The sequence below is a fragment of the Streptococcus suis genome (genome assembly GCF_902702775.1).
GTDB lineage: Bacteria > Bacillota > Bacilli > Lactobacillales > Streptococcaceae > Streptococcus > Streptococcus hashimotonensis.
The window spans coordinates 1,153,427-1,211,097 of the sequence record NZ_LR738724.1 but is presented as its reverse complement, the minus strand read 5'-3'; the positions used below and the strand labels follow the sequence as shown (position 1 = coordinate 1,211,097).

The following is a 57,671-nucleotide window of genomic DNA, read 5'->3' as shown; positions in this document are numbered from 1 at the left end:
AACCAGGCTGGTGAAGTCGTCCGAACCCTGTCGGTCAGTCGCTTTACGGCTCAGGGAGGTTTTTCTCGCCGTCCCGATAGTCTAAATCATTGGGTGTCAGCAGTTCAAGCCAGTCAGCTCAGTCAACAGCAACTGGATTTGGTGACAAGTCCAACGCCGTCAACAGGGGAAAATACCTATATTTGGGATGGCAAGACTGACGATGGACTGGGACTTGAAGATGGTCTATACACCATTTATCTGGAGGGAACCCTCTACTGGGAGAGCAATGTCCTCTTCCAGCAAGACATCGTCCTTGAAAATGGTTTTTTTTCCCTAGTTGGAGACGTAACTAGCGTCTATTCGAGTGATGATTCCTTTAACAAGGAGATGATTCAGGGGGTAAGTGTCAATGTCTAACTATCTCTATCAGCTTTACCATTTCTTTCATATGGATACCGTCTTTACCATCCAACTGGCGAGCCAGCGTTCCATGGATAAGGTTGAAGTTGCCCAAGTCTCGCAAGCCCTGCACCAGACTGACCAATTTTTAAAGAGTGTGGAAGAATCACTTTCTGCCTTTCTCGAAACCAGTTCACTCAGTCGTTACCGTCGTCGAGAGCCTGTCATCAATGATAAACTGGCGACCATCATTGGTCTAGCTCGACATCTTGAAGAAAAATCAGGTTATCTCTTTCATCCCTATGATGAGCGAGGTTTCAATCCCACCTCCTTTGTCAAAGGCTGGGCTGTTGAGGAAGTTGTCAAGGGCATCTGGACTGATTTGGTCAATCAAGGGGTCTTGGTTTCAATCATCTTAAACGGTGGCGGTGATATGTTTTGCTTTAGCCAGGAAAACAATGATTTTGAATGGAAAGTTACCGTTGCCCCTCCAAATGCCCGTTTAAAAATGGATAAGGTAATTTCTCTAAGGCAAGGTGGGGTGGCGACATCAGGGAAAAGTCAACGAGGCAATCATTTTTGGAAGGGAAAGTCCAATTCCCTTGCTCAAATCACCCTAGTCGGTCAGTCTTTGGTTGACATGGATGCCTGGTCAACCCTGTTGATGACCCTGTCGGATGAGGAAGTTGGGGCATTTATCAGACAACACGCCCTGACTGCAACCCTAGTGACTAATGATAATCAGATTTTACAGTATAATGGAGGTCTTTTATGTTAAAACATCATCGGTTTTACCTAAATTGTTTGTGGCTAGGTTTGCTCTTTTTGATTCCCCTACCAGCAATTAGCCTACTCTTTGCACAACTTAGTTTGGATGGCAGAAGTCAAGTCGGCGTTCTCTACGGCTTGGTTGCCTATGTCTGGTTTTTAGTGGTCATTTGGCTGTCCTCCAGACCCAGTTGGTTAGATCGTTTAATTGGTTTGCCTGATATGTATATCATTCACGGGATAACCAGTCTTTTTGCTCTGGGCTTGAGCCACCTCCATAAATGGTTGCTCCCTTCGGAAGACCTGCCTAAGTTTTTAGGAGATATCGCCTTTTATCTCTTTCTGACCCTGATTGCCTACTCCCTTATTTTTATGGCGGGTTGGCTGACCAGTCGCTGGGTCTGGCTGGTAAATCTCAAGCGGTTCTTAGAAAAGCTCTTCAAACACGAGTTTAGCATTTGGATTCATCGCCTGAATCTTCTTGCTGTGATTCTAGTTTATCTTCATATCTGGGTCATTGATTATATCCGTCAAGCCACTGGTTTTATGGTGTTAATCAGTCTTTATACCCTCTTTGCCCTTGGTTCATATGCCGTTTTTAAGCTAAAGAAGTGGCAGTCTGGTGTATTGCTTTCCCTAGAGTATCTGGATGATGGTTTGCTGAAACTGGATGTTAAGAGTCAGAACCTGACCCGATTTAAAGCAGGGGATTTTATCTTCATTAGGTTTCCTAATCAGCCAGATTTAGCTGAGCCCCACCCCTTTTCTCTTGCGTGTTTTGATGATTATAGCTTTTCCCTCATTATCGACCAGGTGGGTGATTTTACTCAAGCCTTAGCTCGACTTGATATTGGAGAGGGACTTGAATTTACCCACGGCTACGGGGTACTTCATCGTTTCAAATCATCGCTTCTACGGCAGGATAAACTGGTTATGATTGCGGGTGGTGTAGGTATCGTCCCCTTTCTATCCTTGATTGAAAAAAATCCCCGTCAGACGATTCATCTGATTCATACCGTAAAAAATGGCAGAGCAAAAATTGCCTATGACTGGCTACAATGCCTAGCAACTAAGCGACCAAATTTCACCTATTTTGCTCAAGAGGGACGACTGGATGAGACCCAGTTGAAGGAACTCATCCCCCTAGACCGTGACAATTTTTTCCTCATTGCAGGTCCAATGGCAATGAACCGTGCCTACCAAAATTATTTGGTCAAAAATGGCATCCCAGAAGACCGCATCTTTTATGAAAGCTTTGCCTTTTAATACTCATTTAAAACATGTGGAGTGCGTCGCTCTGCTTGTAAAAGCTTAGAAACCTTTGAACGAAAGGGATAATGAAAAGCCTTGATTGTAAGGCTTTTTGCTTTGTGGTGGGAAAGTATCAGAGTGAGTAGAAGTGCTAGTATGAAATTATCTAATTCTATTTCCAATCCCCCTGTGGGGATATGTTTATTTCTATTGAAAAGGAATTTTTAGGAATAGAAACGTATTCACCAAGTCTATGAAACTAGAGTAGGGTTTAATCTAGGGAATTTAGTAGACTTTTCTTTATATATAAATGCAAAAACCTAATGTGATGTTTTATTAACAAGCTTTTAGTGATATAATTAGAGTAATAAGTGATATTTTGGTTGAAATCACTAAAGTAAAAGCCCGATTATTATGAACTATTTGAAAGGGGTAAATTAATGAATGAAGAAATTATATATTATGGTCCAGATGATTATGAGATTCTAGATGTTGAGGCGTTTGAAGCAAAACCTACAAGTGTATTTGGTAACCTTCCAGAAATTGCAAGACCATTATTAAGCAAAGCTAACACAATTTTTTCTCAAATAGAGAAGTTGCTCTATACTGCTCCATCATTTATTAATGCAGTAAAGTCAACAGTACCAGAAGAAGCCTTACAGGCTGTATTGTCTAAAGAGCAAAAACAAGCAATTGCAAAAGGTGCTTTAAAATTAATGACTAAAAAAGACGGTTCATTAATGGCAACATTGTTGAATACGGAAACTGGGAAAATTGCTGCGACAGTCCCCCTGGAAACTGTGAATCTTGCGCCAGAAATTACTGAATCCATTTCCAACTATTCGTCACAACTTCAAATGGCACGACTTGCGGAGCAGATTGAAAATGTTCAGCTTGCGATTGAGGATGTCAGAAAGGGGCAGGAGTCTGATAGGTTAGCTATAGCATACAGCTGTCAACAAAAATTAATTCAAGCAAGGGAAATTGTCAACCCACAGTTAAGAACTTCAATGCTTCTTCAGGTAATTTCTGATGCTGAAGATAGTCGCAATCTTTTGATGCTAAGCCAAAAATCTAATGTTTCTTTTATTCAAGAACAACCTGAAGATACTTTTGGTAAATTATTAAAAGGTGTTAAACAAGAAACAATTGATTCTAGAATAAGTGAAATAAGAGATGGACTATCTGCTGTAAATATTGTTTCTTTGTCAGCCGCAATGGCTTATAATGAATTGGGTGAAGAGAAGGCTGCTCAAAAAAGTCTCGAATACTTTGCACATTTTATAAATGATACATATCTAGCAACACCACATTTGGTGGAACGATTGGATTTACTTGATCCATCTCCAACAAATTATTGGACTGAAGAGTTACCTAAAATCAATGCAACAATATTAGAATTACCTAATAATTTAAAAGAGATTGAAACTGAGGATTTAACATGATAGAAAAAAATACGTGTAAAAAATGTGGTAGAATCATTCCAAAAGATTATAAATATAATAAGTGTGAATCATGTAGAAATAAGATACTGGGTGGAATACGTAAAGCTGGGAAAGTAATGGGTGGTATTGCTCTAACTGCTGCACCTTTTATATTAAACAAAGTTCTTGGAGGTAGAAAGAAATAATTTGCCCTCTTAGAAAGGAAATTTCCTAAATTGTATTACAATCTTAGTCTATTTGAAACAAGTTGAATACAAGTGCTATAAGCATAGGATTAAAACTCTTGCAATCGTTAGGTTTCAAGAGTTTTTTATTAGTTTTGAAATTGAATAATTTAGCTTTGCTTTTTACTAAATGTTTTTGCGGTATTGTTTAATGAAATCTATTAATTACATTTTCACTCGTCCATATTCTATTTTTAAATACCATATTAAAAAGGGAGAGATAGTTTTTACTTTCAATACCTATAAAGAATTGATTTTTTTACCGCGAGAGTGTATTATATGAATATAGTGTATATTATTCCTGTTTTATCTGTATTATGGAAAATTGGTGGAATGTATAGTACAAATGTTTCCGATATACAATTTTTGGGCTATCATTTCAACCACTAATATCTAGGAGAATTGATTATGAAAAGAATTTGTCTATTTTTACTTGTGTTCATTTCCTTTCTTGTAAGTGGTTTTCCTGTTAAAGCTAACCAAGAAAGTATTGATTACGGTAGTCTAAACTTAATTCCGTTCAATGGAAATAAGCAGATTGTGCTTGGTGAATTTGATACGTTAGGTAGGGCAACTTCCGCACATATTCAACTTCAGGATAAGGATGAACCTAAGAAGCGTAGGGAACCACGGATAAAATTTACTCCTGTTGGATGGCATAACTATAAAATTGCCTATGGTAATCAAGGTAAAAAATCTTGGCTTTTTAATAGGGGCCATCTGATTGGTTACCAATTTAGTGGTTTGACAGACGAAGGAAAAAATTTGGTTCCCTTGACTGCTTGGACAAATAGCGGGAACTATAAAGGAACAGATGATAGCAATTTCGAGAGCATGCTTTACTATGAAAATCGTTTGGATAGTTGGCTAGCAAATCACCCTCATTTTTGGTTAGATTATAAAGTAACTCCTATTTATTCCGGTGATGAGCTGATACCAAGGCAGATTTCTCTTCAATATGTTGGTTTGGATGAATCTGGATATCTAATAAACATAAACCTTGGAAGTCCGAAAGAGTCGGTAGATGGATATGGAATTACAACTGTCATCTTAGATAATTATTCTAAAAATGCAACAATAGATTATTTGAAAGGTACTGCGACACCATCCTTAGTTTCAACTGATGAAACTAGTCAAACTGCCTCCTCTAGTGTTGCGCCGGAATCACAACTAAGCGAAAGTAGTCAAGTAGCTCAATCTGAAACTCAGCTTGCTCCAGTTGTTTATATTGCTAGGAATGGAAATGCGGATGTTTATTGGTATTCTAAAGAAAACATGCCAGCCAATACCAATTTTGCAAAGGTTATTGAGATGTCAGAGGAACAAGCACTTAGTTTAGGCAAGCGACACACAACTAAAGAATAAATTAGTTAAGAAATTCATTATTCAATATAGAAATGGGAGTAGTTGGTTGACTTGCTCCTATTTTTATGATGTGGAATTCGTTTATTAATAGACATATCTTTTTTGTAGCTGTGACAGCGATATTGCAGTTTATTGTTGTTTTAATGGTATAATCAATTTATAAATATTAAAATATATGTTTGCAAGTGGTCGCCGAAACTAGTGTTGAATGAAGGAGGATAAAATGAACAATACATTACAATTATCGGAAGCGGATTACAAAGCGATTGAAAACAATGATTCAGGTTATCTAAATAGCAAAGGAGCAAATTTTTATCGCGATGGTGAATACGGCCTTGCTGCTGCCTACTATCATCTAGCGGCTAGTATGGGAAATTCAGATGCTATGTCAAATTTGGGTTATTGTTATTTATATGGTAGACATTCTGAACCAAACTTGAGACTTGCACTTGCTTATTTCAAGCTAGCAGCTAAGAAGGAAAATATTGACGCTACTTATAAATTAGGAGATATCTATAGAACTACAAAATGGGGAATTCAGGATGAAGAATTGTCTCTTTATTATTATCGATTGGCTGTATCCTATCTATTAGATGAGCCTTTGGAGGCTTTATATGATATCACTTGGTATCAGGCACTTGAAAATTATCCAAGTTTGTGCCTTGCTTTGGGAAAATCGATGCTTTTGGATGGCCAACTGTTTGTAAATCTTGATCTTGCCTATCAATTTTTACGGTTTGCTCAAAAAGGCTATGAAATCGAACTGCAAAATAATGGAACTTATTATCAATCTGTGTATGAACAGGTTGTAGAATTACTTGGGCATTCACAATTTGATACTGTTCGACACCGATGGGATGATTTATTTTGAGGTGGAAAAAATGGGAGACGTGGATATTGAAATTGATGGATTTTGGTGCAAGAAGTGCGAGGAATTGCACCCGACTCTGTACTGGCATGAAAAATTTGACGAGTATTTACGGAATCGCAGAAAAGAATGGGACTATCAAAAGAATATTCGCCCAAATCTTTTTAAAAATGCCGTTTATCAGGATTGCCTTCCCAATTTGGGCCTAACCGAACAGAGCTTTCAAGAAGCTTGTGTTTCATGTGGCGAATTAACATATTTTTACCAGTCTAAAAACGAACCAGTTTATCTGTTCTAATGAATATAACTATGCTGATAATCCAGATGATTTTAAAGCATATGAGGATTATCTAAAGAAAGAAAAGTAATAATGAAAACACAAAATGAAATGATGACCTTAGTCCCCCAAAAATTGCGGGAGATTGAGAAGGAATTTGATGTCGAGGTCTTGTGGGCAATCGAATCAGGTAGTCGTGCTTGGGGTTTTGAATCACCAGACAGTGACTTCGATGTTCGTTTTATCTACAAGCATAAGCCGGATTTTTATTTGGCTTTGGATAAAGGCCGAGATGTGATTGAATTGCCGATTGATGAAACCTGGGATGTGAGTGGGTGGGATCTAGACAAAACCTTGAAACTCTTGTTTAAGTCAAACCCAACCTTATTTGAATGGTTGCAATCGCCGATTGTCTATCATCAGACAGATTTTATTGAGCGAATTCGCCAGTATGCTCAGACCTATTTTTCTGAGAAAAAAATGCTCTATCATTATCTCAACACTGCCAAAGGTAATATGCAAAAATACCTGCTTTGTGAACAGGTCAAACCTAAAAAATATTTTTATGCTTTGCGCCCAATTTTGGCATGTCGCTGGATTGAGAAGTATCATACCATTCCCCCTATTTTGTTTGATGACCTTGTTCAGGCTTTGCTTCCAGAGGAAATGAAACCCCATGTCGCAGCATTGCTGGACTTGAAAATCAACCATCCAGAAGAAACACTCATTTCATCCTTACTTCCGATTCAAAACTATTTGGAAGAAAGCATTCGAGAAATTGAAGCCTATATCCAAATTGTTCAGGATGAGAGACAGGATATCTTTCCACTGAATCGCTTCTTTTTGGAAGAATTAGGGATGGAGAGTTAGGTAGCTTGCAGACTTCTCTAGTTTTAACTGTATTTTCAGTTATAAAGATTGCATGAATGAATAGTACAAAATCGATGAGGTTTTGTCTTCGATGTACTTGGGAATTGTAGGGGGTTAGCTGAATTTAGAAGTTAAACATGATAGAATGTATTTACAAACCATCTTTACAATAAGGAATAACTATGGCAAATACTAAACCCGTCAACTTCATAGTAGATGCAACTTTTTATGAACAAACTAAAGAACCCAAAGAGTACGTAAACAGTGATATACAAGTGACGGAATTTCAAGTTGCCTTTGAAGGCTTTAAAAAGGAAATTCTGATTGGTCATCAAAAAATTGAGCAAGGTAAACTAACATCTTTGGCGGTTGAGAGAAAAGATTTTGTGCTTGAATAATCATAAATGATGCCAAGTTTTCCTCACGGATCAAGCAAAAAAGGGCTTGAGAGGGATTTATGAATATATCTTACTTAATTTCTACATTCAACAATCTGCAGACAGCAAACTAGACCTTATTCTAACTGCACTTGAAACTCTAGAGACTTTACCCGAACATTTGGAGTAAGTCTGATTTTGATTTTCATTGAGTATAAGAAGCACTGCAAATAAAAAACACCTTAGAAAATTATTGCTCAATTGCAATTTTTTTATGAGGTTCATGTTTTCTGCTAATATTTTAATTGACTAGAAAAGAGCCGCAATTGCGACTCTTTTTAGCTTATGATGATTACCCAACAAATTCGTTGATTTCTTTTTCGATATTGGCAATTTTTTCTTCCGCTTCGGCAAGTGTTTCACCAACTGTTGCGATGTAGAATTTGATTTTTGGTTCGGTTCCCGAAGGACGAACTGCAAACCAAGAATCATCTGCCAAGGTGTATTTCAAGACATCTGAAGGAGGAGTAGTGAGTTTTTCAACATTTCCATCTTTGTCTGTCTTAGTTTGAAGGGCAAAGTCTTCAAAGACTGCGATGTCAGTTGCGTTGAATTGTGCTGGTGAGTTATCGCGGAATTTAGCCATGATTGCCTTGATTTGTTCTGCACCGTCTTTACCAGAAAGAGTAACAGAGATTGTTTTCTCAGCAAAGTAGCCATATTCTTTGAAGATTTCATCGATACCGTCAGCCAAGGTCATGCCACGTGAACGGTAGTAGGCAGCAATTTCAGCAACCATAAGCACAGCCTGGATAGCATCCTTGTCACGTACAAATGGTTTGATCAAGTAACCAAAGCTTTCTTCAAAACCAAACATGTAAGTATGGTTGTGTTTTTCTTCGAACTCTTGGATTTTCTCAGCGATGAATTTGAAACCAGTCAAGACGTTGAACATGGTAGCACCGTAGCTTTCTGCAATCTTAGTTACCAACTCAGTGGATACGATTGACTTAGCAAGGGCAGCGTTTGCAGGAAGTGTGCCTGCTTGCTTGTGGGCTTCAAGGATGTATTTAGCAATGATAGCGCCGATTTGGTTACCAGAAAGGTTCCAGTATGAACCGTCAGCTTGACGAACTTCAACACCAACACGGTCAGCGTCAGGGTCAGTTGCAAGAAGGACATCTGCACCGACTTCACGGCCCAATTCTTCCGCAAGGGCAAATGCAGCTTGGCTTTCTGGGTTTGGTGAAGCGACAGTAGAGAAGTCAGGGTCAGCAGTTGCCTGTGCTTCAACAACTTGGACAGACTCAAAACCAGCCTGTGCAAGGGCACGACGAGCCAACATTTCACCCGTACCATGAAGTGGTGTGTAGACAATCTTCATGTCTTTACCGTATTCAGCAATCAATTCAGGGTTGATGTTGAGGTCTTTGAGTTCTTCAAGATATTTAAGGTCAGTTTCTTCGCCAAGAACTGTAATCAAGCCATTTTCCTTGCTGGCTTCAAGGTCAGCCAATTCAACTGCAAATGGATTGTCAATGGCACGGATGAAGTTGGTCAATGCATCTGCATCAGCTGGTGGCATTTGTCCGCCGTCTTCACCGTAAACCTTGTAGCCGTTAAATTCTTTCGGGTTGTGGCTGGCAGTCACCATGATACCTGCGATGGCATTGTAATGACGAACAGCAAATGACAACTCAGGAGTTGGACGAAGGCTTTCAAATACATAAGATTTGATACCATGCGCTGCCAAAACTTGAGCTGATTCAAAGGCAAATTCTGGAGAGAAGTGACGTGAGTCGTAAGCGATGGCAACACCACGTTTTTTAGCTTCTTCACCTTTTGATTCTACCAATTTTGCCAAACCTTCAGTAGCTTGACGAACGACGAATACGTTGATGCGGTTGGTACCAGCGCCAATATAACCACGCATACCAGCTGTACCAAATTCAAGATTTGTATAGAAGGCATCTTCTTTTGTTTTTTCATCCATTGCGACTAATTCTTCACGCAAGTAATCTGGAAGGTCCGCAAAGTCGAGCCATGTTTGATAGGTTTCTTGATAAGTCATCTCATATCTCCTTAAAAATTTTTCTATTAAACGCTTTCATTATACCATGTTTGAAAAGAAAAATCACGCTTTCACGTGATTTTCTGATATTTATTTTTGAACTTTCTGTAAAACTGGAACGATAGCTATGGTTAAGAGACCGGAGATGGTTAATTCTGCAATAGAATTGAATGAGACGATGCTAGCTAGTAACAATTTTATATCCCCAGCATATACATTAGAAAATAGGAAGAAGATACCAGTCAAGACAAAAATTGTATTTGTCAAGGTACCAGTAAGACCTGCTAGTAGGAGCCCCTTTTTGTTTTTCATCAATTTGTAAACAAAATATGGTGTAACTCCGATTAAAATACGTGGAACTAAGGCAATCAGGATAGAATTGAAGTTTCCATGTTCTACGAAAGGAGAGAAAACATAACTCATCGGTGAAAGGATTATGCTATTGCGGATGATACTCATTATTCCCATAAAACCACCCAGTTGTGCCCCCAAGCGTGGACCGTAAAGAATGGAAGCGATGATGATGGGAATATGGGTAATAGTCGGTTTTATTGGCAAGATAAAATTAGCAAAAATCATCTGACTGACCACTTCAATGACAATCATGATTGTTAGAAATATTGCAAGAGTCGCAACATCCCTGGATTTATTTGTTTTCATTTAGAACCTCCATTACTTTATTAAGAATCACATCAACCTCGGCCAGAGCGCCTGTACCAAAGTCGCCGCAAGCAAGCAGAGCTTCACGCGGTTTGATTTCCTCAAAACCATACTCTATGAGGGTTTTGATATTTTTCTGGGTAGCAGGATTGAGGTACATGTTAGTATTCATAGCAGGTGCCAGCAGTTTTTTAGTACCAATTGGCAGAGCCAGGGCTGTTGCAGTAATAATGTTGTCAGCCATACCATTAGCTAATTTAGCTATCGTATTGGCAGAAGCAGGGGCAACTAAAAATAAGTCTGTTTCTTTGGCAATATCGATATGCTTGATAAGAGCAGGATTTTCTTCAATCATGACATCTGTGTGAACCAGATTTTTTGATAAGGATTGGAGAGTCAAAGGTGTGATGAAGTCCATAGCAGAGCGACTCATGAGGACTGTAACCTGATGACCGAGCTTGGTCAATTGACTGGTTAGGTCAGCTGCTTTATAGGCTGAAATAGAGCCAGTAACGGCAAGTGTGATATTAGCCATTTTGTTCTCCTTTTTCTAGGGTATTTAAAATGAGCTGAGCAATTTCATCTTTTGTCTGTGCTTGAATTTCCCTTGTTTTATCAACTAAATAGGCAATGTGTTGATTTTCTCCAATATCCTTCAAGTCATTAGCAAGTATATAATCAGCGCCATTTCGTTCAATGCTTTGGCGAGCTACGGCAAATAATTCCTCCTTAGGAACATTAACCAATAGTTTGAAGCCAAAGAGTGTGATAGCTGGATTCCATGTTTTTACATAGGAAATGACCTTGGGAGTTTTTTTCAAGAAAAGAACTTGGTAGTCATCCTTGGATGAAATCTTACTTTCTGTATTCTGTTTTTTTAGTAGGCTAGAGATGTCTTCAGTTGCTCTTAGTTCATCTAAACCAGTCATATAAACAGGTGTATAATCGGATACAGCCATGCTATGAATCAGGGCCTGATGTGTTTTGACTAAAGGTTCTAATGTTTCTTTCAAACTATCAACATTTGTGATTTCGATAATGGTTAAATTCTTCTGAGAATTTGGTTTGACAGCCTGTCTTGTAGTCACAAGAGTAACTTCATGACCACGTTTCAAGGCTTGTTCGGCAATGATTTTTCCAAGATTTCCAGAAGCATGGTTTGTAATAGCGCGGACTTGATCGATAGCTTCGCTTGTTCCGCCTGATGTAATCAATAGTTTCATGTTCATATTTTACTAGAATTTCTATTTTTCGTAAAGTTTGCACTAACTCATTTGCTAATAAATCTGTGACACTGGAAAATGATAACACTAATAAAAAATATAAGGATCAGTCTTAGACGGAAGTATAGAGCTATGATATGATGAGAATACAGTTTTTAAAAATTTGTATCTGTTTAAGTAAGGGAATCTGTAGTTTTTCTGAAAATTCCGTACGTTAGTGAATAAATAGTAAAAAATATGCGAAAATAAGTTGTGGTATGGTATAATGTCCATAAAAAATAAGGAAATTAGGAGCTCTCATGAAAACAGATATTGAAATTGCACAAAGTGTAACCTTGAAACCAATCACAGAAATCGTTGAAAAAGTTGGTATCAGCTTTGATGATATTGAACTTTATGGAAAATACAAGGCAAAATTGTCTTTCGATAAAATCAATGCCGTCAAGGAAAATGCGCCTGGTAAGTTGATTTTAGTAACAGCTATCAACCCAACGCCAGCTGGTGAAGGTAAGTCGACTATTACTATCGGTTTGGCAGATGCTCTTTCTAAAATTGGCAAGAAAACCATGATTGCCCTTCGTGAGCCTTCATTGGGTCCTGTCATGGGGATTAAAGGTGGAGCTGCAGGTGGTGGCTATGCTCAGGTCTTACCTATGGAAGACATCAACTTGCATTTTACAGGCGACATGCATGCCATTACCACAGCAAACAATGCCCTTTCAGCCTTGATTGATAACCATATCCATCAGGGGAATGTGATTGGGATTGATCAACGTCGAATTATCTGGAAACGTGTTGTGGACCTCAACGATCGTGCCCTTCGTAAGGTAACAGTTGGCTTGGGTGGTCCACTCAATGGTATTCCTCGCGAAGATGGTTTTGATATTACCGTAGCTTCTGAAATCATGGCGATTTTGTGCTTGGCGACGGACATCAATGACTTGAAAGAACGTTTGGCAAATATTGTTATCGGTTATCGTTTCGATCGCAGTCCTGTCTACGTGCGTGATTTGGCGGTGGAAGGTGCTTTGACCCTTATTTTGAAGGACGCTATCAAGCCAAACCTTGTCCAAACCATCTATGGCACGCCAGCCTTTGTCCATGGTGGTCCATTTGCTAACATTGCCCACGGCTGCAACTCAGTCCTGGCAACAACAACCGCTCTGCGATTGGCCGATTATACCGTCACAGAAGCAGGCTTCGGGGCTGACCTTGGAGCAGAGAAGTTCCTTGATATTAAGGTGCCGAACTTGCCTAAGGCTCCTGATGCTGTGGTGATTGTAGCGACCCTGCGTGCGCTTAAAATGCACGGTGGTGTAGCTAAGACAGAACTTTCTACTGAAAATGTAGAGGCAGTCAAAGCTGGTTTTTCTAACTTGAAGCGTCACGTTGAAAATATCCAGAAGTACGGTATTCCAGCGGTGGTTGCTATCAACGAATTCGTCTCAGATACAGCTGATGAAATTGCTGCTTTGAAAGAACTTTGCGCTGAAATTGGCGTACCTGTCGAGTTGGCAAGTGTTTGGGCAAATGGCGCTGATGGTGGTGTTGAACTGGCTGAAACAGTTGTTGCTACTATTGATAACCAAGCAGCAAACTACCAACGCCTCTATAAGGCTGAGGAGAGCTTGGAAGAGAAAGTGACCAAGATTGTTACGCAAATCTACGGTGGTACAGGCGTTGTCTTTGAGAAGAAGGCTCGTAACCAGCTGGCTGAATTTGCTAAGAATGGCTGGGATAAGTTGCCAGTCTGCATGGCCAAGACCCAATACAGCTTCTCAGATGATCAGTTTGCCATTGGTGCACCAACAGGATTTGACATTACAGTCCGTGAATTTGTGCCAAAATTAGGTGCAGGCTTTATCGTTGCCTTGACTGGAGATGTCATGACCATGCCCGGTTTGCCAAAAGCTCCCGCAGCTCTCAACATGGATGTGGCAGCAGACGGGACGGCTATCGGCTTGTTCTAACAAGAATGAATATAAAAAATCCGCTCAAAGGCGGATTTTTTGTCTATTCAGATAGTTTCTCAACCGTTTGATAGGCAAGTAAGCCAAGTAAAATACTCATGATAGGAAACACCGTCTGGAAGATACCAGTGTTGAATGGTGAATTAAAGAGGAAATGGATTCCAAAGCTTGCACCAATCCAAAATACTCCCTGTGCTTTTGACATGCCTGTATTTTTCGTGAGAAGGGCTACTAAACCAATGGCGAAGAGAAGCGTGAAAACCCAATGGGCCCAACCAGCTTGACCAACGCGTTCAAGAATGGTTTCAAAGCCGTCTAACTTATTCATGAACATATCTCTAAAAACAAAGGTGATGTCTTCCACGATTTGGAAACCTAATCCAACAATCACTCCGCTTACCAATGCATTTTTTAGTGTCATTTTTCTACAAATAAGCAGTACAAGTAGAACAGTTAGCCCTTTACCGATTTCTTCTGCCAATGGACCTGAAATAGCTGCGCCCCAGTCATTTAGGAAATTATCACTAGCTTTAACAATTTCGAGTAGGAAATATCCAATAGCTGTATGTCCAAGTTCAGAAAAAGAGATGCTACTTGTTAAGCCTAAAAGCCAGCTAAGACCTATAACTTGTTTTGAGATGTTATAGCGTTTAGCTAAGGAATATGTCAGTATTAGTAGGGGGATGATGTAAATAGCGACCAAGGAAATTGTGAGGAGAAAGAGAGGATATTTAGCCTCCATACCATTTGGCTTACCGAATTCTCCAAAGATAATTTTGCAACCGTTGACAAATCCAATCGTTGCTAAGACGACTGGAAGATAGGTTTTACACATTTGAAATTTTTCTTTCATAGTTTGACCTTTCTGTATCAATAAACTAGTGTATGGATACATTATATCAAAAATGAGTACGTTTTGTCTATAATCCGCCTATTTTTTATCTAAGCCTTCTCAGTTATTGTAATGTTTTTTCTTGTAACTAGGCCTCCATAATAGGCCGTAGCAGAATTGTGCCAAAAATTTCCTTTTTTGATAGACTAATGTTGAAAAAATAAAAGGAGTATTTTATGGAACAATATGATTTAGTAGTCATTGGTTTTGGCAAGGCAGGAAAGACCTTGGCAGGTAAGCTTTCTGCGGCTGGGAAGAAGGTTGCCTTAGTAGAGGAAAATCCTGCTATGTTTGGCGGGACTTGTATCAATATTGGCTGTATTCCAACCAAGACCCTCTTGGTAGCAGCAGATAAAAACTGGACCTTTGAGCAGGTCATGGAACAAAAAGAGACCGTCACTACTCGCTTGCGGAACAAAAACGAAGCAGTCTTGAAAGGTAGCGATGCTAGTTTGTACCAAGGACATGCGCGTTTTGTGGCGGATAAGGTTGTGGAAGTGTCAGCTGGTGAGGAATCCATCCAACTGACTGCGGAAACGATTGTCATCAATACAGGTGCTAAGTCGCGCGTGCTACCAATTCCAGGTTTGTTGAATACAGCTCACGTGTATGATAGTACAGGTATTCAGAACTTGGAAACTCGTCCTGATAAGTTGGCTATTATCGGCGGAGGTAACATCGGTCTGGAATTTGCTGGACTCTACAGCAAACTCGGTAGCCAGGTGACGGTATATGAAGCCAGCTCTGCTATTTTACCAAGAGAAGAGGAAGTGGTGGCTCAGCTAGCCAAGGAGTATATGGAAGAAGCTGGCGTGACCTTCGTCTTGGGTGCGAAAATCGAGCAAGTAGCAGCTGCGGGCGAGCAAGTTGCTGTGACGGTTAATGGCGAAACGGCAGTCTTTGATGCTGTCCTCTATGCGACAGGTCGTGTGCCAAACACTGCTGACTTGGGCTTGGAAAATACGGCGATTGAGCTTTTGGAAAATGGTGCTGTTAAGGTGGATGACTACTGCGAAACGACAGTTCCAGGTGTCTATGCAGTGGGCGATGTCAATGGCGGTCCACAATTCACTTACACATCCCTAGACGACTTCCGTATCGTCTTCGGCAAGTTGACTGGAACAGGAACTTATAGCTTGAGCCAACGTAAGTCTATTCCAACCAGTGTCTTTATTACGCCTGTGCTTTCTCGTGTCGGTCTGACCGAGAAGGAAGCCAAGGAAGCAGGTTACGACTACATTGCCAATGAACTGCCTGTTGCCAATATGCCACGTGCCCATGTCAATAATGACCTCAAAGGTATTTTCAAGGTTATCGTGGATAAGGAAACGAAGCTTGTTCTGGGTGCAACACTATTTGGTCGTAATTCAGAAGAGTTGATTAACTTGATTGCTATGGCGATTGACAATAAGATTCCTTATACCTACTTCAAAACACAGATTTTCACCCATCCGACTATGGCTGAGAATTTGAATGATATTTTTAATTTTTAATACTTTAGGGAGGGAAGCTGTCTGCCTATACTCAAGTATAATCTGCGGCTTCGTTTCCTAGACTAGTATCAAGATCATCGAGTGACCATATTTTGTTGGTTGACTATGACCGTCCGAAAGGGCGGTTTTTTATAATTATCTGCGATTTCTTGGACAGATTGGAATGGGATAAAGATTGGTAATAGATATTGATGAATCAACAACCATTTCGAATACTTGGTTTGTAACATAATAAAAGCCTGTCAATGCAGGCTTGTTTTAGTATGTGTTACTGGTGGTGCTGAGTCGTTTCAATTTGGTCTACTTTGAAAAATGCAGCAAGTGCCACGCAGAAACTAAAGCAGAGCATGAGAACGGTTATTTCACCAGAGTCAGATGTTAGTCCTTCGTTGAATGGAGTATTCAAGAAAAAGTGTGCTAAGACGGCCATTAGCATCCAGAAAAGTCCTTGTTTTTTAGACATGCCACTATTTTTTGAGACGAGAGCGACCAAACCGACTGCGAATGCAAGGGAGAAGGCCCAGTGAGTTCCGCCAGCGTGAAGCATACGTTCGATAAGAGTGGCGAAGCCATCTGCTTTAGATTTAAAGATTTGTTGAAAGACATAGAGACCGTCTTCAATAATTTGGAAACTCAAACCTACAATCATACCGCTGACTACGGCATTTTTTAGAGTAAGTTTTTTGAGCAAAAGGAGTACGAGTAGTACAACTAGCCCCTTACCAAACTCTTCATGGAAGGGGGCGGTGACAGCTGCTCCCCAGTTTTGTATAAATGTTTGAGGTGGTTTGACGATGAATAACCAAAAAGCTCCTAAAAGTGTTTGACCAATACCAGAGAAGTAAAAACTAGCTGTTATACCCAAAATCCAACTGAGATGGATAACTTTTTTAGAAATATCAAAACGTTTCGCTACATAACGAATGATAAGAATCATAGGGAGGACATAAAGTGCAACTAAGGAAATAGTTAGAAAGAAGAGAGGATATTTTCCGTCCATTCCATCCGGTTTCCCAAAAAAGGTAAGAAGAACTTTACAGCCAGAGAAAAAACTCCAAGCGGCTAAAAAAATAAGTAGCTTCATTTTGTGTTTAGCACAGAATTGTTTCATAAAAATGACTTCCTTTATATTAATTTAGTAGATGTCACCTATCCCTACCGTGCTATAGTTTATCATAGCCATCTTTTTATTATCTCAGGTCTATCTATTTTTTCTCGGTTTTTGTATTCCATGATATAATAAGTAAAATATGTTGGAGGACTATTATATGAAATTGCAAAAGAAAATCATGTTATCTGTTGTTCTTGGTTTGAGCCTTGTTAGTTTGTCTGCCTGTCAGTCAATTTCTAACTGGTGGAAAAATACCAAGGAAGAATGGATTGGTTTGGAGATGACGGTACGGACATACGATGAAAATTCTCAATTGATAGATGAAATGTCTGGTAAGTCCCTATCGATTTCGCGGAATCAGGAATTTGACTCGGTGGATGCCGAAGGCTATTCCAATGCGGATTCGTCGGTCTTGAAGGTGACACTTGGCAATTATGAAATTGACCATGTAGGCTCATCTTTGATTGCAGCAGAAGAAGGTTTGGAAGACTTGTATGCGAAATATCAGACCACAGTAGATATTGCAAATTACGATCGTGCAATTCCGCTTGTTAACCGTATGGTATCTAGTCTCAAAAATGATTTTACAGGTAAGGCAAAGGTGGTTTTGATTCGTTCGCAAAACGGAACACCGCTTGCTACTTATGTAGGTGATAGAGTGTCTCTTTATGCATCTGATGCACCTAAGACTTCTGAACTCTTGATTGATGGCAAACGGTTAATTATCTACCGTTGTGATTATACAATTTATGATAGAGAATTATTGGAGAACTAAATGATAGATATTCGTTCCGCAAGGATAGAGGATGCTGCAGACCTTGTGGCAATTTATGCTCCTTATGTAGAAAAGACCGCTATTACCTTTGAAACAGAAGTGCCGACTGTCGAAGCCTTTGCGAGTCGAATTGAAAAGACCTTGGAGAAGTTTCCCTATCTGGTCGCAGTTGAAGAGGGAGCTCTTGTAGGGTATGCCTATGCTTCAACCTACTATGCCCGTGCGGCTTACGATTGGACGGTGGAATTATCTGTATATATCAAGCAAGAAGCACGTGGAAAAGGAATTGGAACTCTTCTCTATAATGCTTTGGAAAGGGAACTGACCGCGCGTGGTTTTAAAAATTTCTTAGCCTGTATTGCCCTACCAAACCCAGCCTCTATAGCACTCCATGAGAAGAGGGGCTATGAACAGGTAGCTCATTTCAAAAAAGTTGGTTATAAATTTGATACATGGCATGATATTGTTTGGCTTCAAAAATCTCTTGTAGGTAAGCAAAATGAAGATTGAAGAGTTAGAAAAATGCTTGTTGGCTGTGGCGGATGCCAGTCAAGCTCAACCCATGAAAGCCTATATGAAGAATCACTTTGACTTTCTAGGTGTTCGGACACCTGATCGACGGAAAGTTGCTAGGCAATTCTTCAAAGATTTTAAGGCTCCGGGAATTGATTGGGATTTTGTAGAGGCTTGTTGGGCCAGCCCCTACCGGGAGTTTCAGTATGTCGCCATTGATTACCTGGTCACCAAGAAAAAAGATCTAGTCTTAGCTGACCTACCCCGCTTGAAAAAACTGGCTCAAAGCAAGTCTTGGTGGGATAGTATTGATGGATTAGATAAACTAGTCGGTAAGATTGTTTTGGACAATTCAGAGGCCAAGCAGACCATCTTGGAATGGAGTCTGGATGACGATTTCTGGTTGAGACGGATTGCCATTGACCACCAGTTATTGCAAAAAGAAAAGACGGATACGGAGCTGTTGGAGAAAATCCTGATCAATAATCTCAATCAGACTGAATTTTTCATCAACAAGGCGATTGGCTGGAGCTTACGGGATTATTCTAAGACCAATCCTGACTGGGTCCGAACTTTTCTTGACAAATACAGTTCCCAAATGGCAGGCTTGTCCATCCGTGAGGCTAGTAAGTACATCTAGGAGGAGCCATGTCTAAAGTCTATGAATTTGAAGCCCTTATCCATCCAGTACCAGATAAGGGTGGAGCCTATGTCATCTTTCCCTATGATATACGAGAAGAGTTTGGCAAGGGGAGGGTAAAGGTCCATGCCAGATTTGATGATCATCCCTATGATGGCTCCATTGTCAATATGGGAGTTAAGGATGAAGCAGGCAATATCTGTTACATTATTGGCGTTCAAAAGGCTATTCGAGCGACTATTGGAAAACAGGCTGGTGATAGAGTACAAGTAACCATTCAAGAACGAATGGAGTAATCAGGCTTGCAAATCCTTGAGATTATGGTAGAATAGATTCATGCGATGAGCCGAGTAGTGACTTTGTCACATTCGACGCTAGGGAGGTCTTCATTAAATTGAAACGCAGGAGCGGACCTTGAATAGTTGTGTGAACCTTCTATTCTCATCGGAAACGATGCCCTTGCCCACCTTTATGGTGGGCTTTTTTTGTATTTCAGACTTTCCATTTACTGAAATTGTGGTATAATTATGAAATAACAAATTTTTAGAAAATTTTGAAGAATTGACTTAAAGGAGATTTCTATGGCCTATGTAGTAGCTGTTGTTGGTGCCACTGGTGCAGTCGGTGCCCAAATGATTAAAATGTTGGAAGAGTCAACACTTCCAATCAAGAAAGTGCGTTTCCTTGCTTCTGCCCGTTCAGCAGGCAAGACCTTGCAGTTCAAGGGACAGGATATTGTCATTGAAGAAACAACAGAAACAGCCTTTGAAGGAGTGGATATTGCCCTCTTCTCAGCTGGTGGCTCTACATCTGCCAAGTATGCTCCTTACGCTGTAAAGGCAGGAGCTGTAGTTGTTGACAATACCTCTTACTTCCGTCAAAATCCAGATGTGCCTTTGGTTGTTCCTGAGGTGAATGCTCACGCACTGGATGCCCACAATGGTATCATTGCATGTCCAAACTGCTCAACCATTCAAATGATGGTTGCCTTGGAGCCTGTTCGTCAGAAATGGGGCTTGGAGCGGATTATCGTATCCACTTATCAGGCGGTCTCTGGTGCTGGTATGGGAGCTATTTTGGAAACGCAAGCTCAGCTTCGTTCTGTCTTGAATGATGGCGTGGAACCAAAAGCGGTAGAAGCGAACATTCTTCCTTCTGGTGGCGATAAGAAGCACTACCCAATCGGTTTCAATGCTATTCCGCAAATCGACCTCTTCACTGAAAATGACTACACTTACGAAGAGATGAAGATGACAAAAGAGACTAAGAAAATCATGGAAGATGACAGTATTGCCGTTTCTGCAACCTGCGTCCGTATTCCTGTCTTGTCTGCCCACTCTGAGTCTGTTTACATCGAAACCAAAGAAATTGCACCGATTGAAGAAGTGAAGGCAGCTATTGCATCCTTCCCAGGAGCTGTTTTAGAAGACGATGTGGCTAATCAAATTTATCCGCAAGCGATTAACGCTGTCGGTAGCCGTGATACCTTTGTTGGTCGTATCCGTAAAGATTTGGATAAGGAAAACGGTATCCACATGTGGGTTGTTTCTGACAACTTGCTCAAAGGTGCTGCATGGAACTCTGTTCAAATCGCTGAAACCCTTCATGAGCGTGGTCTAGTTCGTCCAACGGCAGACTTGAAATTTGAATTGAAATAATTTCATTAACCAAAAGTACACAAAAGGCTGCACTCAGCCTTTTTTAGCAACAATCAGTAAGAGAGGAAGCCTATGTCTATTCAAGATTTACGTGATGTAAAAATTATTACAGCAATGATTACCCCTTTCAAAGAAGATGGCTCGATTAATTTTGAAGTTTTACCCGAGTTGATTGAGCATCTGTTGTCCCATCACACAGAAGGGATTTTATTAGCAGGAACAACTGCCGAAAGTCCAACCCTGACACACGAGGAAGAACTGGAATTATTTGGTGCTGTGCAAAAAATTGTCAACGGTCGTGTTCCCTTGATTGCAGGTATTGGTACAAACGATACGCGCGACTCGATTGAGTTTGCTAAGGAAGTCGCAGCATTCGGCGGCTTTGCGGCAGGTCTTGCCATTGTGCCTTACTACAACAAACCCTCTCAAGAGGGAATGTATCAGCACTTCAAGGCTATTGCGGATGCCTCTGATTTGCCAATCATTATCTACAATATCCCAGGTCGTGTCGTGGTTGAAATGACGCCAGAAACCATGTTACGTTTGGCTGAGCATCCAAACATCATCGGTGTTAAAGAGTGTACAAGCCTTGCCAACATGGCTTACCTAATTGAGCATAAACCTGACGACTTCTTGATTTATACAGGTGAGGATGGCGATGCTTTCCATGCAATGAACTTGGGAGCAGATGGTGTGATTTCTGTTGCATCTCACACGAATGGTGATGAGATGTATGAAATGTTTACAGCCATCGAACAACAAGATATTCGAACAGCAGCCACTATTCAACGCAAGTTCATTCCGAAAGTCAATGCCCTCTTCTCATATCCAAGTCCTGCACCAGTTAAGGCAGTTCTCAACTATCTTGGATTTGAAGTTGGTCCACTCCGCTTACCGTTGGTTCCATGCCCAGAAGAAGATGCCAAACGCATTATCAAAGTAGTCGTTGACGGCGACTACGAAGCAACCAAAGCGACTGTGACAGGAGTCGTACGACCGGATTATTAAAATAGTCAGGGGAGTGACTATTTTAACGTGAGCCAAGAAACAAGAGAGAGAGCAACGTCCAGTGGAGTGAAACAGTTCGGGGAACTGTTTCAGCTGGTCACCAAGAAATACGAAAGTGACCACAGAAGACCCGAGCTCAAAAACCCGAAAGCGAGGACAGTCTACGGATAGACTGTTTTAACCCGAGCCTGAAAATATGAAAGCGAGGCTTGTTCGGGGGATACGAGTAGACCGGTGGTCTATTCGTACCTGAGCTTGAAAATAAAAAATCGAAGTATTTTTACGTGAGTTAGAGCATAACGAGTGAGGAATTTGGAAAACGGTTAACCAAGTGGAGCTTCTTGTCATTTTCGTCAGTTTATTTAAATCTACACAAGCACATCAGTTATCTGGTGTGCTTTTTCAGTTGCAAGCCTTTTCAATTTTTGGGCATTCTTGATATAATAACTAAAAATGATAAAAGGATTAAGTATGAATATTGTTATTATAGGCGCCTCCTTTGCTGGTTTAAGCGCAGCTTTGGAATGTCGGAAATTGTATCAAAATGCTCAGATAACACTAATTGATAGAGAAAAAGATGTGGCTTACTTTCCAAATACCTTGAATTGGAAAGTGGCAGGAAAAATTTCTGATTGGGAAGAAGCGAAGATTTCTTTGTTCAGTGAGGTGCAGCATGCAGCTATTTCTTGTCTTTTTGAAACAGAATGTCTCGCAGTTTATCCCGAAATGCGAAAGGTAAAGATACGGCATCATCAAGATATAGGTGATATTATTTATGACCGACTAATATTGGCTATGGGAGCTAGTCAGACATGGGAATGGGGAACGGAAGAACTTCAAGACTATCTAATTCGTTCAAAAACGCTATCTCAAGCACAAGCTAGTCTAGAGAAATTGACAAATGCAAAAACAGTTGCAGTGATTGGGGCAGGACAGATTGGTTTGGAAAGCTTGGATGCACTTAGCCAGTTGGATTTGAATTTGCATGTGTTTGAGGCGCAAGATTCGCTCCTTGCAAAGTACGTTGATGAGGATATGATTGTGCCGATTCGTCAAGAGATAGAAAAAAGAGGAATCCAACTTCATTTATCCGAAACAGTCAATCAGATAACGATTGATACTCAGGAAGAACAGCTGGTTTGTCATACAGTCACAGGTAACTATCAAGCTGATTTAGTCTTACCATCCACCAATTTGACGCCCAATATTCAGCTAGTGAAAGATAGGCTAAAAGTGACTGCAGAAGGGACTGTATGGGTGGATGAGTTTCTTGAAACAAGCCAAGAGAATATTTTTGCTGTAGGTGATTTGGTTAGTCTCCCAGTAGATTATTTTGGACAGGCATATCTTCCGATGATTCATCATGCGATTATGACAGGGAGGATGGCTGCTCGAAATTTGCAAAAGAGGGTTGCACCTATTAAGAGAGTCCAGCGGATTGTTTCTAGTCATGTATTTGGTTATTATATAACTAGCCTTGGCTTGACCGAGAGCGAGGCGAGCTTGTGGTTGGAGAGTAAATCAATTCGGATTAAAAGGCCATATAGCCAGTGGGAACCAACTTTAGTAGATTTCAAACTAATTGTCGAAGAAACGAGTGGACGCATCATAGGGGGACAACTCGTTTCCACTGCAGATTATATTGAGCAGATGGATGTACTGTCTCTTGCGATTTCAAAGGATTTGACCGTCTTTGACTTGGTAGAACATTCTTGGCTCTGTCTTCCTGGAAATACTCCTCTGGTTCCCTTCATCGTAGAGGCCGCTCAAGAGTATATTCGGCAATTTTATCAGGTTGATGGGGAGGGTGTCTATGCGGATTGATTCCTTATTGGAAAAGCGTGAGCGCGCCATTTATCAGCTTCTCCTCTACTTAGAAGATAGGAAAGAGGCACCATCACTAAAGGATATATGTTACTATTTAGAATTGTCAAAATCAACTCTTCTTCGCTATATTGTATCTTTCAATGAAGAAGCAGAAGCAGCCGACTTGGGACTCTCTTTTCAACTCGAAGATGAAAGGGTCTTTTTGAAGAAAAAGGCCAGTTTGAGTCTTCATCGTATCCTAGCCTATCTCTGTCAAACCAGTACCAAATATCAAATTATTGTGTATTTATCTGATAAGGAAGAGGTATCTATTCAACAGCTGGCTCAAGAATTGCTGATAAGCGAAGCGACTCTGAATCGCCATCTTGCCTCTTTGAACCAGATATTGGCAGAATTTGGTATTGGAATCAAAAGTGGTCGTCTAAAAGGTAGTGAGCTTCAAATACGGTACTTTTTACATCAAATGTTGAGTTTGACTACTAGGAGAGCGGAATTACAAGAAGAGTTTGTGCTTGGGAAAGTAGAGGCCTTATTGCCGGTTTTCGAACGCTTCTATCAATCGCCGCTCAATCCCAAGCAAGCTCATCGTCTTTTATTGTGGTTAATGATTTCACAGCAACGATCTCGATTGCGACAGCTAGATTTTAAGCCTCTTTACAAATTGATGGAACCCTATCAAGAACATAAGTTTTACCGACGTTTGAGAAAGATGTATTTTACACTAAGTCAGCAACAATCCACCTCTTTCCAAGAAGGGGAGATTATGGCATTGTTTGCTTTCTTGTTTAGCCACTTTATTTTAGCGCCGCATCAATTAGAGCAGGTTCTTGGTTTCGGTGGGCCGATTATGGAAGCTACCTCTTTGGCTCTTCAGAAATTACGGTTATATTTTGAGGAAAATTTACCAGTCTCAGAAGAAGCACTCTATCATTTGAACCAAATTATGAGCCAGCTATACTTCTTTTATTCTTCCGTTGAACTGGAAGAAGTAGAAGCTTCTAGTTTTTATCCAGAAGCAGAAGACTTGCTAAAAGACGTCTATAAATCAGTTTTTCATAGAAAAGTCGATAAAGAAATAAGGAACTCTTATCTGACAAATATTTCGGATTTGTATATTTATTTTGGTCAGGTCCAGCCTATACAGGTCAAGGTTGCTTTTGCTTCTTCCCTACATGAGGTTCTATCCTATCCTCTCTTGTTGCAACTAAGGGAGAAGTTAGAAGGCAATCGTCAGGTTCTTATTGAGCCCTATCAAGCAGGGTATGACTATGATTTGATCATTACAGATTACCTCGAAAATACAAGCCTTCCAGTTTATTGCCTAGGAAATCGATTGAAAATCCAAGACATTGTACAATTAAAAGCATGGATACAGGATATATACCATCAAAAGTCCTGTCAATCAGAGATTATGGCGACCAAAACTTCTTTTCCTATCGAGCATCGCTAGACAATGTCAGATAGTCTTTGTGAAAAATGTAAGTGCATTTAACCTTGAAAAATTTATTTTATAAACTCTGATAACAGTTGATAGAATCATCTTTCTAGCCACTGCTTATCAGATTTTTTTATTTTTTTGAAAAAAATGATAGGAAAAATTCACAAGAATGGGTTAGAATAGAATTACCAAGAAAGCGGAAGCGTTTTCAAAAAAAGATAAACAAACAGGAGGGAGACCTATGTCTACTGAAAAATACATCATGGCCATTGACCAAGGAACTACAAGTTCACGTGCCATTATCTTCAATAAAAAAGGTGAAAAAGTTGGCAGTTACCAAAAAGAGTTTACGCAAATTTTCCCTAAACCAGGTTGGGTTGAACACAACGCCAATGAAATTTGGAATTCTGTTCAGTCTGTCATTGCGGGATCCTTTATTGAAAGTGGTGTTCGTCCCGATCAGATTGAAGGAATTGGTATTACCAACCAGCGTGAAACAACCGTTGTCTGGGATAAGGAAACAGGTCTTCCAATTTACAATGCCGTTGTCTGGCAATCTCGTCAAACAGCTCATATTGCTGACCAGCTGAAGGCGGATGGTCATGCAGACATGATTCATAAAAAGACTGGACTTGTGGTCGACGCCTACTTCTCAGCAACCAAAGTTCGTTGGATTTTGGACCAAGTTCCTGGAGCGCAGGAACGTGCTGAAAAAGGTGAGATTCTGTTTGGAACCATTGATACTTGGTTGGTATGGAAATTGACCGATGGGAAATGCCATGTGACGGATTATTCAAACGCAGCTCGTACCATGCTCTACAACATTGAAGAGTTGAAATGGGATGATGAAATTTTATCTCTTCTCAATATTCCAAAAGCCATGTTGCCGGAAGTTCGTTCAAACTCTGAAGTTTACGGTACAACAGCTCCATTCCATTTCTATGGCGCAGAAGTGCCAATCTCAGGTATGGCAGGTGACCAACAGGCAGCTCTATTTGGACAATTGGCATTTGAGCCAGGTATGGTGAAAAATACTTACGGAACTGGTTCCTTCATCGTGATGAATACAGGTGAAGAGATGCAGTTGTCACAGAACAACCTTCTCACAACAATTGGCTATGGTATCAATGGTAAAGTATACTATGCTTTGGAAGGCTCTATCTTTATTGCTGGTTCAGCAGTTCAATGGCTCCGTGACAGCATGCGAATGGTGACTACATCACCTGAGTCAGAAGAGCTTGCTCGTAAGTCTACCAGCAATGATGAAGTCTATGTTGTTCCAGCCTTTACAGGACTTGGAGCTCCGTATTGGAACTCAGATGCGCGTGGTTCAGTCTTTGGTCTCACTCGTGGTACAACCAAAGAAGACTTCGTCAAAGCAACTCTTCAATCCATTGCCTACCAAGTTCGTGATGTTATTGATACCATGCAATTGGATACAGGTATTGATATTTCTGTCTTGAAGGTTGACGGTGGTGCAGCAATGAACAGCCTCCTCATGCAATTCCAAGCAGATATTTTGGGCATTGAAATCGCACGAGCACAAAACCTTGAAACTACAGCTCTTGGAGCAGCATTCCTAGCAGGTTTAGCAGTTGGTTTCTGGAAAGATTTGGATGAATTGAAAGAACTCAACGCTGTCGGCCAATCCTTCCAACCAACCATGAACGAAGCTCGTAAAGAACAACTTTACAAGGGATGGAAAAAAGCTGTCGCAGCAACTCAACTATTTGCAGAAGTGGATGAGGAGCAATAAAGGACTTGTTAGCTAGGGGAATGGATTTTTTCTTCTAGCTAGACAATTCTATTAGAATGTTAGGAAGTGAATCGTATGGAATTTTCAAAAGAAACAAGACGCTTAGCTATTGAGCGAATGCAGGATCGTCAACTTGACCTCTTGATTATCGGGGGTGGTATTACGGGTGCTGGTGTGGCTTTGCAGGCAGCAGCAAGTGGTATGGAAACAGCCTTGATTGAAATGCAAGACTTTGCAGAAGGAACTTCAAGTCGCTCAACCAAATTGGTCCACGGTGGTCTTCGCTACCTCAAACAATTTGATGTGGAAGTGGTATCGGATACCGTATCTGAACGCGCAGTAGTACAAAATATTGCCCCACATATTCCAAAACCAGACCCAATGTTGCTTCCAGTCTATGACGAGCCAGGTTCTACCTTTAGTCTCTTTCGCTTGAAAGTGGCTATGGATCTCTATGATCTTTTGGCTGGCGTCAACAATACCGATATGGCCAATAAGGTCTTGACCAAAGAAGAAGTACTTGAACGCGAACCAAACTTGAAGCAAGAAGGTTTGATTGGTGGCGGTGTTTACCTCGACTTCCGTAACAATGATGCTCGCTTGGTAATTGAAAATATTAAACGTGCAGCTAAAGACGGTGCCTTGATTGCCAGCCGCGTCAAAGCTGAGAAATTCATCAAAGATGAGGCTGGAAAAGTTGTCGGTATCGTCGCTCGTGACTTACTGACAGATAGCACCTTTGAAATTCGTTCGCGTTTGGTCATCAATACAACAGGCCCTTGGAGTGACGAAGTACGCAACCTGGGTGGCGAAGGTTCAGGTGTCCTTCAAATGCGTCCAACCAAGGGTGTGCACCTAGTTGTTGATAGTTCTCGCTTGTCTGTGCCACAGCCGACTTATTTTGATACAGGTCACGCAGATGGTCGCATGGTCTTTGTCCTTCCACGTGAAAATAAAACCTATTTTGGTACGACAGATACAGACTACACTGGCGATTTGGCGAATCCGATGGTAACTCAAGAAGACGTTGACTACCTGCTTGATATTGTCAACAATCGCTTCCCAGAAGCAAACTTGACCCTGGATGACATTGAGAGTGGCTGGGCAGGTCTTCGTCCCCTCTTGTCTGGAAATGGTGCTTCTGACTACAACGGTGGAAACAACGGCAAACTCAGCGATGACAGCTTTAATAGCTTGATTGAAACCGTCAAAGGCTATTTGAACAATGAAAAGACACGAGACGATGTGGAACATGATTTGACACATTTGGAAGGTAGCGTTTCTGAGAAACATTTGGACCCGTCTGCTGTATCACGCGGTTCTGCCCTTGATCGCGATGACAATGGTTTGCTTACCCTTGCAGGTGGAAAAATCACGGACTTCCGTAAAATGGCCGAAGGAGCAATGGAAAAGGTTGCAGACATCCTCAAAGAAGAGCATGGTCGTAGCTTCAAACTCATCAATTCTAAGACTTACCCAGTCTCTGGTGGTGAATTAAACCCGGCAAACGTTGCAGAAGAAATCGAACATCTTGCCCAACTTGGTGTGAAGAAAGGTCTCCTTTATGATGACGCCCTTTACTTGGCAAACTTGTACGGTTCAAATGCGCCAAAAGTCTTTGCTTTGAACCATAAAGTTGAAGCCGTTTCTGGCTTGAACAAGCGTGACTTGCTTTCCCTTCACTATGCTATGAAGGAAGAGATGACCTTGACAGCAGTTGACTATCTTCTCCGTCGTACCAACTACATGCTCTTTATGTGTGAGCAGTTGGATGCAGTAGCACCAGACGTTTTGAAAGAAATGGCAGCTTACTATGCTTGGTCAGAAGAGGAAGTTACTCAACAGGAACAATTGTTGGCAGATACGCTTGTTAAGAATGATTTGACTTATTTGAAAGAAAAATAGAAAGAGGTGCATGATGACAAATGAATTAATCGGTGAAGTGTTGGGAACCGCCTTACTTGTCTTACTAGGTAATGGTGTGGTAGCAGGAGTAGTACTAGATAAGAGTAAGGCCAAGGATGCTGGTTGGATTGTAATCACAATTGGTTGGGGTCTAGCAGTAGCCATGGCAGCCTTTGTGAGTGGTTTATTGGGACCTGCCCACCTCAACCCAGCTGTATCAATTGCAATGGCTTTTGCAGGAAATCTCCCATGGGCTTCTGTAGTCCCTTACATCCTTGCACAATTTATCGGAGCCTTTATCGGAAGTATCTTGGTCTACGTCATGTACAAAGACCACTACGATGCAACAGAAGACACTGGTGCTGTATTGGCAACCTTCTCTACTGGACCTGCCATCCGGAACTTAATTTCTAATACAATTAGCGAAGCAATCGGAACCTTTGTTTTGGTCTTGGGATTACTGGCTTTCGGTCAGTATGATTTTCCAACAGGGCTTGGCACTTTAATCGTCGGTGGTTTGATTGTCTCCCTCGGAGTTTCTCTTGGTGGTCCAACAGGATATGCCCTAAACCCTGCGCGTGACCTTGGTCCTCGTATCATGCATGCCATCCTTCCATTGAAGCACAAGGGAGATTCGGATTGGGGCTATGCATGGGTACCAGTAGTTGGTCCAATCATCGGAGGCTTGCTTGCGGCTCTCCTTTATGGTCTCATTTTTTAAAAAATATCCTTCTCTAATCAGCAATGGTTAGGGAAGTTTTTTGGTATTTGGATAACAATTGTAAGCAATATAGTTTAAAATATCAATAATTAGCGATAAAATAGGTATATCAACATCAGTGAGGTCATCTTATGAACAATACAGGTATTCATCACATTTCAAGCTTGGTAGGAAATATTCACCAAGCCTATCATTTTTATCATCATATTCTCGGCTTAAAATTGACCTTGAAAACAGTCAATCAAGAAGATTCAAGCATGTATCATCTCTTTTTCGGTGATGAAGAGGGCCGCTTTGGAACGGAATTTACCATTTTTGATATGCCCAATCATCCTAGTCATCGATCAGGCAGCAATCGTTTGGAACGAACCGTTTTTCTGGTTAAAGATTTTGCTGCCTTGGAATTCTGGCAGAAAAGACTGACAGAGTTTGAAGTGGAAAACGAAGGAATTCAGGCTTTTGGAAATGGGCATATTCTGAATTTCCAAGATGAAGATGGACAGCTGCTTGGTTTAACTTACCATGAATCAGTTGGAGAAATGTTTCCGTATAAAATAGATGAAATTCCGTCAGAATACGCTATTCTTGGCATTGCCAGTCTTCACATGCGGATTCGTGAAGAAAAGGAGTTGTTATCTTTGCTGACAGAGACTTTTGGTTTTGTCGAGGAAAGTCGATTTGTCTTTGAGGATAAGATAGTGATTTCTCTGCTCTTTGACAACACCTTCCAACATCGTCTATATTTGATACTTGACCAAGAGTCGCCAATCAGCGTTATGGGAGTCGGGGCCATTCATCATATTGCATTTGGTGTCTTAGATGAGTCTGATTTGGAAGATCTGATTAGCCGATTAAATCTCATCAATCGTCCACATTCTGGTATCATTAATCGAGATTTCATTCATTCCTTGTACTTCCGAGCGCCCAATTATCTCATGTTTGAGGTCGCGACCATGGCTGGCGAAAGAGAGGCTACCATGCCAAGACAAGATAAGCTGCTAGATAAAGTTGAACTGTTCTTGCCAAGTTTCTTTGAAGAGGATAGACAGGAAATTGAAAAAACTCTCTCCCAACGTTATTAGGAGAAATGAGATATGGATTATCGCTTTATCAAAGGGACCAGTCCCCGTCTTTTGGTCTTTTTCCACGGCACAGGTGGCAACAAGGAATCCATGCTCTTTCTCCGCCAACAGCTGGATCCAAAAGCTTCTGTCCTTTCCTTAGATGGAAGTTGAGGTCAAGGAAGGGAAAGGCGGTTCTTTGCCTCGCTGATTGATGGTCAGCTGGATCTTGTCGATTTTGAAATGCGTTTGTCGGCTTTTCTGGATTTTTGGCAGGACTTAGACAATCAGCCCTACCAGCAGATTACCTTCTTTGGCTTTTCAAACGGTGCCAATTTTGTCATGGGCTTGTTGACCAAACAGTCAAACCTGGCGGACAATTATATCTTACTCCATCCCTCAGCCTTAGATTATGCTTTTCCTATGGAAAATAGCAGAGCAGAGATATTGTTTACACTGGGGCAGAATGACCAACTCGTCGACCAAGTCGCTCTTGAACATCTTGTAGATGACTGGCAAGCGTCAGCTTTTCCCAGAGCTAACCTAGTTCGTTTTGACAAGGGACATTTTTTAAGTCAGTATGAATTGACCTATGTCAAAAATTGGTATCAAGAAAGAATAGACAAAAAGACCTGAACAAATAAGTTCAAGTCTTTAAGAGTTATTAGATTAAGGATTCCAATTTATCCACCAAGGAACCAACGTAGGCAATGGTTTCTTTGAGTGGTTGGTCAGTCGAAACGTCGACACCAGCGTGTTTAGCAAGGTCTTGGGCAGAAAGACTTGCACCGAGTGACAAGGTTTCCAACCATTTTTCAACAACTTCTTCAGGATGTTCTTCCAATTGCTTAGCCATAGCCGTACCGATGGTCAAACCAGCTGAGTAGGTATATGGATACAAACCAATGTAGTAGTGCGGTTGACGCATCCAGATAAGACCTGCATCGTCACCGATTTCAAAGTCTTCACCCCAGAATTCCTTGATGACATCCAACTTTATTTGGCAGAGAATATCACCATTGAGGTATTCTTCATTGTCCAAACGAGTGTAGACTTCACGTTGGAAGGCTGCTTCAAGCAAGTGAGTCACCATGTTGTGGAAGTAAGTACGGCTGATCAACTCGCTAATCAAGTAAGCTTGGAAGCCAGGGTCTTGGTTGTTTTTCAAAAGGGTGTTACATGTCAAGACTTCATTAGCTGTAGAAGGAGCCTCGATGAAGTAGAGGGATGGATCGTAGCTGAGGACACTTTGTTTCTTAGCCAATTGGAAATGACCAGCATGACCCAATTCGTGAGCCAATACCAAGACTTCGTTCATCAAACCTGTCCATGAAAGTAGGATATAGGATGGTCCATCGTAAAGAGTAGCACAGAAGCCACCAGTAGCCTTACCTTCGTTTTGAGCAAAGTCAATCCAACGCTCATCAAATGATTGTTCAATCATTTTTACATAATCTTCTCCAAGAATACCCAAGCAGTCAATCAAGAATTGTTTGGACTCTTCAGGAGTAATGCGTTGATTGTATTCAGATGGTAGGCTGATTTTCAAGTCAGCATGAGTGATTTTATCCAAACCATGAGCCTTGGCAACCAATTTCACATAGCGACGCATGTGAGGAGCCAATTCCTTCATGATGACATCAATCTGACGGTCAAATAGATCACGGGAGACATTTTGACTGTGCAAGAGGAAATCAATCGTATTGTCAAATCCGCGCAAACGAGCTTCGATTTGCTCGTTTTTGATATGAGACAAATAAGTTGCTGCAGTTGTATTCTTGTATTTTTTCAAGGTTGAATAGAAACCAGCAGCTGAATTGCGACGGATTTCGGTATCATGGCTGAGTTCATAATCATTTTCAAAGAGCACATAGCTATTGCCGAGCGTTTCGCCATTTGCCTCGAAGTTATCAAAGGTCATATCTTCAAACTTGGTCACACCGTAGTTATTATATGGCTGACCAAAGGTTGGTGCGAAGTTAGAGAGAAGTTCTTCTTGTAGTGGATGAAGCTGATGCGGCTTATCACGTAGGATTGCATCGAAGAAAGCAGCCCATTGTGGTTGTTCTTCTTTTAATTCGAGAAGAAAACCTTCATCTAATTGACCAAGTTCTGAATAGAGGAAATCTCGTTGAGGACGTGCCTTGGCAGAAACGAGGTCGTATTCGTTGGCCAGGCTCGCCAATTCAGTATTCATCTTGTCAACTTCTAATGGCAAAAAGGCATAGTGGGAAAGTCTGCTATCAAGAATAACGATTTTTTCGTATTCTGTTAAGGCGGAAACGATGGTATCCTTATCAGTTAACTTCCCTTTGTAATTCGATTCGAAAGCTGTCACTTGCTTAGCGTAGGCTGCTAAATTTTCTTTGTAGTTATCAGGGGTCGGAAATAGAATGTCCGTATCCCAAGTTAATTGCACATCAATTTCTTGACGTTTAGGCATTGCGTTTGTCATGATTTTCTCCTTATTTCATTTTAATAGGTCCATTATATCATACTAAAGGGCTTTCAGCGAAAATAAGCCAAGGCAAAATTTATGAAAAAGAATACTTGACAAAATACACAAAAACCTAGATAATGTAAGTATGAAAGGGTTTACTGAAAACCAGAAAGGAGCTTTTATGCAAGTCATTAAACGTAGTGGAGAGATTGTTGAATTTGACCCAGATAAAATCTACCAAGCCATCATTAAAGCTGCACAGACAGTCTATGTCATTGATGAAACTTGGCGGAAAAATCTTGCACAGGTCACAAAGAAAGTAGTGCTTGACTTGGAAGAAGCTCATACAGAGCGACCAACGATTAGCATGGTTCAGTCGCAAGTTGAACACCGTCTTTTAGATGCAGGTTATATTTCTATTGCTGAGCATTACATTTCCTATCGCTTGCAACGTGATTTGGAACGTAACGGCTATGGCGATAAGATTATTGTACATCTGCGTTTTGAACAAGTACGTTAAGAGAAGCCTAGAGAAATCTAGGTTTTTTGCTTTTATATATCTTTACATTGTTTAAAGAAAATAGCATTTCAAAAACTTTTTGAAAAAAATGTGATATTCTGAGCATATTTTTTGAAATCGGTAACATTTGTATTGTATAATATAGTTCGTAAAAAAATATATTTTCGAAAGTGAGATTTTACATTATGGCTAAAATCGTTGTTGTCGGTGCTAACCATGCTGGTACTGCCGCAATCAAAACTATGTTGACAAATTATGGTCAAGAAAACGAAATCGTTGTATTTGACCAAAACTCAAATATTTCATTCTTGGGTTGTGGTATGGCTTTGTGGATTGGTGAGCAAATTGGCGGTCCTGAAGGACTTTTCTACTCAAACAAAGAAGAGTTGGAGAGCTTGGGCGCGACAGTATACATGGAGTCACCTGTTACAAACATTGACTATGATGCCAAAACAGTTACAGCGCTTGTAAATGGTCAAGAACATGTTGAATCATTTGAAAAACTTCTTTTCGCAACTGGTTCACAACCTATCTTGCCACCAATCAAAGGAGCTGAAATCAAAGAAGGTTCTCTTGAATTTGAAGCAACTCTTGAAAACTTGCAATTCGTTAAATTGTACCAAAACTCAGCAGATGTTATTGAAAAATTGAAAAACAAAGACATCAACCGCGTAGCAGTTGTTGGTGCTGGTTACATCGGTGTTGAGCTTGCAGAAGCATTCCAACGTAAAGGTAAAGAAGTTATCCTTATCGACGTTGTAGATACATGTTTGGCTGGTTACTATGACCGCGACTTGTCAGACCTTATGGCTAAAAACATGGAAGAACATGGTATTCAACTTGCCTTTGGCGAAACTGTTAAAGAAGTTGCTGGTAATGGTAAAGTTGAGAAAATCATCACTGACAAGAACGAATACGATGTTGACATGGTTATCTTGGCTGTTGGTTTCCGTCCAAACACTGCATTTGCAGGTGAAGGAATCGAGCGCTTCCGTAACGGTGCCTTCCTTGTAAACAAACGCCAAGAAACTTCAATCCCAGGTGTTTACGCTATCGGTGACTGTGCAACTATCTACGACAACGCTACTGGTGACACAAGCTACATCGCTTTGGCTTCAAACGCAGTACGTACTGGTATCGTAGCAGCTCACAACATCTGTGGCACTGACCTTGAAGGTATCGGTGTACAAGGTTCTAACGGTATCTCTATCTATGGTCTTAACCTTGTATCAACTGGTTTGACACTTGAAAAAGCTACTCGTCTTGGTTTGAACGCTGCTGTTACTGAAGTAACAGACAACCAAAAACCAGAATTCATGGAGCACGGCAACTTCCCAGTTACAATCAAGATTGTTTACGATAAAGATTCACGTCGTATCCTTGGTGCGCAAATGGCTGCTCGTGAAGACATCTCATTGGGTATCCACCTCTTCTCATTGGCAATCCAAGAAGGTGTAACAATCGAAAAATTGGCCTTGACAGACTTATTCTTCTTGCCACACTTCAACAAGCCTTACAACTACATCACAGTAGCTGCCTTGGGTGCTGAATAATCAATTGAATACAAAAGCTCAGAGATAACTCTGGGCTTTTTTGGCGCTTGCTACTAATGATCCTCCAAATTTGGAAATTCATCACTCAACGATTAGTTGATCTTTCTAATTTACCACCTGCCCTAAAAATGATTTTTTGGTATAATGGAGAGAATGATTATAACGAACCTGTATTCACAGTGTAGTACTTCCATCTAAGCCTAGTTTTTCAGCTACTCATCGTTAGTTTTTTTCAAAATACAGTCGGTATTCCTTCAAAAAACTGCCTTGATTAGCGAAAAACTATCTCTTATTTAAAAGCACTCCACTTGTAATACATGTTCTAAGAAAGTATGAGACAATGAACCCATTATTAAACGGAATGAATGACAGACAGGCAGAAGCGGTACAGACGACGGAAGGTCCGCTATTGATTATGGCAGGGGCTGGTTCGGGTAAGACGCGAGTCCTGACTCACCGAATCGCTTATTTGATTGATGAAAAAATGGTCAATCCTTGGAATATCCTAGCCATTACCTTTACCAACAAAGCAGCGCGTGAGATGAAGGAGCGGGCCTACGCCCTCAATCCTGCTACGCAAGACTGTTTGATTGCTACCTTCCACTCCATGTGTGTGCGGATTTTGCGTCGAGATGCTGACCATATCGGCTACAACCGTAACTTCACCATTGTGGACCCAGGTGAGCAACGCAGTCTCATGAAACGGATTTTGAAAAATCTCAATCTAGACCCGAAAAAGTGGAGTGAACGCTCAATCTTGGGAACCATTTCTAATGCCAAAAACGACTTGATTGATGACAAGGCATTTGAAGCCCAGGCTGGCGACCTATACACGCAGATTGTTGCAAAATGCTACACGGCTTATCAAAAGGAACTCAGACAGTCAGAGGCCGTTGACTTTGATGATTTGATCATGTTGACGCTCCGCCTTTTTGACCAAAATCCAGAGGTCCTGACCTATTACCAGCAGAAATTCCAGTATATCCATGTCGATGAGTATCAGGATACCAACCATGCCCAGTACCAATTGGTCAAGCTCCTGGCATCACGTTTCAAGAATATCTGCGTGGTCGGTGATGCGGACCAGTCTATCTATGGTTGGCGTGGTGCGGATATGCAAAATATCCTGGACTTTGAAAAGGACTATCCAGAGAGCAAGGTTGTCCTTTTGGAGGAAAACTACCGCTCCACCAAGAATGTCTTGCAGGCTGCCAATGAGGTTATCGAAAACAACCGCAATCGCCGTCCCAAAAAACTCTGGACACAGAATGCCCAAGGGGATTTGATTACCTACTATCGTGCCAGAGATGAGAATGACGAGGCGATTTTTGTCGCAGGGCAGATTGACCAGTTGCACCGAGAAGGTGAGGCTTATAAGGATTTTGCAGTTCTCTATCGGACCAATGCCCAGTCCCGTACCATTGAAGAAGCCCTACTCAAATCTAATATCCCTTATACCATGGTTGGAGGAACCAAGTTCTACAGCCGTAAGGAAATCCGTGATGTGATTTCTTATTTGAATATCATCGCAAATCCATCGGATAATATTTCCTATGAACGCATTGTCAATGAGCCAAAACGTGGCGTTGGACCTGGTACGGTTGACAAACTCCGTGATTTTGCGACCAGTCACAGCATGTCCTTGCTAGAAGCTTCTCAGGATATTATGTTGTCGCCGATTAAAGGGAAGGCAGCACAGGCAGTCTTTGACCTAGCCAATCTCCTCTATAATCTTCGTAATCAATTAGACAACTTGACGGTCACCCAAGTAGTCGAGGCAGTATTGAACCAAACAGGCTACATCGATGCCCTTGCCGCACAAAATACGCTGGAAGCTAATGCTCGCATTGAAAACATCCAGGAATTCCTTTCTGTTACCAAAAACTTTGATGAAAAGGATGCTGAGGAAGAAGAGACAGGTCTGGATCGGTTGACACGCTTCCTGCTTGATTTAGCACTGATTGCGGATACAGATGATGGCAATACAGAATCTTCAGAAGTGACCCTCATGACTCTCCATGCGGCCAAGGGTCTGGAATTTCCAGTCGTATTCCTGATTGGCATGGAGGAAAATGTCTTCCCACTCAGTCGTGCAGCAGAAGAAGAGGACGAATTGGAAGAAGAACGTCGTTTGGCCTACGTAGGCATCACCCGTGCTGAGCAGACTCTCTACCTGACCAATGCCAATTCTCGACTCCTTTTCGGTCGCACCAACTACAACCAACCAAGCCGCTTTATCCGAGAAATTTCCAGTGACCTCCTTGATTACCAGGGGCTCGCTCGTCCAGCCAATACTAGCTTTAAGGCTTCTTATGTCAATGGCAGAGCGACACAGTTTGGACAAGGTATGAGTTTGCAACAGGCCATGCAAAGTCGAAAAGCATCCGTACAACCATCTGCCAAGCTCGGAGGCAGTATGCCCTTCGCATCAAATAACAAATCGTCAAGCTCAGGCACCAACTGGTCAGTTGGTGACATCGCAGTCCACAAGAAATGGGGACGAGGGACAGTCCTTGAAGTTTCAGGCTCAGGCAGCAACCAAGAACTCAAAATCAATTTCCCAGAAATGGGCCTCAAAAAAGTCTTGGCAAGCTTAGCACCGATTAGTAAGGAAGAGTAGGGATGAACCAAAAGTAAAGAGGAAACATCGCATTTTATAAGACTTGCGACGTCTTCATAATATTATTTTTAGAACGACATATGACACCTCAAAATGGGTCTTGACCTGACTGTTTTGAGGTGATTTTTTGTATACTGCTTAAAGTATCGAAACAATCTTGCATGCTTTGATGACATCTAGATGAGCAAATTTTGCATCGGACGTTTTTAGAGTGTATCTTACCATCTATATGCTAAATGACAAATATAGAAAAAAAACGGATAGCTCCAAGAGAAAATACTACTTGTATTGTTATACTGATAGTAGTTAAAAGTCTTTTATTTGCTAGAGACTCTCATCTTAGTAAGGAAGGGATAGCCTAGAAATGGGACGATTAGCTTGCCAATATTTTTGTAGCTAGCGCAAAAATAGATCAAATAAAAGAAGGAGACTCTTATGAGCAAACGTAAAATTATATCAAGTTTATTTTTAAGTGCTACCGTATTGGGAGGATTGCTGTTTACACAGACACCAACCGTAAAAGCAAATGAAGAGGGAAAGGTGCAAATAGCACATATCTCGCCTATCTTTGATCCTGGGGAGCTTATTCAAGAGACTAACTATAACGACTTGGTCAAAAAGTCAGTATCTATTGAGGCGACTCCTGGAAGTAATAAAAAAGAGGTTCGGTGGAAAGTTATCTTTGATTCGACTTATTGGAACTTTAACTATGATAAAGGTGGATACTATTTTGTTGTTCCTTCAGGTATGAATTTGAAGAGCATTACTATGGTTGGAGGACAATCAGGTGAAAATTTGCTTAATAAATTTCCAAATGTTAACGATGTTAGCAACGACTCATATAGCCAATATCGCCATTTTAAAAAAGGTGAAAAAACATACGGGGATCGTGACTTCGATAGTCAGTGGGGATGGTCAGTTGGACGAGCAAGTAATGATAAGATAAATCAATGGAAAAATGAAAATGCTTTTTCTGATATCTATTATATCGATAGTCCTCGCCATGCAGGTCCAGTAACTTATGAATTGGAGGCAGAAGTAACTGATCAAACTAAAACTTCCTTCCCTCTAGTAGCGGTAATGAAAAACTTCTATGCTAGAACATCATACTTGAGTGAACCAACTTCGCTTGCAGGACTTGATGTGAAAGTTGAATGGCCGAAATAAGTGACTGACAATTTGCAGAACTAAGCCAACCAGTGGCAATCGTGTGTAGTTAAGGCTACTACGATTGCCTTTTTCTGCGAGTCCTCGTCTTTTTGCTTGAATAAACTAGTTCTTGTATAATATGATGAGGAAATGGGTGTATCCAGGGCTGCTGATACTCAATAAAAATCAAAAGTAGCCTAGGAAACGAAGCCGATGACAGAACTCTGTTGTTTTTCTTATTTCAAGGCAACAGGCTAAAAAGCCCCACAGGAGTTTTTCACTCATCGAGGCAAGTTGACAATGGATAATTTTGATATTTAAAGAGTATGAAATCTGAAAAACAGTATAATAGAGCCTAGGACACAGAGCTATTTTTTTAGAAACTGTGGTATACTTTAGACATACTACCTGACATCGCTTCAGTAATTTCTGCTTAGAAAGGATTTATCATCTTGCAATACAAACACTTACTCTTTGATCTTGACCATACTCTTCTTGATTTTAGCCGTGGAGAAGAAGTAGCCTTAACCCAGTTTTTGACAGCTATGGAGGTTGAAGATATTCAAACTTTTAAAGAAGTCTATCGACCGCTCAACCAGGCCATGTGGAAGGATTTGGAAAAAGGGAATATTACAAAGAAAGAGCTGATCAATACCCGCTTTTCACGGACCTTTGCCCACTTTGGTCGGCAAGTTGATGGAAGGGAGATGGCCTTGCGCTACCAAGAATTTATTGGGCGGCAGGGACAAATTTTTACAGGTGCAGATAAGCTTTTGCAGGAATTGACACACCGAGGCTACCAGATTTATGCGGCGACCAACGGCGTGACCTATATACAGGAAAATCGCTTGCTTCACTCACCGATTCAATCGTATTTCAAAGAAGTATTTATTTCTGAGCAGATGGGGACGCAAAAGCCTGCGGCTGATTTTTATGAAAAAATAGCAGAGCAGATTTCAGGTTTTCAGTTTGATCAAGCCTTAATGATTGGGGACAGTTTGACAGCAGATATTCAAGGCGGCAATAATGCTGGCATGGATACTGTTTGGTACAATCCGACTCATATGATAAACAAGAGTAAGGCAGTTCCAACCTATACAATTAGTAGTTATCAAGAATTATTGGACTTACTATAGAATGTTTTAAAATTCTATAAGATTTTTCGTATATTTGTAATAAAAAACACACTATAAGGAGGAAAACGTGAAAAGATTACTGAGACGCATTCGTCCAACCAAGCCCCTAAAAGAACTCACTTGGATAGATTTGATTATGATCACAACGATTTTATGTGGTAATGCTATTTATACCTCAACCATGCAATGGATAGCATCATTTTCTGCAACAGAAGTAGTGGAAACAGGAGTCCAATCCTTTACTGCAGCAGACAATTGGTGGGCTCTAGCCAATCAAGGAAAGCTATTCCTGTTTGCCCTGGTGTATTTATTGATTCGGAATTATGATTTCAAGCAGCTAAAAGTAAAATTAGAGTGGAGAGTTTTGCTCTGGGGACCTCTCATTTTCATCGGTGCTGGTCTGATTAGCGATTTAGCATTTACAGCTTTTTCTTATATTCCTGGTCTATCTGGTGGGTATAATTTTCTCGGATACTTGCCTTACTATGACTGGAATATCATGACAGTGCTCAACCGTTTCCTAGCGGTTGACTACAGCACGGTTATCTATTCCTTGTTTAACGGCTTCTATGAAGAGTTCTTTTTCTTAGGCTTATTGTTGAGTACAGATAAGAAAAAGCGTTCGCTGGTTTTACTCTTTTCAACAATTGTCCGTATATCTTTCCATACCTATCAGGGAATGGTATCTGCTCTTGTTATTGGTGTAGCCTTCGGTCTTTTCTATTACTACATGTACACAAGGAAAAATGATAATTTATTGCCCTATTTCTTAGGACATGCTCTTGCGGATATGGTTGGTACAAGTTTCTTCTCATTGTTTATTGTAGGGTAAACAATGAGAAGAACGGACATCAAGCTAATCGAAAAAATTTCTTTCTCCCTACAGCTGACAAACGGATGATGATATGTAGTTTCTATCAACTCGGTATCATCACCCGTTTTATTATGCTGATATTTAGTCATTTGAATTAGTTTTGCTACATGGTCTCATTCGATTACTTTATCATATTTTTTATCCCATATTTTTTTGAATTAACGGTTTATTTATGTTAAAATGTATTTTTATACATCAAAAAGGAGTATAGATATGAAACAAATAAAGAATCGTTTAAAAAAACATATGTTTTGGATTGGACTCATTTCGTTGGTATTGATGCTCGTTGATAATGTCCTATTTTGTTATTTTAATATTGAATGTAGTCGTACCTTAAACCAAATCGAGCAGACGATTTGTATCATACTTAGTATTCTTGTATTTTTAGGAGTGCTAAATAATAAACCGGATGTGAAGGTAGAAGACATCCTAAAAAACGGTATGTCATCTAAAAATCAACAATAATGTTTGTTTAGAACCTACTGATGAGGTATCTAGTTGTACTTACAGTTCAGTATCTCTAGCTAAGACGGATTTTTCAAAATATAGTCAGTATTTCCTAAAAAACTATTTGTATATAAATCACTTTACTTGTGATACGATTATTTAACATTATATATGTCCACCAGTCGAAAGGCTGGTGTTTCTATTTATGACACGTATGTTATCATGAATGCCGCTATTTGAAGGAAAAGAATCGAGAGAAATTCAATGAACACTAAAAATATCAATGGTAGTTAAAATCATAAGCCGTCATTAGACGGAGTTTTATGATTGTGCTACAATAGACATAATTATAAGAGAACGGAGTGATGATAATGAAACGTACTATTCTATTATGCTTGCCGACTATACTGTTACTAGCAGCATGTCATCAAAAGCCGGATCAGACCAATACTACAAAAAATTCGTCAACAACTGTTTCGACTACTTCAAGTCAGTCTACTTCAACAACTTCGGAGCAGTCAACAAGCAGCTCTACATCGGTGGAAACGAATCAAGAAGTAACAAGTACAGAGACTCAGGTAAATTTTAACGGTTCCTATTATAGTGTACAAGGAAAATATGGCGAAGTGATTATCGCCAATAAAAAGCATCCGCTTGCAGCTGATTATGCACCAGGCGAAAATCCTGAAGCCTTAGCAGCTTTTCAACGTTTAATAGCAGATATGCAGGCGCTAGGATTTGGTATCTCCAATAACTACAGTGGATTTCGTTCCTATGAAACTCAGGCAAACCTCTACCAGTCTTATGTAAATCAGGAAGGACAAGCAGCGGCAGATACGTATTCTGCAAGAGCTGGATATAGTGAACATCAGACAGGATTAGCCTTTGATTTATTGGATACAAGTGGTAATTTATTAGAAGAACCCAATGCTTCTCAGTGGTTGGCTACGAATGCACATCTATATGGCTTTATTGTCCGCTATCTTCCAGGAAAAGAATCTAGCACAGGCTATATGGCAGAATCCTGGCATGTGCGATATATTGGTCAAGAAGCGACAGATATTTACAATTCAGGCTTGACCTTGGAAGAATATTTTGGTGTACCAGGTGGAGACTACTAATATTACATTTAGTCAGAAATAAGTCGAAAAATTTGTCCGTATAACTAACTCGTGATATAATAAACCATCATAATTTTGGAGGTCCATCATGCTTAAAGCAATGGAAGTATACTTGGTTACTAATGGTAATGGTTTGGAAGCTATCGAGTTTTATAAAAATGCTCTTGGGGCAACAGTGGAGCAAGTAAATCTATTTAAAGATTTCTTACCAGACTGCCCTGCTGAACTAGAAAATTACGTGATGAATGCACAGTTTCGTTTGAATGGTCAACGGTTTATGTTGTCAGACAACAACCCAGAAATGCCTTATACAGTAGGTGACAATATTACAGTTGCGCTTATCACAGATGATGCTGAGACAGCGCAGGAACTATACAGCAAGTTATCCGTAGATGCAACTGCTATCAATATGGAACTTCAAGCAGTTCCTTGGTCTCCTGCCTATGGTAATGTAACAGACAAGTTTGGTATCTCTTGGCAAATCAATGCTGAAGTAGAAGGCTACGGTCAGGAATATTACGCAGAAAACTAAAATAGATTGGACAAGGCATTGTCCAATCTATTTTAGTTTTTGCCAATAAGCTTTATAGATATACAGTTGAAGAGTAGCTGATAGGATGAGCAGTAAGGTCATCAAGGCTGAGCTTACATAGGCTGCACCAATAGTGCCAGCCAATATGATGCTGACAACTAGAATAATGGCTCCGAGAAACATTGTTCCTATGATCGATCCAGCAATCAACCATTGACCCGCTCCGCGACCAAATAACTGGTTACTATTTTGCCAGTTGAGCATGAGGAGTCGTTGGTCACGCCAGTAATAAATCTGACCAGTTAGCAGGGCTGAAATGATGATGCCGACTGTAAAGAAGACTGCTAGAATGAGTTTGACTTTCATGAAACCTAGAGCCAAAGCAAAGTAAAGTAGAGTTGGTAGTGCAAATTGCACGGCAGCCAATACCCAGAATTTTTGGATGATAAATTTTTTGAAACTAATAGGAAGCGTTCGAATGAAATGATAATTTTCCTTTTCCAATGACATGGCCACTCCGATGAAGGTTGTAGAACCAGCAAATAGACTGCCAAGCAAGAATCCAGCTAATAGAGCAATACCAAAGAAATCCCATCCAACTGAACTTAGACCACCATTTTCCGTGAAACGGCTAAAACTTGGAAAAAGCGCCACTCCCATGATGATTGGTTGTATCATGGTTTGGACCATGAGGTTGCTATCTTTAAGAGTAGATAGGTGGTGTTTCACTAAAGCCAGATTGAGATTGCTAGGAATCTTGGCAGACTTAGCATTATTGGTCCGTTTTGTCGAAGCATTTTCAATCGCCAAAACTTGATTAAAGTAGTTGGGAATGACAGTTTTAAACGCAAACACAATCAGTCCAAACATCAAAATGAAAGGAAGTCCAAAATGAAGGAGTGTTTCTAGTGATATAGTATGGCTGACCAAGTAATGGAATCCAGCAAATATGGGTATGATAGGAAAATCAACAAAGCCACCAGATTCGAGTGAAACGGTCTGCTGGGATTGCAGGAACATGAGCGCAGCAAAAGCCAGCAAGGAAGAACCTGTCATCAGGATTGTAGAAATCAATGTTTTACGAGGGCTTTTTGTCAGAATTTCCCCAACAAAGTGCATGATAATCAGATTGACTAAATTAACTAAAATCCAGAGAATCAAAAAGGAAGGAATGGAAGCTAAGGCGAGGAGCGGACCGCCAATTTGCCAGTAAGTGATCAGAAGTAAAGACAGACACGGCATGAGGAAGGGTAGGACCATCCCTTGTGCAGAGAGGATTTTAGCGAGGAAGACTTCTTGTGGCTTCAGGGGAAGTGCTAAATACAACTTTGTATCCTTACTATCGTAGAAAACGGAGAAGAAACCTGTAAAACCGTAGACAATGGCAATAATGGTAAAGAGCGCTAGTTGCAGAGAAAAGAAACCGATAGACTGACTATAATCTACTCCCATGAAAAAGACAGAATAGAGAAGTCCGAAACTCAAAACCATAAATACTTGTTGCAAGAGGACACTTTTATAGGCTGAAAAGGAGGCGTCTTTGCGCTTACTTTGTTTCTTCTTGACGGAAGCTAGAAGTTGAGGATTGGAATAAAGAATATTAATCTTTACTAGTTCCCAAATGATGGATTTACTCATACTTCCTCACCTGCCTTCACTTGTTGGCGTCCGGCTAATTCCAAATAGATGGTCTCCAAATCTTTATCTGGATACTGTGATTTGAGTTCATCAAGGCTACCTACGAAAATGAGTTGCCCTTTTCGGAGAATAGCAATGCGGTCACAGAGTTGTTCAGCTACTGAAAGGACGTGTGTAGAAAATAGAACGGTGTGACCAGATTGAGCATGTTCTTTCATCATTTGTTTTAGGTCGAAAGAAGCCTGAGGATCCAGTCCAGTTAGGGGTTCATCCAAAATCCAAATATCAGGGTTAGGGATCAATGCACCAATAATAATGGTTTTCTGACGCATACCGTGTGAAAAACTGTCAATAGGCTCATGTTGGCGCGCTGTCATATCAAATAGACTAGATAGTTTAGCGATACGGTCATCAACTGTATCTTTTTCTACACCATAGACCTTGCCCATAAAGTGCCAGTATTCAAAAGCTGTTAAGTGTAGGAAGATGTCTGGCGAATCTGGAACATAGGCTATCCGTTTTTTGACTTCATCGCGGTTCTCCTCTAGGTTTAAACCATCAACAGAGATAGTTCCATAACTGGCTTCGATTATCGAAGTCAGTAGACTGATTGTCGTTGTTTTTCCTGCCCCATTGTGACCAATTAAACCGAAAATCTCGCCGCTTTCAATTGTCAAATTTAGGTCATCAAGTGCGATCGTTTCGCCGTATGTTTTTGTGATATGGTCAAATTGTATCATAGTAACCTCCTTGTTATTCGTGAACTAAAAGTAGGGGCTTGTAAGTATTCCAAGCCTTATTCCAAATGTTCTTCGAATAATATATACAATTAATTACATTTATTATACTGCTGAATTAGTACAAAAGCAATAGTTTCTATCAATATTTTTGTAGTATGGATGCGGATATATTGCAAGAAGTCGAGTGTAAAAAGGAATGCAATAAGCTCGATTATCAGAAAATTTGCTATAATAGACCTATGAACGATTTGATCAAGCATAAATTGGAGTTACTACCAGATAGCCCTGGCTGTTACCTCCATAAAAACAAGTACGGTAAGATTATCTATGTGGGCAAGGCCAAAAACCTGCGCAATCGGGTGCGGTCTTATTTTCGTGGTGCCCATGATACCAAGACAGAGGCCCTGGTGTCAGAGATTGCCGACTTTGAATTTATCGTAACGGATTCTAATATCGAGGCCCTCTTGTTGGAAATCAATCTGATTCAAGAGAACAAGCCTCGCTATAACATCATGCTCAAGGATGACAAGTCCTATCCCTTTATCAAGATTACCAAGGAACGTCACCCACGGCTGCTCATTACACGGCAGATTAAGAAGGATGGCGGTCAGTATTTTGGTCCCTATCCAGATGTGGGTGCGGCCAACCAGACCCTCAAGCTATTGGAGCGTCTCTACCCTTTCCGCAAGTGTAAATTGCCTGAGAACAAGTATTGTCTTTATTATCATTTGGGGCAATGTCTGGCTCACGGGGAAAACTTGCCCAGCCTGTCTGACTATGACAAGATGGGCAAGGAAGTTGCCCAGTTCTTGACAGGTCATGACGATAAGATTGTCAAGGAAGTGCAGGAAAAGATGAAGGTAGCTGCTTCTAATCTGGAATTTGAAAAGGCTGCGGAATATCGTGATGTCCTTCAATCCATTTCAACCCTACGGACCAAGCAGCGTGTGATGGCACATGATTTGCAAAATCGAGATGTCTTTGGCTACTACGTGGATAAGGGATGGATGTGTGTGCAGGTTTTCTTTGTTCGGCAGGGAAAACTAATTGAGCGGAATGTCAATCTTTTTCCATACTATAATGATGCGGACGAAGACTTTTTGACCTACATCGGTCAGTTTTACAGGGACCAGCAACATTTGATTCCCTCAGAGGTCTTGATACCGCAGGATATTGACCAAGAAGCCGTAGAAGCTCTGGTGGATACCAAGGTCATCAAGCCTCAGCGTGGCGAGAAGAAGCAACTCATCAATTTGGCGACCAAGAATGCGCGTGTTAGTCTGGAGCAGAAGTTTAATCTTTTGGAGAAAAATCTGGAGAAGACCTACGGTGCGGTGGAGAATATCGGTCAGCTTTTGGGGATTCCGACGCCTGTTCGGATTGAGGCTTTCGATAACTCCAATATTATGGGGACTAGTCCTGTGTCGGCTATGGTTGTCTTTGAAAATGGGGTGCCTAATAAAAAAGAATACCGCAAGTACAAGATTAAGACGGTGGAGGGGCCAGATGACTATGCTTCCATGCGCGAAGTTTTGCAGCGGCGGTACAGTCGGGTACTGCGGGACGGTTTGACACCGCCTGATTTGATTATCATTGACGGTGGTCAGGGGCAGGTCAATGTCGCCAAGCAGGTCATCGAGCAGGAGTTGGGTATGTCCATTCCCATTGCAGGTTTGCAGAAGAATGACAAGCACCAGACCCACGAATTGCTTTTTGGCAATCCGTTGGAAGTAGTTGAGTTGCCTCGCAATTCACAGGAATTTTTCCTCCTGCATCGGATTCAAGATGAGGTTCACCGCTTTGCCATTGAGTTTCACCGTCAGGTTCGTTCAAAAAATTCCTTCTCATCTAAATTGGACGGCATAGAAGGCTTGGGACCAAAACGCAAACAGGCTTTGATGAAGCATTTCAAGTCCATTGGCAATATCCAGTCAGCAAGTTTGCAGGAAATCGCAGAAGCTGGTGTGCCGTATAAGGTGGCGGAGTTGGTCAAGGAGAAGTTGAAGTAAAACCAAACGGTGTAATAATATCCAAAAATCTAATAAAAATACATCGAAATACTTTACAATCTCGGTATTATATATCATAATATACATATCAAGTGCTTGATAAACTTCAATTTATTGCTAATAAAATAGAGAGTTAGGTAAAGGCTATGCAAAGATATATCACTCATGCAGTTGGACTATTGTTCATACTGTGTATGCTACTGCCGTTTGCATATACTACGGACAGTGAAAGTTATTCTGTTTTCCTTGTGTCAGGTTGGCGGTATTTCAGCCAAAACTTGTTTTCCTTGTCCTCTATTCTAATCTTTTTAGCTTTCTTTTTCATTAATTATCAAGCTAATAAAAATATTCAACTGATTATTTTTATCATGACTTTTATGGTTACATTGTATTTTTATTGCTTACCCATTCTGGCTCTAGGAGAAGAATTCTGGAGTCGTATAATCGAATTGCCTGTTGCTTATTACATTTGTGGTTTACTTATGCTTGTTGGAGTTAGATTAAAAGTAAAACGTTTGGTATCTGGTTAATTGCCTAATATTTCTGAAAAGCACGAGGACTGTCTTTCTAGTCAAAAGCTGGAAAGCAGTCCTTTTAAGATAATCTGGTAAATCTTGTCTTCTGGCAGGTAGAGATGAGATTTGAAAGCTCTACTAATTTATGGTAAAATGAATTATCAATGACTGATTAAGGAGAAAGCAATGGCGTTCGGCGAAGAAAAACACAAGAAAACAACATTTGAAAAAGTAACTTTAGTAATTGTTGTCGTGATGGTTGTCGTGACATTAGCTGGCTTGATTTTACCAGCCATTAATGCATTGATGAATTAAGAATCTGTATTCACTGTTCAGCACTTCTATACTAAGGCTAGTTTTTTAGCACTCATCGTTAGTTTTTTTCAAAATACAGTCAGTATTTTGAAAAAACTACCTTGATTGGCTAGAAACGATTTCTTATATATAAGCACTTCGCTTGTGAATACAGGTCTAAAACGCTTTTAAGCGTTTTTTTCTAGGAAAGAATAGGGTAAATTATGAGTATGTTTTTAGATACTGCCAAGATTAAGGTCAAGGCAGGGAAAGGTGGCGACGGGATGGTCGCCTTCCGCCGTGAAAAGTATGTACCTAATGGCGGTCCTTGGGGCGGTGATGGTGGCCGTGGCGGAGACGTTGTTTTTATTGTAGATGAAGGCTTGCGTACTCTCATGGACTTCCGTTACAACCGTCGTTTTAAAGCTGACGATGGCGAAAAAGGGATGACCAAGGGCATGCATGGTCGTGGTGCGGAAGACCTGATTGTTCGAGTACCACAGGGGACAACTGTTCGTGATGCGGATACTGGCAAGGTCATCACCGACTTGGTTGAAAATGGTCAAGAATTTGTCATTGCCCACGGTGGTCGTGGTGGTCGTGGAAATATTCGTTTTGCGACACCTAAGAATCCAGCGCCTGAGATTTCTGAAAATGGAGAACCAGGTGAGGAGCGCAATCTTGAATTAGAATTGAAAGTGTTGGCTGATGTAGGTCTTGTAGGTTTCCCATCAGTTGGAAAATCAACGCTTCTTAGTGTTATTACAGCAGCTAAACCTAAAATTGGTGCCTACCATTTTACAACCATTGTGCCAAATTTGGGAATGGTTCGGACCAAATCTGGCGAGTCATTTGCTGTGGCAGACCTACCAGGTTTGATTGAGGGTGCTAGTCAAGGTGTTGGATTGGGAACGCAATTCCTTCGTCACATCGAGCGGACACGTGTTATCTTGCATGTTTTGGACATGTCAGCAAGTGAAGGCCGTGATCCTTATGAAGATTACGTAGCCATCAACAATGAATTGGAAACCTACAATCTTCGTCTCATGGAGCGTCCTCAGATTATCGTTGCCAACAAAATGGATATGCCAGAAGCGGCAGAAAATCTGGAAGAGTTCAAGAAGAAATTAGCAGCCAACTACGACGAGTTTGACGAACTGCCACAGATTTTCCCAATTTCAGGGATTGCTCACCAAGGTTTGGAAAATCTTTTGGAAGCCACAGCTGAGTTGCTAGAGAAAACGCCTGAATTCTTGCTCTACGACGAATCAGATTTCCAAGAAGAAGAGGCTTACTATGGCTTTAACCCAGATGAGCCAGAATTTGATATCAGCCGTGCAGACGATGCAAGCTGGGTTCTATCTGGTGACAAACTAGAAAAACTCTTCACCATGACTAACTTTGATCGTGACGAATCTGTCATGAAATTTGCTCGCCAGTTGCGTGGCATGGGCGTCGATGAAGCCCTCCGTGCCCGCGGAGCCAAAGATGGTGACACAGTTCGCATCGGCAAGTTCGAATTTGAGTTCGTGGATTAACGTTGGAATCACATCTAAGTCCTAAAGGACTTGATGTGATACGGTAGCCGCTACGGCGGACTACCTACCAACCTTACTAATTTCATTCAGTTAATGATCGTTTGTAAACAATCTATAAAATAGTTGGAGGTTTATATGGGTGATAAACCAATATCCTTCAAGGATAAGGATGGAAATTTTGTCTCAGCAGCCGATGTATGGAATGCTGAGAAATTAGAAGAACTTTTTAATACACTTAATCCTAATCGGAAATTTCGTTTAGAAAGAGAACGATTGGCAAAGGAAAAAGAAAAAGAATAAATCCCGAATCTGCTTGTTGGCGTAAAAACAGGCAGATTTTTTATATCTACTTGTAAATGCGATATTTATCAATATAATATTATGTCTAAAAATGCATTTACATGTATAAATGGCGTAAATATTCACTGAAATATTAATAAATATAATTTTTAAGAAAATTGGATAATATTGTTTGTCGTGTTCAATTATTTATAGTATAATACAATAGATAATTACTGAATTTTTCAAGGATTTTTTGTAAAAACTGTAAAATTTTTGTAATTAATAAATAAAAAATTGGGGGAGGTTTTTTCGATGCGTAAAGCTAAGAAAAAGTCGTTTAATTGGTACGGAATGAAGCAACATTTCTCAATCCGTAAATATCATTTTGGTGCTGCAAGTGTCTTACTTGGTATGTCATTGGTTATGGGGGCTGGTGCACAAACTGTTAAAGCAGAAGAGACTGCGGCATCCTCAGATGCGACTACTGCAAGTAGTACATCGGTTGATTCCTTGAATGCAGATGCAAAAGAGTCAGTTGCTTTATCAACAGAAACAGCTGCAAGTTCTGAACGTACGGTTGATATTTCTTACATTGTTAAGTATGTCCTCGAGGACGGTTCAGTCGTAAGTGCTTCGGTAGAATCTGTTTCAACAACAACTACAGAGGCAATTGCCAAAGCAACAGCAACAGTAACAGCGGTTGTACCAGAAGGTTATGAATTGGCATCTGGTGAGTCGGCAACAGTTTTGCATGAAGTGACTGAAAATGCTGAAAATATTGTAACTGTAAAAGTTGTCAAAAAAGTAGAAGCTACAGCAACTGTTAGCTCACCAACTACAACATCAACAACTGTAGCAACTGCTAGTTCAACAACTACAGCAGCTACATCAACTACACCTACGACACCTGCAACTGTAGAAGAAGCTAAAACAGTTCTTGAGCAAGTAACTTCAGAAGCGGAAGTATTGGCAAATGAAGCTAATCGTTTTGTTGCTGCAGATAGCACAAATGAAGCGTTGAAAACATCAGCTGCCGCAACTAAATTGGTTGTAACAGAAGCAACAGTGGTATTGAACGATTCAACTGCAACGCTTGAATCCGTGAATGCTCAAATCAATGCAGTTCGTTCAAATGTTGAAGCACTTGCTCTTGAGTTGCGTAAATTCCTAGGTTCTGATGTAATCGAAGTCGCTTTGAATACCTCGGTAACATCAGGTCTTAAAGTTGGTGAAGGCGAAGGAATTCTTGTTGAAAAAGGCACAACGGCTACACCGTCAATGGATGATCCAAATGGAGCAGGTATCAAGCCACACACTCTTCGAACTGGTGTGACAGCTACAACTGAGGCTGGATGGTATACTTTCGATTCATACGACTTGAATTCATATAATGTAAACATGGCTGGTAGTATATTTAATGGAACAGCTTTGAATGCTTACGTCCGTTTCTCTCTAGATTCGAACCCAAATACACAGACTGTTTTAGCAGAGTTAGTCAGTAAAACCGATGGACAAGTACTAGAGAAACACACGGTGGAAACCGATACAAGTGTAGTCTTTACATATCCAAAAACCATTAATGCTAATAATGAAAATATTAAGTTGAGTTATGAAACTCAAAATGCCGTTGATGGTAGTACTTACGGCAATTTGAGATTCATCGGTGATACTACTGGTTCAATCTACAATAATACTATCCTGCCCGTCTATCAAATTAACACGACTACTTATAAAGTAGAAGATGGAAGAATTTTAGCAACTTATAATCTTCAAACCATCGGTGGACAAACTGTTACATCTTCTGGTCAACGTGAATTTGCTGGCTATGAGTTTGTTGAGAAGATTGTGGAACCAGCCCAAGGTGGTTATCCAGTAGGTACGGTATATGTTGCTGGTAAAGTTAATACTGCAACTGACAAATCCAATACGATTCAATACAAGGTAATTCGTACTATTGTATCAAATACAGAATATGTTCATGAGATTTATGTTTTGGATCCAACTTATACGGGAACAGTAGACTGGGATGGTCTTGATACTCGCGGATTCTTCAAGTTGCTAGAGACTTCTCATTTGAGTTACACTCCAGATAGAGTAAGCTATGATTATAATACCAATGCAACAATTAGTGCAAATTATACAGTTGATCCTGACTCAGGCTATATGGTGTTTGCGGAGTCTCCTCTAAATGCCCAAGGTTCTAAATATCGTGTAGTAGCTCAATGGTCAGGTACAGATGCAACAGGTCCTTACGGACGAATTTTTATCGGTTCCCAAGTATGGACCAAAGCGAATACAGGTGCTGATACTCCTTTTGCATGGCAGTCTGTTAACGGTTCATATATTGATTTGGGATACGCACCTTACGGTATTCAACAGACTTTGCGCGGAGCTTCCACACCTGCAGCTTTGACAACTACTTATGTGTATCGTGCACTTAATCAAGAGGCTATCATCCGCTACCAAGTTGAAGGTGCTACAGACTATTTAGAAGATTCAGGTATATTGATGGGTGGTTCAGGAACAGATATTAACTACTCAACTGAAGAAACGATTAATAAGTACAAAAAGCTAGGTTATGAACTTGTTTCGGATAACTTTACTACCTCAGGCGGTCAAGACTATGATTCTGATACGGCGGTGCTACAAGAATTCCTAGTTGTCATCAAGCCTCGTGTCGTTGACGTTCCTAAAGGTGTTGTACCTGGGGAACCAGTGGATCCAACAGATCCAAACTCACCAGTCTGGCCAGATACAGTAAAAAATCAGGAAACTACTCAAGAAGTAACGCGTACTGTTGAATACAAGTATGAAGATGGAACACCAGTCCGTGTAGATGCGTCAGGTAATATCTTGCCAAAAGACTCTACTGAGGGTACACCACTTGTTAAGACTCAAACAGTAACCTTTACTCGTCCAGCTCAAGTTAACCTTGTTACAGGTGAGATTACTTATGGTGAATGGTCAGCAGATTCTACAGATGTTCTAAGTGGTAACTTGATTCCAGAAATCACAGACTATACTGCAACTCGTACGACTCTTGAAGGTGCAGATGCACCAATGACAGAAACTGTTAAGGATAAAACCGTTGCAGCTACTGATGCAGATATTAATGAAGTGGTTTACTTCAAAGAAAATCCTAAGTATGGTGATGTAGTTGTAAATTATGTCAATACAGACGGAAAGGTAATTGCAACTCCAGTCGTAGATACTAAAGCAACATCAACAGGTACAGCTTACGATACAACGGACAACAAACCAGAGAAAATCATTGAAGATGCGACTGGTGATGTATACTACTACAAAGAGGTTCAGCCTGGTTCAAATGAAACAGGCAAGGTTGTAGAAGGTACAACAGAAGTCACTTATGTATATGAAAAAGCTGGTAATGTTGTTGTTAACTACATCACAGAAGATGGTACAGTCATCAAGACACCTGTTAATGACGAAACAAACGCAAAAACGGGTAGTCCGTATGATACGACTGATAACAAGCCGAAGACAATTACTACCGAAGATGGTACAACATACGAACTTGTTCGCACCGATGGAAATGAGAATGGTTCAGTTGAAGGTGGTAAAACTACGGAAGTAACCTATGTTTATCGTAAAGTAGAAGCGCCGGTTGCTAAAACAGGTAATGTTGTAGTTGAATATTACAATACTGACGGCGAAAAAATCGCAGCGGATGTTGAAGATACACCTGAAACAGCTGTTGGAACAGTTTATGAGACCCTTGATTACAAACCAACAACCATCACTAAAGATGGCGTGAAATACTACTACAAAGAAGTTAAAGCGACATCTGCTACTGAGAAAGGTACCGTAAGCGAAGGTACAACAACTGTTCAATATGTTTACGAACCAGGTGGTTCAGTCACAGTCAACTATGTAACGACTGATGGTGCAGTCATCAAGTCTCCTGTGAAGGATGAAGAAAACGCTGAGCCAGGTAAGTCTTATACAACAGAAGACAACAAACCAACAACTATCACAACCGAAGACGGTAAGACCTACAAACTTGTTCCAAACGCAACAACGGGTGATGAAAATGGAACAATCACTTCAGGCGAAGATAAGCAAGTAACTTATGTTTACGAAGAAGTGAAAGGAAATGTTATTGTTAACTATATCGATACAGAAGGTAATGTTATCAAGACACCAGTTGAAGATACTAAGTCTGTATCAACAGGTACAGCATACGACACAACCGACAACAAACCAACTACTATCACGACAGAAGATGGTACAGAGTACAAACTTGTTCCTGTATTAACAAAAGGTGATGAAACAGGTAAAGTAGTTGAAGGTACAACACAAGTAACGTATGTATACCAAAAAGTAACAACTCCTGCTCCAAAACCAAATGGTAGTGTCGTTGTTAATTATGTCAATACAAATGGTGAAACAATTGCAACTTCAGTAAATGATACAACAGATGCTAAATTGGATACACCATACGATACAACAGATTACAAACCTGCCATTATCAAACACGACGGTGTTACATACTACTACAAGGAAGTGAAATCTGGTGATAGCGAGACAGGTAATGTCGTTGAAGGTACAACAGAAGTCACATACATCTACGAACCAGGTGGTTCAGTCACAGTCAACTATGTAACGACCGATGGTACAGTTATCAAGTCTCCTGTGAAGGATGAAGAAAACGCTGAGCCAGGTAAGTCTTATACAACAGAAGATAACAAACCAACAACTATCACAACCGAAGACGGTAAGACCTACAAACTTGTTCCAAACGCAACAACGGGTGATGAAAATGGAACAATCACTTCAGGTGAAGATAAGCAAGTAACTTATGTTTACGAAGAAGTGAAAGGAAATGTTGTTGTTAACTATATCGATACAGAAGGTAATGTTATCAAGACACCTGTCGAAGATACGAAGTCTGTATCAACAGGTACAGCATACGACACAACCGACAACAAACCAACTACTATCACGACAGAAGATGGTACTGTCTATGAAATCGTGCCAGTATTGACAATCGGTTCTGAATCTGGTTCAGTCGTAGAGGGTACAACACAAGTAACCTATGTTTATCGTAAGGTATCTACACCAACTCCAGCAGTTAAGAATGGTACGGTTGTTGTTAATTACGTAACAGAAGATGGCACAGTCATCAAGTCACCTGTGACAGATACGCCAACCTCTCCAGAAGGTACGTCATACGACACAACCGATAACAAACCAACTGAAATTACAACGGAAGATGGTTCACGTTATGTATTAATTCCGTCTAAGACAATTGGTTCAGAGAATGGTACAGTTGTAGAAGGCGAAACTGTTGTTACTTACGTGTATAAGAAAGTTGCGAACTGGATTCCACAAATTCCGTCAACACCGGAAAATCCAACACCAGTTAACCCAGTTATCCCTTATCCGTTTGACCCAACAAATCCTGATAAACCGGTTGATCCAACAACACCAGGAACAAATGGTGAAGTTCCAAATATTCCTTATGTTCCAGGCTACACACCAGTAGATCCTAAGGACAATACACCATTGAAACCGGTTGATCCAAATGATCCAGGTAAAGGTTATGTACCACCAACTCCAGATGAAACTGGTAAAGATACACCAATTCCTTATGTTCAAAACGGTAATGTTGTTGTTAACTATGTAACAGAAGATGGCACAGTCATCAAGTCACCTGTAAATGATGAAACAGATGCACCAGCTGGTAAATCTTATGATACAACCGACAACAAACCAACTACTATCACTACAGAAGATGGTACAACTTATGAGCTTGTTCGTGTTGATGGTTCAGAAAACGGTACTGTTGTAGGTGGTAAAACAACTGAGGTAACTTATGTTTACCGTAAGGTTGAAACACCAACTAAGAAAGTTGTAACTAACCACGTTGATGAAGAAGGTAATCCGATTGCACCACAAGAAGAAGGTACAACACCTGATAAATCAATCCCAGGATATGAGTTCACAGGTAAGACGATTACTGACGAAGATGGCAACACAACCCACATCTACAAGAAAACACCAACTAAGAAAGTTGTAACTAACCACGTTGATGAAGAAGGTAATCCGATTGCACCACAAGAAGAAGGTACAACACCTGACAAATCAATCCCAGGATATGAGTTCACAGGTAAGACGATTACTGATGAAGATGGCAATACAACCCACATCTACAAGAAAACACCAACTAAGACAGTCATAACAAAACACGTTGATGAAGAAGGTAATCCTGTTGCACCACAAGAAGATGGTACAACACCAAATAAATCAATTCCTGGTTATGAATATGTACGTACTGTAGTTGATGTTGAAGGTAACACAACGCATATTTATCGCAAAGTTTCTAATAAGCCGACCCCACCTGCTACAGAAACTCCTGTGAAGCCTCAGCCAGCAACTCCGACTCCAACTGCTGATAAGACGAAACAATTGCCAAATACTGGTGAAGCTTCATCTTCAGCTGGCGTCCTTGGTGCAGCGATGCTGGTTGCAGCAATCGCTCTTGCAGGCAAACGTCGTCGTAACGAAGACTAATTATGTTTCTTTACACGAATTCTTCCCCCGATAGAATAAGTGAAGAAATTTAGATAAATGTAGAAAGAATTACCTTTCTGAAAAAATGGTCCATTGGACCATTTTTTTTGTTTGAATTTTGATATACTAGACATAGTATATTCAATGAAAGAATGAGAATTTGATATGAAATTAGTTTATACAGATATTCGCAATCCTCTGACGCAGTATTTAACGGATACCGCAGCAGAATTTGCTAAGGAAGCTAAGCGAGTTTTTTACATTGCTCCAAACTCTCTATCCTTTGAGATGGAGCGCAAGGTCTTGGAATATTTGCCTGAACAGGCAACTTTTGATATTATCGTGACCCGTTTTGGGCAATTGGCCCGCTATTTGATGATTGATAGGAAAGAAGCAGGTCAACCGCTGGATGATGTTGGTCTGGCCATGATTTTCTTTCGTGTGCTATCGCAATTTAAAGACGGCGACTTGAAAGTCTATGGTCGTTTACAGACAGATTTTGGGTTTATTAACCAGCTAGTTGCTTTATACAAAGAATTGCAACGGGCAAATATGTCTATTTTGGACTTGGAAGCCATGGAGTCACCAGATAAGCAGGCTGATTTGGTAAAGATTTTTCTGGCTGTAACAGACATTTTGTCCAAAGAAGGCTTTGAGCATCAGTCTCAGTTAGCACAGCTGACTAGCTTGGTGGAAACTGGTCAGTTGGATGAGCAGTTGAAGAACATTGTGCTGGTGGTAGACGGATTTTCTCGTTTTTCGGCAGAAGAAGAAGCTTTAGTAAGTGCTTTAAATGAACGGGTGTCGGAAATCCTGATTGGTGTATATGCCAGCAAGAAAGCTGTGCAAGCGACCTATGCGGAAGGGAACGTTTATCAAGCCAACGTTGACTTTTTACGTCAGTTATCAACGCAGTTCCAGACTACGGCTACTTATATTGGTCAAGAGCCAGTCTTGGACAGTATTGGTAAATTTTCAAAGAATATGGAAGCCTATTATGACTACAGCGGGACCATGATAGACTTGACTCCAGCAGACCAAGAAAAAATCCAACTATGGGAAGTCGTTAACCAAAAAGAAGAAGTTGAGCAGGTTGCGACTGCAATTCGTCAGCATGTGCATCAAGGGGCTCGCTATAAAGACATCTTATTACTTTTGGGTGATGTAGATAGCTACAAGTT

The 57,671-nt window shown here is 40.6% G+C and carries 50 protein-coding genes and 1 pseudogene (2 of these 51 running past the window's edge); 42 read left to right on the top strand and 9 right to left on the bottom strand.

All coding sequences use genetic code 11. The annotated features are described in order from the left end of the window. The 11 genes and pseudogenes from GPW69_RS05965 to GPW69_RS05915 form a co-directional block, all read left to right on the top strand. Window positions 1-399, top strand: partial view of a DUF2271 domain-containing protein gene (locus GPW69_RS05965; protein ID WP_074391209.1) — the 3' portion only. Its footprint begins 261 nt before the window's first position; the window shows 399 of its 660 coding nt (coding positions 262-660); its start codon lies beyond the left edge, outside the window; the stop codon is at window positions 397-399. After that, window positions 392-1,159 (top strand): FAD:protein FMN transferase, encoded by a 768-nt coding sequence (locus tag GPW69_RS05960; RefSeq protein WP_074391208.1) that lies wholly within the window; start codon window positions 392-394, stop codon window positions 1,157-1,159. Before GPW69_RS05965 ends, GPW69_RS05960 begins: the two co-directional genes overlap by 8 nt. After that, window positions 1,153-2,415 carry an FAD-dependent oxidoreductase gene (locus GPW69_RS05955; RefSeq protein ID WP_074391207.1) on the top strand — a complete coding sequence of 421 codons (1,263 nt, stop codon included), beginning with the start codon at window positions 1,153-1,155 and terminating at the stop codon, window positions 2,413-2,415. Before GPW69_RS05960 ends, GPW69_RS05955 begins: the two co-directional genes overlap by 7 nt. 425 nt (window positions 2,416-2,840) lie before the next feature. Then, the gene (locus GPW69_RS05950) at window positions 2,841-3,845 is read left to right on the top strand and encodes a hypothetical protein (RefSeq protein WP_079848508.1); all 1,005 of its coding nucleotides are present in this window, start codon (window positions 2,841-2,843) and stop codon (window positions 3,843-3,845) included. Then, window positions 3,842-4,030, top strand: a complete 189-nt coding sequence (locus GPW69_RS05945) for a hypothetical protein (protein WP_074391206.1) — start codon at window positions 3,842-3,844, stop codon at window positions 4,028-4,030. The genes GPW69_RS05950 and GPW69_RS05945 overlap by 4 nt, the downstream gene beginning before the upstream one ends. Window positions 4,031-4,471: 441 nt before the next feature. After that, the gene (locus GPW69_RS05940; RefSeq protein ID WP_370695983.1) at window positions 4,472-5,434 is read left to right on the top strand and encodes a DNA/RNA non-specific endonuclease; all 963 of its coding nucleotides are present in this window, start codon (window positions 4,472-4,474) and stop codon (window positions 5,432-5,434) included. Between the two features lie 223 nt (window positions 5,435-5,657). Then, complete coding sequence (locus GPW69_RS05935; RefSeq protein WP_074391204.1) at window positions 5,658-6,305, top strand: tetratricopeptide repeat protein; 648 nt, start codon at window positions 5,658-5,660, stop codon at window positions 6,303-6,305. 10 nt (window positions 6,306-6,315) lie between these two features. Next, entirely contained in the window at window positions 6,316-6,600 is a 285-nt protein-coding gene (locus tag GPW69_RS05930; protein WP_074391203.1) for a hypothetical protein, read from the top strand. Window positions 6,601-6,672: 72 nt separating this feature from the next. Beyond that, a complete protein-coding gene (locus tag GPW69_RS05925) occupies window positions 6,673-7,449 on the top strand; it encodes a nucleotidyltransferase domain-containing protein (RefSeq protein WP_074391202.1) in 777 nt (258 codons plus the stop codon). A gap of 182 nt (window positions 7,450-7,631) precedes the next feature. Further along, a complete protein-coding gene (locus tag GPW69_RS05920) occupies window positions 7,632-7,847 on the top strand; it encodes a hypothetical protein (RefSeq protein WP_074391201.1) in 216 nt (71 codons plus the stop codon). A gap of 28 nt (window positions 7,848-7,875) precedes the next feature. Next, window positions 7,876-8,016 (top strand): annotated as a pseudogene (locus GPW69_RS05915) (type II toxin-antitoxin system RelE/ParE family toxin); the annotation flags it as partial. A 162-nt stretch (window positions 8,017-8,178) separates the two neighbouring features. Here the strand turns inward: GPW69_RS05915 and GPW69_RS05910 are convergent. From GPW69_RS05910 to GPW69_RS05895, 4 genes are all read right to left on the bottom strand, one after another. Next, a complete protein-coding gene (locus GPW69_RS05910) occupies window positions 8,179-9,897 on the bottom strand; it encodes a phospho-sugar mutase (RefSeq protein WP_024384389.1) in 1,719 nt (572 codons plus the stop codon). A gap of 90 nt (window positions 9,898-9,987) precedes the next feature. Beyond that, window positions 9,988-10,557, bottom strand: coding sequence for an ECF transporter S component (locus GPW69_RS05905; protein WP_014638079.1), 570 nt, complete (start codon window positions 10,555-10,557; stop codon window positions 9,988-9,990). Then, window positions 10,544-11,092 carry a phosphopantothenoylcysteine decarboxylase gene (gene coaC / locus GPW69_RS05900; RefSeq protein WP_074391200.1) on the bottom strand — a complete coding sequence of 183 codons (549 nt, stop codon included), beginning with the start codon at window positions 11,090-11,092 and terminating at the stop codon, window positions 10,544-10,546. Before coaC ends, GPW69_RS05905 begins: the two co-directional genes overlap by 14 nt. Beyond that, the gene (locus tag GPW69_RS05895) at window positions 11,085-11,780 is read right to left on the bottom strand and encodes a phosphopantothenate--cysteine ligase (protein ID WP_161942353.1); all 696 of its coding nucleotides are present in this window, start codon (window positions 11,778-11,780) and stop codon (window positions 11,085-11,087) included. The genes coaC and GPW69_RS05895 overlap by 8 nt, the downstream gene beginning before the upstream one ends. A 299-nt stretch (window positions 11,781-12,079) precedes the next feature. Here GPW69_RS05895 and GPW69_RS05890 point away from each other — a divergent pair, with 299 nt between their 5' ends. Then, complete coding sequence (locus GPW69_RS05890; RefSeq protein WP_074391198.1) at window positions 12,080-13,750, top strand: formate--tetrahydrofolate ligase; 1,671 nt, start codon at window positions 12,080-12,082, stop codon at window positions 13,748-13,750. Between the two features lie 43 nt (window positions 13,751-13,793). On the opposite strand, the gene GPW69_RS05885 is transcribed toward GPW69_RS05890, so the two are convergent. Further along, entirely contained in the window at window positions 13,794-14,603 is an 810-nt protein-coding gene (locus tag GPW69_RS05885; RefSeq protein ID WP_024412270.1) for a PrsW family glutamic-type intramembrane protease, read from the bottom strand. A gap of 215 nt (window positions 14,604-14,818) precedes the next feature. Here GPW69_RS05885 and GPW69_RS05880 point away from each other — a divergent pair, with 215 nt between their 5' ends. Further along, window positions 14,819-16,135 carry an FAD-containing oxidoreductase gene (locus GPW69_RS05880; protein ID WP_074391197.1) on the top strand — a complete coding sequence of 439 codons (1,317 nt, stop codon included), beginning with the start codon at window positions 14,819-14,821 and terminating at the stop codon, window positions 16,133-16,135. Window positions 16,136-16,403: 268 nt separating this feature from the next. Here GPW69_RS05880 and GPW69_RS05875 read toward each other — a convergent pair whose 3' ends face one another. After that, window positions 16,404-17,135: a PrsW family glutamic-type intramembrane protease gene (locus GPW69_RS05875; RefSeq protein WP_232051788.1), complete on the bottom strand. Its 732-nt coding sequence runs from the start codon at window positions 17,133-17,135 to the stop codon at window positions 16,404-16,406. 268 nt (window positions 17,136-17,403) lie between these two features. Here GPW69_RS05875 and GPW69_RS05870 point away from each other — a divergent pair, with 268 nt between their 5' ends. The 14 genes from GPW69_RS05870 to GPW69_RS05810 all read left to right on the top strand — a co-directional run bounded on the left by GPW69_RS05870 (window position 17,404) and on the right by GPW69_RS05810 (window position 31,184). Beyond that, entirely contained in the window at window positions 17,404-18,021 is a 618-nt protein-coding gene (locus GPW69_RS05870) for a DUF5052 family protein (protein WP_029752268.1), read from the top strand. Beyond that, on the top strand, window positions 18,022-18,531 hold the full coding sequence (locus GPW69_RS05865) for a GNAT family N-acetyltransferase (RefSeq protein WP_074391195.1): 510 nt from the start codon (window positions 18,022-18,024) through the stop codon (window positions 18,529-18,531). Continuing rightward, complete coding sequence (locus GPW69_RS05860; RefSeq protein WP_074391194.1) at window positions 18,521-19,174, top strand: DNA alkylation repair protein; 654 nt, start codon at window positions 18,521-18,523, stop codon at window positions 19,172-19,174. Before GPW69_RS05865 ends, GPW69_RS05860 begins: the two co-directional genes overlap by 11 nt. A gap of 8 nt (window positions 19,175-19,182) precedes the next feature. Continuing rightward, on the top strand, window positions 19,183-19,470 hold the full coding sequence (locus GPW69_RS05855; RefSeq protein ID WP_074391193.1) for a DUF1905 domain-containing protein: 288 nt from the start codon (window positions 19,183-19,185) through the stop codon (window positions 19,468-19,470). 285 nt (window positions 19,471-19,755) lie between these two features. Beyond that, a complete protein-coding gene (locus GPW69_RS05850; protein WP_074391192.1) occupies window positions 19,756-20,832 on the top strand; it encodes an aspartate-semialdehyde dehydrogenase in 1,077 nt (358 codons plus the stop codon). 72 nt (window positions 20,833-20,904) lie between these two features. After that, window positions 20,905-21,840 (top strand): 4-hydroxy-tetrahydrodipicolinate synthase, encoded by a 936-nt coding sequence (gene dapA / locus GPW69_RS05845; protein ID WP_074391191.1) that lies wholly within the window; start codon window positions 20,905-20,907, stop codon window positions 21,838-21,840. Between the two features lie 471 nt (window positions 21,841-22,311). Beyond that, window positions 22,312-23,664 (top strand): FAD-dependent oxidoreductase, encoded by a 1,353-nt coding sequence (locus GPW69_RS05840; RefSeq protein ID WP_074391190.1) that lies wholly within the window; start codon window positions 22,312-22,314, stop codon window positions 23,662-23,664. Beyond that, window positions 23,654-25,117, top strand: a complete 1,464-nt coding sequence (locus GPW69_RS05835) for a helix-turn-helix domain-containing protein (protein WP_074391189.1) — start codon at window positions 23,654-23,656, stop codon at window positions 25,115-25,117. Before GPW69_RS05840 ends, GPW69_RS05835 begins: the two co-directional genes overlap by 11 nt. Before the next feature lie 229 nt (window positions 25,118-25,346). Continuing rightward, window positions 25,347-26,861, top strand: a complete 1,515-nt coding sequence (gene glpK / locus GPW69_RS05830) for a glycerol kinase GlpK (RefSeq protein ID WP_029176677.1) — start codon at window positions 25,347-25,349, stop codon at window positions 26,859-26,861. A 75-nt stretch (window positions 26,862-26,936) separates the two neighbouring features. Continuing rightward, entirely contained in the window at window positions 26,937-28,766 is a 1,830-nt protein-coding gene (gene glpO, locus GPW69_RS05825; protein ID WP_074391188.1) for a type 1 glycerol-3-phosphate oxidase, read from the top strand. A gap of 13 nt (window positions 28,767-28,779) precedes the next feature. Next, the gene (locus tag GPW69_RS05820) at window positions 28,780-29,487 is read left to right on the top strand and encodes an MIP/aquaporin family protein (RefSeq protein WP_074391187.1); all 708 of its coding nucleotides are present in this window, start codon (window positions 28,780-28,782) and stop codon (window positions 29,485-29,487) included. Window positions 29,488-29,618: 131 nt separating this feature from the next. Then, a complete protein-coding gene (locus GPW69_RS05815) occupies window positions 29,619-30,569 on the top strand; it encodes a VOC family protein (protein ID WP_074391186.1) in 951 nt (316 codons plus the stop codon). A gap of 12 nt (window positions 30,570-30,581) precedes the next feature. Next, the gene (locus tag GPW69_RS10645) at window positions 30,582-30,722 is read left to right on the top strand and encodes a hypothetical protein (protein WP_171841457.1); all 141 of its coding nucleotides are present in this window, start codon (window positions 30,582-30,584) and stop codon (window positions 30,720-30,722) included. Window positions 30,723-30,791: 69 nt separating this feature from the next. Further along, window positions 30,792-31,184 (top strand): alpha/beta hydrolase, encoded by a 393-nt coding sequence (locus GPW69_RS05810; RefSeq protein WP_074391185.1) that lies wholly within the window; start codon window positions 30,792-30,794, stop codon window positions 31,182-31,184. Between the two features lie 28 nt (window positions 31,185-31,212). Here the strand turns inward: GPW69_RS05810 and pepF are convergent, their stop codons facing one another. After that, entirely contained in the window at window positions 31,213-33,003 is a 1,791-nt protein-coding gene (gene pepF, locus GPW69_RS05805) for an oligoendopeptidase F (RefSeq protein WP_074391184.1), read from the bottom strand. Between the two features lie 166 nt (window positions 33,004-33,169). Between pepF and GPW69_RS05800 the strand changes: the two genes are divergently transcribed. The 9 genes from GPW69_RS05800 (at window position 33,170) to GPW69_RS05760 (ending at window position 42,940) form a co-directional block, all read left to right on the top strand. Continuing rightward, window positions 33,170-33,508, top strand: coding sequence for an ATP cone domain-containing protein (locus GPW69_RS05800; protein ID WP_002935455.1), 339 nt, complete (start codon window positions 33,170-33,172; stop codon window positions 33,506-33,508). 185 nt (window positions 33,509-33,693) lie between these two features. Beyond that, on the top strand, window positions 33,694-35,061 hold the full coding sequence (nox, locus tag GPW69_RS05795; RefSeq protein ID WP_014638055.1) for a H2O-forming NADH oxidase: 1,368 nt from the start codon (window positions 33,694-33,696) through the stop codon (window positions 35,059-35,061). A 340-nt stretch (window positions 35,062-35,401) separates the two neighbouring features. Beyond that, complete coding sequence (gene pcrA / locus GPW69_RS05790; RefSeq protein WP_074391183.1) at window positions 35,402-37,681, top strand: DNA helicase PcrA; 2,280 nt, start codon at window positions 35,402-35,404, stop codon at window positions 37,679-37,681. Between the two features lie 435 nt (window positions 37,682-38,116). After that, entirely contained in the window at window positions 38,117-38,848 is a 732-nt protein-coding gene (locus GPW69_RS05785) for a hypothetical protein (RefSeq protein WP_044668231.1), read from the top strand. A gap of 434 nt (window positions 38,849-39,282) precedes the next feature. Next, window positions 39,283-39,966 (top strand): pyrimidine 5'-nucleotidase PynA, encoded by a 684-nt coding sequence (gene pynA / locus GPW69_RS05780; protein WP_044668232.1) that lies wholly within the window; start codon window positions 39,283-39,285, stop codon window positions 39,964-39,966. Window positions 39,967-40,033: 67 nt separating this feature from the next. Next, a complete protein-coding gene (locus tag GPW69_RS05775; RefSeq protein WP_044668233.1) occupies window positions 40,034-40,798 on the top strand; it encodes a CPBP family intramembrane glutamic endopeptidase in 765 nt (254 codons plus the stop codon). 255 nt (window positions 40,799-41,053) lie between these two features. Next, window positions 41,054-41,305: a phage holin gene (locus tag GPW69_RS05770; protein ID WP_024384420.1), complete on the top strand. Its 252-nt coding sequence runs from the start codon at window positions 41,054-41,056 to the stop codon at window positions 41,303-41,305. A gap of 347 nt (window positions 41,306-41,652) precedes the next feature. Continuing rightward, a complete protein-coding gene (gene ldcB / locus GPW69_RS05765) occupies window positions 41,653-42,408 on the top strand; it encodes an LD-carboxypeptidase LdcB/DacB (protein WP_074391182.1) in 756 nt (251 codons plus the stop codon). An 88-nt stretch (window positions 42,409-42,496) separates the two neighbouring features. Further along, window positions 42,497-42,940: a VOC family protein gene (locus GPW69_RS05760; protein WP_002935466.1), complete on the top strand. Its 444-nt coding sequence runs from the start codon at window positions 42,497-42,499 to the stop codon at window positions 42,938-42,940. Window positions 42,941-42,967: 27 nt separating this feature from the next. On the opposite strand, the gene GPW69_RS05755 is transcribed toward GPW69_RS05760, so the two are convergent. Further along, window positions 42,968-44,578 carry a permease gene (locus tag GPW69_RS05755; protein ID WP_074391181.1) on the bottom strand — a complete coding sequence of 537 codons (1,611 nt, stop codon included), beginning with the start codon at window positions 44,576-44,578 and terminating at the stop codon, window positions 42,968-42,970. Next, entirely contained in the window at window positions 44,575-45,318 is a 744-nt protein-coding gene (locus GPW69_RS05750; protein WP_011922278.1) for an ABC transporter ATP-binding protein, read from the bottom strand. The genes GPW69_RS05755 and GPW69_RS05750 overlap by 4 nt, the downstream gene beginning before the upstream one ends. Before the next feature lie 239 nt (window positions 45,319-45,557). Between GPW69_RS05750 and uvrC the strand changes: the two genes are divergently transcribed. From uvrC to rexB, 6 genes are all read left to right on the top strand, one after another. Next, on the top strand, window positions 45,558-47,327 hold the full coding sequence (gene uvrC / locus GPW69_RS05745) for an excinuclease ABC subunit UvrC (protein WP_074391180.1): 1,770 nt from the start codon (window positions 45,558-45,560) through the stop codon (window positions 47,325-47,327). Window positions 47,328-48,028: 701 nt separating this feature from the next. Continuing rightward, window positions 48,029-48,157 (top strand): DUF4044 domain-containing protein, encoded by a 129-nt coding sequence (locus GPW69_RS05740; protein ID WP_002943675.1) that lies wholly within the window; start codon window positions 48,029-48,031, stop codon window positions 48,155-48,157. 203 nt (window positions 48,158-48,360) lie between these two features. Beyond that, the gene (obgE, locus tag GPW69_RS05735; protein ID WP_074391178.1) at window positions 48,361-49,674 is read left to right on the top strand and encodes a GTPase ObgE; all 1,314 of its coding nucleotides are present in this window, start codon (window positions 48,361-48,363) and stop codon (window positions 49,672-49,674) included. 135 nt (window positions 49,675-49,809) lie between these two features. Next, window positions 49,810-49,974: a hypothetical protein gene (locus tag GPW69_RS05730; RefSeq protein ID WP_024384426.1), complete on the top strand. Its 165-nt coding sequence runs from the start codon at window positions 49,810-49,812 to the stop codon at window positions 49,972-49,974. Between the two features lie 294 nt (window positions 49,975-50,268). Further along, window positions 50,269-56,490, top strand: a complete 6,222-nt coding sequence (locus tag GPW69_RS05725) for a MucBP domain-containing protein (protein WP_074391177.1) — start codon at window positions 50,269-50,271, stop codon at window positions 56,488-56,490. A gap of 165 nt (window positions 56,491-56,655) precedes the next feature. Next, a protein-coding gene (rexB, locus tag GPW69_RS05720) for an ATP-dependent nuclease subunit B (protein ID WP_074391176.1) crosses the window boundary here: on the top strand, window positions 56,656-57,671 show its start. 2,251 nt of this gene lie beyond the right edge of the window; only the first 1,016 of its 3,267 coding nucleotides appear in the window; it begins with the start codon at window positions 56,656-56,658; the stop codon falls past the right edge of the window.

Excerpts from the sequence above, each read along its gene's own strand:
- GPW69_RS05960 (WP_074391208.1), top strand. The coding sequence starts at position 392 with ATGTCTAACTATCTCTATCAGCTTTACCATTTCTTTCATATGGATACC.
- GPW69_RS05955 (WP_074391207.1), top strand. The coding sequence starts at position 1,153 with ATGTTAAAACATCATCGGTTTTACCTAAATTGTTTGTGGCTAGGTTTG.
- GPW69_RS05950 (WP_079848508.1), top strand. The coding sequence starts at position 2,841 with ATGAATGAAGAAATTATATATTATGGTCCAGATGATTATGAGATTCTA.
- GPW69_RS05945 (WP_074391206.1), top strand. The coding sequence starts at position 3,842 with ATGATAGAAAAAAATACGTGTAAAAAATGTGGTAGAATCATTCCAAAA.
- GPW69_RS05935 (WP_074391204.1), top strand. The coding sequence starts at position 5,658 with ATGAACAATACATTACAATTATCGGAAGCGGATTACAAAGCGATTGAA.
- GPW69_RS05930 (WP_074391203.1), top strand. The coding sequence starts at position 6,316 with ATGGGAGACGTGGATATTGAAATTGATGGATTTTGGTGCAAGAAGTGC.
- GPW69_RS05925 (WP_074391202.1), top strand. The coding sequence starts at position 6,673 with ATGAAAACACAAAATGAAATGATGACCTTAGTCCCCCAAAAATTGCGG.
- GPW69_RS05920 (WP_074391201.1), top strand. The coding sequence starts at position 7,632 with ATGGCAAATACTAAACCCGTCAACTTCATAGTAGATGCAACTTTTTAT.
- GPW69_RS05910 (WP_024384389.1), bottom strand. The coding sequence starts at position 9,897 with ATGACTTATCAAGAAACCTATCAAACATGGCTCGACTTTGCGGACCTT.
- GPW69_RS05905 (WP_014638079.1), bottom strand. The coding sequence starts at position 10,557 with ATGAAAACAAATAAATCCAGGGATGTTGCGACTCTTGCAATATTTCTA.
- coaC (WP_074391200.1), bottom strand. The coding sequence starts at position 11,092 with ATGGCTAATATCACACTTGCCGTTACTGGCTCTATTTCAGCCTATAAA.
- GPW69_RS05895 (WP_161942353.1), bottom strand. The coding sequence starts at position 11,780 with ATGAAACTATTGATTACATCAGGCGGAACAAGCGAAGCTATCGATCAA.
- GPW69_RS05890 (WP_074391198.1), top strand. The coding sequence starts at position 12,080 with ATGAAAACAGATATTGAAATTGCACAAAGTGTAACCTTGAAACCAATC.
- GPW69_RS05885 (WP_024412270.1), bottom strand. The coding sequence starts at position 14,603 with ATGAAAGAAAAATTTCAAATGTGTAAAACCTATCTTCCAGTCGTCTTA.
- GPW69_RS05880 (WP_074391197.1), top strand. The coding sequence starts at position 14,819 with ATGGAACAATATGATTTAGTAGTCATTGGTTTTGGCAAGGCAGGAAAG.
- GPW69_RS05875 (WP_232051788.1), bottom strand. The coding sequence starts at position 17,135 with ATGGACGGAAAATATCCTCTCTTCTTTCTAACTATTTCCTTAGTTGCA.
- GPW69_RS05870 (WP_029752268.1), top strand. The coding sequence starts at position 17,404 with ATGAAATTGCAAAAGAAAATCATGTTATCTGTTGTTCTTGGTTTGAGC.
- GPW69_RS05865 (WP_074391195.1), top strand. The coding sequence starts at position 18,022 with ATGATAGATATTCGTTCCGCAAGGATAGAGGATGCTGCAGACCTTGTG.
- GPW69_RS05860 (WP_074391194.1), top strand. The coding sequence starts at position 18,521 with ATGAAGATTGAAGAGTTAGAAAAATGCTTGTTGGCTGTGGCGGATGCC.
- GPW69_RS05855 (WP_074391193.1), top strand. The coding sequence starts at position 19,183 with ATGTCTAAAGTCTATGAATTTGAAGCCCTTATCCATCCAGTACCAGAT.
- GPW69_RS05850 (WP_074391192.1), top strand. The coding sequence starts at position 19,756 with ATGGCCTATGTAGTAGCTGTTGTTGGTGCCACTGGTGCAGTCGGTGCC.
- dapA (WP_074391191.1), top strand. The coding sequence starts at position 20,905 with ATGTCTATTCAAGATTTACGTGATGTAAAAATTATTACAGCAATGATT.
- GPW69_RS05840 (WP_074391190.1), top strand. The coding sequence starts at position 22,312 with ATGAATATTGTTATTATAGGCGCCTCCTTTGCTGGTTTAAGCGCAGCT.
- GPW69_RS05835 (WP_074391189.1), top strand. The coding sequence starts at position 23,654 with ATGCGGATTGATTCCTTATTGGAAAAGCGTGAGCGCGCCATTTATCAG.
- glpK (WP_029176677.1), top strand. The coding sequence starts at position 25,347 with ATGTCTACTGAAAAATACATCATGGCCATTGACCAAGGAACTACAAGT.
- glpO (WP_074391188.1), top strand. The coding sequence starts at position 26,937 with ATGGAATTTTCAAAAGAAACAAGACGCTTAGCTATTGAGCGAATGCAG.
- GPW69_RS05820 (WP_074391187.1), top strand. The coding sequence starts at position 28,780 with ATGACAAATGAATTAATCGGTGAAGTGTTGGGAACCGCCTTACTTGTC.
- GPW69_RS05815 (WP_074391186.1), top strand. The coding sequence starts at position 29,619 with ATGAACAATACAGGTATTCATCACATTTCAAGCTTGGTAGGAAATATT.
- GPW69_RS10645 (WP_171841457.1), top strand. The coding sequence starts at position 30,582 with ATGGATTATCGCTTTATCAAAGGGACCAGTCCCCGTCTTTTGGTCTTT.
- GPW69_RS05810 (WP_074391185.1), top strand. The coding sequence starts at position 30,792 with ATGCGTTTGTCGGCTTTTCTGGATTTTTGGCAGGACTTAGACAATCAG.
- pepF (WP_074391184.1), bottom strand. The coding sequence starts at position 33,003 with ATGACAAACGCAATGCCTAAACGTCAAGAAATTGATGTGCAATTAACT.
- GPW69_RS05800 (WP_002935455.1), top strand. The coding sequence starts at position 33,170 with ATGCAAGTCATTAAACGTAGTGGAGAGATTGTTGAATTTGACCCAGAT.
- nox (WP_014638055.1), top strand. The coding sequence starts at position 33,694 with ATGGCTAAAATCGTTGTTGTCGGTGCTAACCATGCTGGTACTGCCGCA.
- pcrA (WP_074391183.1), top strand. The coding sequence starts at position 35,402 with ATGAACCCATTATTAAACGGAATGAATGACAGACAGGCAGAAGCGGTA.
- GPW69_RS05785 (WP_044668231.1), top strand. The coding sequence starts at position 38,117 with ATGAGCAAACGTAAAATTATATCAAGTTTATTTTTAAGTGCTACCGTA.
- GPW69_RS05770 (WP_024384420.1), top strand. The coding sequence starts at position 41,054 with ATGAAACAAATAAAGAATCGTTTAAAAAAACATATGTTTTGGATTGGA.
- ldcB (WP_074391182.1), top strand. The coding sequence starts at position 41,653 with ATGATAATGAAACGTACTATTCTATTATGCTTGCCGACTATACTGTTA.
- GPW69_RS05760 (WP_002935466.1), top strand. The coding sequence starts at position 42,497 with ATGCTTAAAGCAATGGAAGTATACTTGGTTACTAATGGTAATGGTTTG.
- GPW69_RS05755 (WP_074391181.1), bottom strand. The coding sequence starts at position 44,578 with ATGAGTAAATCCATCATTTGGGAACTAGTAAAGATTAATATTCTTTAT.
- GPW69_RS05750 (WP_011922278.1), bottom strand. The coding sequence starts at position 45,318 with ATGATACAATTTGACCATATCACAAAAACATACGGCGAAACGATCGCA.
- uvrC (WP_074391180.1), top strand. The coding sequence starts at position 45,558 with ATGAACGATTTGATCAAGCATAAATTGGAGTTACTACCAGATAGCCCT.
- GPW69_RS05740 (WP_002943675.1), top strand. The coding sequence starts at position 48,029 with ATGGCGTTCGGCGAAGAAAAACACAAGAAAACAACATTTGAAAAAGTA.
- obgE (WP_074391178.1), top strand. The coding sequence starts at position 48,361 with ATGAGTATGTTTTTAGATACTGCCAAGATTAAGGTCAAGGCAGGGAAA.
- GPW69_RS05730 (WP_024384426.1), top strand. The coding sequence starts at position 49,810 with ATGGGTGATAAACCAATATCCTTCAAGGATAAGGATGGAAATTTTGTC.
- GPW69_RS05725 (WP_074391177.1), top strand. The coding sequence starts at position 50,269 with ATGCGTAAAGCTAAGAAAAAGTCGTTTAATTGGTACGGAATGAAGCAA.